The sequence below is a fragment of the Aquimarina rubra genome (genome assembly GCF_042684305.1).
Taxonomy (GTDB): domain Bacteria; phylum Bacteroidota; class Bacteroidia; order Flavobacteriales; family Flavobacteriaceae; genus Aquimarina; species Aquimarina rubra.
This window is the reverse complement of sequence record NZ_JBHULE010000002.1, coordinates 589,058-646,728: the sequence shown is the minus strand read 5'-3', so window position 1 is coordinate 646,728 and position 57,671 is coordinate 589,058. Positions and strand designations below refer to the sequence as shown.

The 57,671-nt window shown below is 33.3% G+C and carries 47 protein-coding genes (2 of these 47 running past the window's edge); 22 read left to right on the top strand and 25 right to left on the bottom strand.

Going from position 1 to position 57,671, the window contains the following annotated elements:
* Positions 1 to 738 carry the 3' portion of an ABC1 kinase family protein gene (locus ACFSR1_RS03350; RefSeq protein WP_378289613.1) on the top strand. It extends 570 nt beyond the left edge of the window, so 738 of the gene's 1,308 nt are visible here — the last part of the coding sequence; its start codon lies beyond the left edge, outside the window; the stop codon is at positions 736 to 738.
* Positions 739 to 1,072: 334 nt separating this feature from the next.
* Entirely contained in the window at positions 1,073 to 2,083 is a 1,011-nt protein-coding gene (locus tag ACFSR1_RS03345; RefSeq protein ID WP_378289611.1) for a 3-oxoacyl-ACP synthase III family protein, read from the top strand.
* 274 nt (positions 2,084 to 2,357) lie between these two features.
* On the opposite strand, the gene ACFSR1_RS03340 is transcribed toward ACFSR1_RS03345, so the two are convergent.
* Positions 2,358 to 4,778: a TonB-dependent receptor domain-containing protein gene (locus ACFSR1_RS03340; protein WP_378289610.1), complete on the bottom strand. Its 2,421-nt coding sequence runs from the start codon at positions 4,776 to 4,778 to the stop codon at positions 2,358 to 2,360.
* Positions 4,779 to 5,214: 436 nt separating this feature from the next.
* Here ACFSR1_RS03340 and ACFSR1_RS03335 point away from each other — a divergent pair, with 436 nt between their 5' ends.
* Positions 5,215 to 5,577, top strand: coding sequence for a CoA-binding protein (locus tag ACFSR1_RS03335; protein ID WP_378289608.1), 363 nt, complete (start codon positions 5,215 to 5,217; stop codon positions 5,575 to 5,577).
* On the opposite strand, the gene ACFSR1_RS03330 is transcribed toward ACFSR1_RS03335, so the two are convergent.
* The gene (locus ACFSR1_RS03330; RefSeq protein WP_378289606.1) at positions 5,554 to 7,011 is read right to left on the bottom strand and encodes a sodium:solute symporter; all 1,458 of its coding nucleotides are present in this window, start codon (positions 7,009 to 7,011) and stop codon (positions 5,554 to 5,556) included. The two genes, ACFSR1_RS03335 and ACFSR1_RS03330, sit on opposite strands and share 24 nt — an antisense overlap.
* A 234-nt stretch (positions 7,012 to 7,245) precedes the next feature.
* Between ACFSR1_RS03330 and ACFSR1_RS03325 the strand changes: the two genes are divergently transcribed.
* The 3 genes from ACFSR1_RS03325 to ACFSR1_RS03315 all read left to right on the top strand — a co-directional run bounded on the left by ACFSR1_RS03325 (position 7,246) and on the right by ACFSR1_RS03315 (position 15,284).
* Entirely contained in the window at positions 7,246 to 10,119 is a 2,874-nt protein-coding gene (locus ACFSR1_RS03325; RefSeq protein ID WP_378289604.1) for a sensor histidine kinase, read from the top strand.
* 132 nt (positions 10,120 to 10,251) lie between these two features.
* Positions 10,252 to 10,995, top strand: coding sequence for a LytR/AlgR family response regulator transcription factor (locus ACFSR1_RS03320; protein ID WP_378289602.1), 744 nt, complete (start codon positions 10,252 to 10,254; stop codon positions 10,993 to 10,995).
* 374 nt (positions 10,996 to 11,369) lie between these two features.
* Positions 11,370 to 15,284, top strand: coding sequence for an InlB B-repeat-containing protein (locus ACFSR1_RS03315; RefSeq protein WP_378289600.1), 3,915 nt, complete (start codon positions 11,370 to 11,372; stop codon positions 15,282 to 15,284).
* A 180-nt stretch (positions 15,285 to 15,464) separates the two neighbouring features.
* Here the strand turns inward: ACFSR1_RS03315 and ACFSR1_RS03310 are convergent, their stop codons facing one another.
* Positions 15,465 to 16,151, bottom strand: coding sequence for an ABC transporter ATP-binding protein (locus tag ACFSR1_RS03310; protein ID WP_378289598.1), 687 nt, complete (start codon positions 16,149 to 16,151; stop codon positions 15,465 to 15,467).
* A 158-nt stretch (positions 16,152 to 16,309) separates the two neighbouring features.
* Here ACFSR1_RS03310 and ACFSR1_RS03305 point away from each other — a divergent pair, with 158 nt between their 5' ends.
* Positions 16,310 to 16,834, top strand: a complete 525-nt coding sequence (locus ACFSR1_RS03305; RefSeq protein WP_378289596.1) for a hypothetical protein — start codon at positions 16,310 to 16,312, stop codon at positions 16,832 to 16,834.
* Here the strand turns inward: ACFSR1_RS03305 and ACFSR1_RS03300 are convergent.
* The 4 genes from ACFSR1_RS03300 to ACFSR1_RS03285 all read right to left on the bottom strand — a co-directional run bounded on the left by ACFSR1_RS03300 (position 16,824) and on the right by ACFSR1_RS03285 (position 22,265).
* Complete coding sequence (locus ACFSR1_RS03300) at positions 16,824 to 17,396, bottom strand: hypothetical protein (RefSeq protein WP_378289594.1); 573 nt, start codon at positions 17,394 to 17,396, stop codon at positions 16,824 to 16,826. The genes ACFSR1_RS03305 and ACFSR1_RS03300 overlap by 11 nt on opposite strands.
* A 22-nt stretch (positions 17,397 to 17,418) precedes the next feature.
* The gene (locus ACFSR1_RS03295) at positions 17,419 to 19,284 is read right to left on the bottom strand and encodes an ABC-F family ATP-binding cassette domain-containing protein (RefSeq protein ID WP_378289592.1); all 1,866 of its coding nucleotides are present in this window, start codon (positions 19,282 to 19,284) and stop codon (positions 17,419 to 17,421) included.
* A gap of 221 nt (positions 19,285 to 19,505) precedes the next feature.
* Positions 19,506 to 21,086 carry an apolipoprotein N-acyltransferase gene (gene lnt, locus ACFSR1_RS03290; RefSeq protein ID WP_378289590.1) on the bottom strand — a complete coding sequence of 527 codons (1,581 nt, stop codon included), beginning with the start codon at positions 21,084 to 21,086 and terminating at the stop codon, positions 19,506 to 19,508.
* Positions 21,087 to 21,176: 90 nt separating this feature from the next.
* Entirely contained in the window at positions 21,177 to 22,265 is a 1,089-nt protein-coding gene (locus ACFSR1_RS03285; protein ID WP_378289588.1) for a putative type IX sorting system protein PorV2, read from the bottom strand.
* Positions 22,266 to 22,391: 126 nt separating this feature from the next.
* Here ACFSR1_RS03285 and ACFSR1_RS03280 point away from each other — a divergent pair, with 126 nt between their 5' ends.
* On the top strand, positions 22,392 to 23,153 hold the full coding sequence (locus ACFSR1_RS03280; protein ID WP_378289586.1) for a CDP-alcohol phosphatidyltransferase family protein: 762 nt from the start codon (positions 22,392 to 22,394) through the stop codon (positions 23,151 to 23,153).
* 68 nt (positions 23,154 to 23,221) lie between these two features.
* Here the strand turns inward: ACFSR1_RS03280 and lptB are convergent, their stop codons facing one another.
* From lptB to ACFSR1_RS03260, 4 genes are all read right to left on the bottom strand, one after another.
* Positions 23,222 to 23,962 carry an LPS export ABC transporter ATP-binding protein gene (lptB, locus tag ACFSR1_RS03275; protein ID WP_378183654.1) on the bottom strand — a complete coding sequence of 247 codons (741 nt, stop codon included), beginning with the start codon at positions 23,960 to 23,962 and terminating at the stop codon, positions 23,222 to 23,224.
* A gap of 76 nt (positions 23,963 to 24,038) precedes the next feature.
* Entirely contained in the window at positions 24,039 to 24,389 is a 351-nt protein-coding gene (locus ACFSR1_RS03270) for a carboxymuconolactone decarboxylase family protein (protein ID WP_378289584.1), read from the bottom strand.
* On the bottom strand, positions 24,386 to 25,222 hold the full coding sequence (gene tatC / locus ACFSR1_RS03265) for a twin-arginine translocase subunit TatC (RefSeq protein ID WP_378289582.1): 837 nt from the start codon (positions 25,220 to 25,222) through the stop codon (positions 24,386 to 24,388). Before tatC ends, ACFSR1_RS03270 begins: the two co-directional genes overlap by 4 nt.
* Positions 25,222 to 26,187, bottom strand: a complete 966-nt coding sequence (locus ACFSR1_RS03260; RefSeq protein WP_378289580.1) for a KpsF/GutQ family sugar-phosphate isomerase — start codon at positions 26,185 to 26,187, stop codon at positions 25,222 to 25,224. Before ACFSR1_RS03260 ends, tatC begins: the two co-directional genes overlap by 1 nt.
* A 230-nt stretch (positions 26,188 to 26,417) precedes the next feature.
* On the opposite strand from ACFSR1_RS03260, the gene recQ reads away from it, so the two are divergent.
* Positions 26,418 to 28,625 carry a DNA helicase RecQ gene (recQ, locus tag ACFSR1_RS03255; RefSeq protein ID WP_378289578.1) on the top strand — a complete coding sequence of 736 codons (2,208 nt, stop codon included), beginning with the start codon at positions 26,418 to 26,420 and terminating at the stop codon, positions 28,623 to 28,625.
* Positions 28,626 to 29,075: 450 nt separating this feature from the next.
* Here recQ and ACFSR1_RS03250 read toward each other — a convergent pair whose 3' ends face one another.
* The 4 genes from ACFSR1_RS03250 to ACFSR1_RS03235 all read right to left on the bottom strand — a co-directional run bounded on the left by ACFSR1_RS03250 (position 29,076) and on the right by ACFSR1_RS03235 (position 32,178).
* A complete protein-coding gene (locus tag ACFSR1_RS03250; RefSeq protein WP_378289576.1) occupies positions 29,076 to 30,281 on the bottom strand; it encodes a hypothetical protein in 1,206 nt (401 codons plus the stop codon).
* A 461-nt stretch (positions 30,282 to 30,742) separates the two neighbouring features.
* Positions 30,743 to 30,925 (bottom strand): hypothetical protein, encoded by a 183-nt coding sequence (locus ACFSR1_RS03245; protein ID WP_378289574.1) that lies wholly within the window; start codon positions 30,923 to 30,925, stop codon positions 30,743 to 30,745.
* A gap of 112 nt (positions 30,926 to 31,037) precedes the next feature.
* Positions 31,038 to 31,259: a hypothetical protein gene (locus ACFSR1_RS03240; protein ID WP_378289572.1), complete on the bottom strand. Its 222-nt coding sequence runs from the start codon at positions 31,257 to 31,259 to the stop codon at positions 31,038 to 31,040.
* 178 nt (positions 31,260 to 31,437) lie between these two features.
* Positions 31,438 to 32,178, bottom strand: a complete 741-nt coding sequence (locus ACFSR1_RS03235) for a LytR/AlgR family response regulator transcription factor (protein WP_378289570.1) — start codon at positions 32,176 to 32,178, stop codon at positions 31,438 to 31,440.
* A gap of 239 nt (positions 32,179 to 32,417) precedes the next feature.
* Between ACFSR1_RS03235 and ACFSR1_RS03230 the strand changes: the two genes are divergently transcribed.
* Positions 32,418 to 34,316, top strand: coding sequence for a tetratricopeptide repeat-containing sensor histidine kinase (locus ACFSR1_RS03230; protein ID WP_378289568.1), 1,899 nt, complete (start codon positions 32,418 to 32,420; stop codon positions 34,314 to 34,316).
* 104 nt (positions 34,317 to 34,420) lie between these two features.
* On the opposite strand, the gene ACFSR1_RS03225 is transcribed toward ACFSR1_RS03230, so the two are convergent.
* From ACFSR1_RS03225 to ACFSR1_RS03215, 3 genes are all read right to left on the bottom strand, one after another.
* Positions 34,421 to 35,626 (bottom strand): lanthionine synthetase C family protein, encoded by a 1,206-nt coding sequence (locus ACFSR1_RS03225; RefSeq protein ID WP_378289566.1) that lies wholly within the window; start codon positions 35,624 to 35,626, stop codon positions 34,421 to 34,423.
* Between the two features lie 69 nt (positions 35,627 to 35,695).
* Positions 35,696 to 35,914: a class I lanthipeptide gene (locus ACFSR1_RS03220; protein WP_378289564.1), complete on the bottom strand. Its 219-nt coding sequence runs from the start codon at positions 35,912 to 35,914 to the stop codon at positions 35,696 to 35,698.
* Positions 35,915 to 36,228: 314 nt separating this feature from the next.
* Positions 36,229 to 36,969 carry a LytR/AlgR family response regulator transcription factor gene (locus ACFSR1_RS03215; protein ID WP_378289562.1) on the bottom strand — a complete coding sequence of 247 codons (741 nt, stop codon included), beginning with the start codon at positions 36,967 to 36,969 and terminating at the stop codon, positions 36,229 to 36,231.
* A gap of 60 nt (positions 36,970 to 37,029) precedes the next feature.
* Between ACFSR1_RS03215 and ACFSR1_RS03210 the strand changes: the two genes are divergently transcribed.
* Positions 37,030 to 38,925, top strand: a complete 1,896-nt coding sequence (locus tag ACFSR1_RS03210; RefSeq protein WP_378289560.1) for a tetratricopeptide repeat-containing sensor histidine kinase — start codon at positions 37,030 to 37,032, stop codon at positions 38,923 to 38,925.
* On the opposite strand, the gene ACFSR1_RS03205 is transcribed toward ACFSR1_RS03210, so the two are convergent.
* Both ACFSR1_RS03205 and ACFSR1_RS03200 read right to left on the bottom strand, forming a co-directional pair.
* A complete protein-coding gene (locus tag ACFSR1_RS03205; RefSeq protein ID WP_378289558.1) occupies positions 38,914 to 41,601 on the bottom strand; it encodes a CHAT domain-containing protein in 2,688 nt (895 codons plus the stop codon). The genes ACFSR1_RS03210 and ACFSR1_RS03205 overlap by 12 nt on opposite strands.
* Positions 41,602 to 41,707: 106 nt before the next feature.
* Positions 41,708 to 42,163, bottom strand: a complete 456-nt coding sequence (locus ACFSR1_RS03200) for a hypothetical protein (protein ID WP_378289556.1) — start codon at positions 42,161 to 42,163, stop codon at positions 41,708 to 41,710.
* A 103-nt stretch (positions 42,164 to 42,266) separates the two neighbouring features.
* On the opposite strand from ACFSR1_RS03200, the gene ACFSR1_RS03195 reads away from it, so the two are divergent.
* The 5 genes from ACFSR1_RS03195 (at position 42,267) to ACFSR1_RS03175 (ending at position 46,410) form a co-directional block, all read left to right on the top strand.
* Positions 42,267 to 42,833 carry an RNA polymerase sigma factor gene (locus tag ACFSR1_RS03195; protein ID WP_378289554.1) on the top strand — a complete coding sequence of 189 codons (567 nt, stop codon included), beginning with the start codon at positions 42,267 to 42,269 and terminating at the stop codon, positions 42,831 to 42,833.
* Entirely contained in the window at positions 42,830 to 43,627 is a 798-nt protein-coding gene (locus ACFSR1_RS03190; protein ID WP_378289552.1) for a tetratricopeptide repeat protein, read from the top strand. Before ACFSR1_RS03195 ends, ACFSR1_RS03190 begins: the two co-directional genes overlap by 4 nt.
* Before the next feature lie 273 nt (positions 43,628 to 43,900).
* Entirely contained in the window at positions 43,901 to 44,833 is a 933-nt protein-coding gene (locus tag ACFSR1_RS03185) for a peptidylprolyl isomerase (RefSeq protein WP_378289550.1), read from the top strand.
* A 283-nt stretch (positions 44,834 to 45,116) separates the two neighbouring features.
* A complete protein-coding gene (locus ACFSR1_RS03180; protein ID WP_378289548.1) occupies positions 45,117 to 45,878 on the top strand; it encodes a hypothetical protein in 762 nt (253 codons plus the stop codon).
* 10 nt (positions 45,879 to 45,888) lie between these two features.
* On the top strand, positions 45,889 to 46,410 hold the full coding sequence (locus tag ACFSR1_RS03175) for a YfiT family bacillithiol transferase (protein WP_378289546.1): 522 nt from the start codon (positions 45,889 to 45,891) through the stop codon (positions 46,408 to 46,410).
* A 10-nt stretch (positions 46,411 to 46,420) separates the two neighbouring features.
* On the opposite strand, the gene ACFSR1_RS03170 is transcribed toward ACFSR1_RS03175, so the two are convergent.
* Complete coding sequence (locus tag ACFSR1_RS03170; protein ID WP_378289544.1) at positions 46,421 to 46,978, bottom strand: thioredoxin family protein; 558 nt, start codon at positions 46,976 to 46,978, stop codon at positions 46,421 to 46,423.
* A 91-nt stretch (positions 46,979 to 47,069) separates the two neighbouring features.
* On the opposite strand from ACFSR1_RS03170, the gene ACFSR1_RS03165 reads away from it, so the two are divergent.
* Positions 47,070 to 47,534 (top strand): Mpo1 family 2-hydroxy fatty acid dioxygenase, encoded by a 465-nt coding sequence (locus ACFSR1_RS03165; RefSeq protein ID WP_378289542.1) that lies wholly within the window; start codon positions 47,070 to 47,072, stop codon positions 47,532 to 47,534.
* A gap of 1 nt (position 47,535) precedes the next feature.
* The gene (locus ACFSR1_RS03160; RefSeq protein WP_378289540.1) at positions 47,536 to 48,399 is read left to right on the top strand and encodes an alpha/beta fold hydrolase; all 864 of its coding nucleotides are present in this window, start codon (positions 47,536 to 47,538) and stop codon (positions 48,397 to 48,399) included.
* Between the two features lie 91 nt (positions 48,400 to 48,490).
* Here the strand turns inward: ACFSR1_RS03160 and ACFSR1_RS03155 are convergent, their stop codons facing one another.
* The 3 genes from ACFSR1_RS03155 to ACFSR1_RS03145 form a co-directional block, all read right to left on the bottom strand.
* Complete coding sequence (locus ACFSR1_RS03155; protein WP_378289539.1) at positions 48,491 to 51,004, bottom strand: M14 family metallopeptidase; 2,514 nt, start codon at positions 51,002 to 51,004, stop codon at positions 48,491 to 48,493.
* 105 nt (positions 51,005 to 51,109) lie between these two features.
* Positions 51,110 to 51,505, bottom strand: coding sequence for a PUR family DNA/RNA-binding protein (locus ACFSR1_RS03150; protein ID WP_378289537.1), 396 nt, complete (start codon positions 51,503 to 51,505; stop codon positions 51,110 to 51,112).
* 78 nt (positions 51,506 to 51,583) lie between these two features.
* A complete protein-coding gene (locus tag ACFSR1_RS03145) occupies positions 51,584 to 53,341 on the bottom strand; it encodes an ABC transporter ATP-binding protein (RefSeq protein ID WP_378289535.1) in 1,758 nt (585 codons plus the stop codon).
* A gap of 140 nt (positions 53,342 to 53,481) precedes the next feature.
* Here ACFSR1_RS03145 and ACFSR1_RS03140 point away from each other — a divergent pair, with 140 nt between their 5' ends.
* The 4 genes from ACFSR1_RS03140 (at position 53,482) to yajC (ending at position 56,489) form a co-directional block, all read left to right on the top strand.
* Positions 53,482 to 54,576: a Leu/Phe/Val dehydrogenase gene (locus tag ACFSR1_RS03140; protein ID WP_378289533.1), complete on the top strand. Its 1,095-nt coding sequence runs from the start codon at positions 53,482 to 53,484 to the stop codon at positions 54,574 to 54,576.
* Between the two features lie 164 nt (positions 54,577 to 54,740).
* Positions 54,741 to 55,652, top strand: a complete 912-nt coding sequence (gene nusB, locus ACFSR1_RS03135) for a transcription antitermination factor NusB (protein WP_378289531.1) — start codon at positions 54,741 to 54,743, stop codon at positions 55,650 to 55,652.
* A gap of 49 nt (positions 55,653 to 55,701) precedes the next feature.
* The gene (locus ACFSR1_RS03130) at positions 55,702 to 56,181 is read left to right on the top strand and encodes a DUF1573 domain-containing protein (protein ID WP_219009918.1); all 480 of its coding nucleotides are present in this window, start codon (positions 55,702 to 55,704) and stop codon (positions 56,179 to 56,181) included.
* Positions 56,182 to 56,186: 5 nt separating this feature from the next.
* A complete protein-coding gene (gene yajC / locus ACFSR1_RS03125; protein ID WP_378289529.1) occupies positions 56,187 to 56,489 on the top strand; it encodes a preprotein translocase subunit YajC in 303 nt (100 codons plus the stop codon).
* A 73-nt stretch (positions 56,490 to 56,562) separates the two neighbouring features.
* Here the strand turns inward: yajC and pepT are convergent, their stop codons facing one another.
* Positions 56,563 to 57,671 carry the 3' portion of a peptidase T gene (gene pepT, locus ACFSR1_RS03120; RefSeq protein WP_378289527.1) on the bottom strand. The gene runs 127 nt beyond the window's last position, so the window shows 1,109 of its 1,236 coding nt (coding positions 128–1,236); its start codon lies off the right edge, out of view — the gene reads right to left on this strand; it ends in the stop codon at positions 56,563 to 56,565.

The window sequence follows — 57,671 nt, the reverse complement described above, 5'->3', positions numbered from 1 at the left end:
CTACTTGAAGAAACAGATTATGTTTTAGAAGTACAACAAAGTAAAGAGATCACACAAGCCTGCTCAAAAATTCCAAATCTTACTTTTCCTAAGTATTATGAAGAGTTATCCAGTAAGCGAATCATTACAATGGATTGGATGGATGGCATACATCTTAGTGAGTTTGCCAAAGAGAATACAGATCAGGAAAAAGCGGATAAAATAGGACAGGCACTGTGGGACTTTTATATGTATCAAATGCATATTTTAAAAGCAGTACATGCAGATCCACACCCGGGAAATTTCCTGGTAGATAAAAAAGATAATTTAATTGCGATAGATTTTGGTTGTGTTAAACAAGTACCTCTTGAATTTTACACTCCATATTTTGAACTAGCGGAAAAAGAAAATATAGAGGACCCCGATTTTTTTGCCCTAAAGATGTTCGAACTGGAAATACTCCGAGAAGATGATTCTGATGATGAGAAAGCCTTTTTCTCGGAGTTGTTCTATGAGATGTTGAGTCTGTTTACTAGGCCTTTTAATGAAGAAGTATTTGATTTTGCTGACGAAGGCTTCTGGGGAGCAATTACCGAATTAAGTGAAAAATATTCTAAAGACACTGAGCTAAGAAAAATGAATGGTAATAGAGGAAGCAAACACTTCTTATATATCAACAGAACGTTTTTTGGCTTGTATAATTTGCTACACGATCTAAAAGCAACGATCCGTGTTAAAAATTTTGAAAAGTACCTTTAGTCAGTCAATCCTGACTGGCTTTGGTTTGTTTATTTATTGGTTAGGTTGTTAGAAAGGCATGCTGTGGTTGGCGTGCCTTTCGCTTTTTAGCTGATTTATCTGTAAGGGTTAATTAGTATAACTTATGAGGTTAATTGCTACTAATTATGAAAATCCAAGAGTAATGAAATGTTTAAAATCATAGATTATGCCTGTATTTACTATGCGTGCATACAATAAGATTGCCGTTTCTTTTATCAAAAACGTAAGAATACATATCTTGCTTTGCAGTTTTTTTTAGCATTATAAGCAATACGCTATAATTACGCACAATACACACTCAATATTATAATATATGTATACTTCAAAAGTAACAGGATTAGGAAGTTATGTTCCTGAAAATGTTGTAACTAATGACGATCTTTCTAAAATTATGGACACCAATGACGCCTGGATTCAGGAACGTACAGGTATAAAAGAAAGACGTCATATCAAAAAAGGAGACGGAAATAGTACTTCTGTCATGGGAGTTAAAGCAGCAAAAATAGCTTTAGAAAGAGCAAAACTCACAAAAGACGATATAGATTTTATCATTTTTGCCACCTTAAGTCCTGATATGTATTTTCCGGGAGGAGGAGTCAGAGTGCAAGATATGATGGATATGAATACAATTCCTGCGTTAGATGTACGTAATCAATGTAGTGGTTTTGTATATGCGGTATCTGTAGCTGATCAGTTTATTAAAACAGGGATGTATAAGAACGTTTTAATTATCGGAAGTGAGAATCATAGTGGTGGACTTGATATGACCACTCGTGGTAGAGGAGTTTCAGTGATATTTGGTGATGGAGCTGGAGCAATGGTGTTATCAAGAAATGAAAAAGAAGACGGTAGCGGTGTGTTGTCTACACATTTGCATAGTGAAGGAGCACACGCTAAGGAATTATCGTTAGAAGGCCCAAGTACTGAGCATTGGGTTCCTGAGATTATTGCTGAAAATGATCAGGAAAATATACCTTATTACCCATATATGAACGGACAATTTGTATTTAAGAATGCCGTAGTTCGTTTTGCCGAGGTGATTAATGAAGGTTTAGAGAAAAATAATCTTGCAGCTACGGATATAGATATGTTGATACCGCATCAGGCGAACCTTAGAATTTCGCAGTTTGTGCAAAAGCAATTTAGACTCTCTGATGACCAAGTATATAATAATATTCAGCGATATGGAAATACAACCGCCGCTTCAATCCCTATTGCTCTGACAGAGGCTTGGGAACAAGGAAAAATCAAAGAAGGTGATTTGGTGGTATTAGCTGCTTTTGGAAGTGGCTTTACCTGGGGTAGTGCCATTATTAGGTGGTAGTAGGAAAATTAAAAATTTAAGTAAAAATAAAAATCGCGAAACTGATGCTTCGCGATTTTTTTATTGTTACCTGGGTTATTTTTTTTCTTTAAAGGCTAATTCAAATAAATCATAACCATATTGGTACTATAATAGACGTAACAAATTGCATAGTGTTACAAAAACAACGTTTTTTTTACATTTATTTAACTTCGAGGTATTTATTTTAAATAATACTTAAATTTAACAAATAATATAAAGATAATTTAATTAATTAACATTTTATTTGATCTACTTAAAGTATACCTCCACCGGTTTTTTCATTTTTATCTCTTCTTTTTCTGGAAACTTTTCTATTCTTTCCACTACCAAAGCGATATGATAACCCAAGAAAAATTGTCTGGGTTTCTCCTTGAAATTCTCCGCTTTGTTCAAAAGGAAAATCTCCGGAGAATCTAAAGCGCATTGTATTAAAAATATCATTAAAGTTGATACTTGCAGTTCCTTTTCCTTGTAAGAAGTTATATCTCGCTCCTGTATTTACAAAATAAAATGGTTTCGTTTTAAATTGTATCCCTTCTTGCTCTCCTCTATAAAATCCGAATATCTGAAAAGTTAAGTTTTTGGTAGCTTTAAAGTTATTATTCATTCTAAAATTATAAACCACAGCATCCACCTCACTAGAAACCTGAACTATTTCATCCATGCCATTTACTTCTACTACATCTTCTACAATACCTTTTTGCGTTTGTGCATAGAGATCAAAACTAGCATTAAAGTTCCACCATTTGGTCGGGCGATAATTACTGGAAATTTCTATTCCGTAAGCAGAATTGTTGTCAAAATTTTCAAAAGTAAGTATCTGACCTTCTTCTACGGTTGGATCCGCTAGTAAGGTTTGATTAATTTCATCATTAATTAAACGGTAAAAAGTACCAGCTGTAATAGATCCTCCTTTTAGTTTACGAGTATAATTTAACTCAATAGAATTTGTGAATTGAGGATCCAACTCAGGATTTCCTCTAGAGGTAATTCTAGGAGTGCTCCATTCTCTAATTGGATTCACCTGATTGAGTCCAGGTCTGTCTACTCTTCGACTATAACTTAATTGATAGGTGTTTTTCTCTCCAGGAGTATAGGTGAGATAAGCAGATGGGTAAATGGTAAAAATGTCATCTTCAAACACTTTTTGATTATTAAAAATGGCTTCTACCTGATAGCTTTCTAATCTGGCTCCAAGTTGATACGACCATTTTCCGTAGTTTTTTCCATAGGTAGCATATAATGCATGGATATCACGATCGTACTTGTATTTAGAATCATCAAATAAGGTAGACTGATACTCATTGTCAGTGCGTCTTATACGGCCTTCATATCCCAGTTCTAATTTGGCTTTCTCGGATATTGGATTTACATAATCTAAATTGATGGTTGTGTTTGTTCTCTCATTATTCAATACATCATCATAGTTAGGTGTTGCACCTCCAATAAAATCAAAATCATCATCGCTATCACTTTCAAAAACGTTGTAATCAACTTCTAATTCTATATTATGTCCTTCTTTTTTGAAATCGTGTTTGTAATCAAAATTATAAGTAGAACCTAAGTTATCTCGACTATTCATTAAGTTTTGAAATAGATTATCCTCTGGATTGTCAAGAAATATGATATCGGTAGTTCCGTTAGTACCTCCATCAAATAAGTTTTGATTCGTGTACATGGATATTGTATTTCGGTCATTGATATAGTAGTCAAAGCCTACCTTAAATAAATGTGATTTGTTGTTGTCCTGAAAACGAAAATCGGTTCTATAGTTTTGATCTCCTCTAAATACAAATCCTTGATTTAAGTTTTTGCTAATGTTGGCGCCATAATTTCCGTACACATTTATCTTACCACTTCTGTAATTTAGATCGATAGAACTATTGAATCGTGCATTTCTATCCCAGTTTACACCAAGATTTACGTTTCCATTAAAACCAATATTAGCGTTTTTACGCAGTACAATATTTATAATACCGCTCATTCCTTCCGGATTATATTTTGCAGAAGGGTTGGTAATTAACTCTACAGATTTGATAGAAGTCGATGGAATTTGTTTCAATAATTGGGTTGGAGAAATATTGGTAGGCTTACCATCGATTAGTATTTGTACATTAGGGTTACCACGCAATGCTATGTTGCCGTCCTGATCTACATTGACGGATGGAATGTTTTGCATAATTTCGGCTGCAGTACCTCCGGTGGTTGTGAGATCTTTTCCTATATTAATTACCTTTCTATCAATTTTTTGCTCAATTGTAGTACGCTCTGCGATAATGGTAACATCGTCTAGTGCCTGAGCTTCTTCTTCTAAAGCAATGACACCTACATCTATATCTTTACTTTTTCTGGAAATTTCAATGGGTTGAGTGTAACTAGTATATCCAATAAATTGAATTTTCAATGTATAATTTCCTTTTGGGACATCTGTAATTAGAAAAGTTCCGTCTTCTTTGGTAATGCCTCCACTGATTAATTTTTCTGCCCCATCATTAATAATAATAGTAGCATAAGGGATAGGTTCATTAAGACCTTTATCGATTACTTTTCCCTTTACGGTTCCAACTACTACATCATTATTTGGTTGGGCTGTGACTAGAACACAGCATAATGATAAAAATAATAGAATTAGTTTTTGACCTGTCTGTAGACCGGGTAGATTAATTGCTTTCATCTGACGTTTATTTGATTGATTTTATGTTAAACACTGTACTTTGTATTGCATAATACAAAGTCACACGTTCTCTTTGTTTAGTACGTTGATTAGACGTACGTTTTGGTATATGACGATTAAGTATGAAATCTGTTACACAAGAAAATCTTTTTTAACAATTAATTATTAAATCAAAAACCGCCCCTGGATAAGGGGCGGTCTTCTATAATAATCAAATAGTAACACTAACCATCAACTATGAATAAAATTTGATTATTAAGTAACTAACTAACTAACTAAATTTATGAAAAATCATATTTCTTATCTATAAGACGCGACTGATAAGGCATGTGTTACACGTCCTTTTTGTTTTTAACATTTTGGCGTTTATTTTTAACGTTTAAACCATGAAACACTAAGGTATTAACTTTATTTTGCGACTAAATTGTTCAGTAATATGTCTAAAAAGACCTTGGTATTAGGAGCTTCTTTAAAATCTAATAGATATTCTAATTTAGTTATTCATAGATTAGTAAATCATCAGCAGAATGTTGTTGCGATAGGGCTTCGGGAAGGAGAAGTGTCTGGGATTAGAATAGAGACCGCTTTAATTGATTTTGATAATGTTGATACTATTACTTTGTATCTAAATCCTATGCGTCAACAGCAGTATTATGAATACATAGTGAGTCTTCAACCAAAAAGGGTCATTTTTAATCCGGGAACCGAAAATTCTGAGCTGTATCAAATCCTCTCACGAGCTAATATAAAAGCTGAGGTAGCTTGCACCTTAGTATTACTTTCTACGAATCAGTATTAATCCAAGAAAGGTCAATAAACCATTAAGAGGGAGTAATTCATACCCAATTTTATAACCTCCTATAAATTCCGGAGGTATTTTCCATACTCCAATAATGATAACAACAGAGAGTAAAGCAACGATCCAGCTATATTGATCTTTGATTTTGTAATTGGTAAAAACCCCAAAGGCAAATAATCCTAGTAATGGGCCATAGGTAAAAGTAGCAACGGTTAATAAGTTACTGATTACATTTTCTGTTAATACATGTTTAAAGATTACGATGACAATGATTAGTAGAGCACTCATAGCGATATGAGTTTTCTTTCGGATAGCTACCTGATCTTTTTCATTTTTTTTCTCAATTCCTAAAAAATCTATACAAAAAGAGGTTGTTAATGAAGTTAAAGCACTATCTGCACTACTATAGGCTGCTGCTACCAATCCAAGAATAAATGCAACGGCTAATACAATACCTAATCCTCCATTAATAGCTATTTCTGGGAATAGTAGATCAGTTTTTACACTACCATCTACGATTGGCGTGGCGATATTGAATTGATCTGCATATATGAATAGTAAAGCACCTAATAAAAGAAAGACGAAGTTGACAACAATCAGTACTAAACTAAAGGAAATCATGTTTTTCTGTGCTTCTTTCAAATTACGACAGGTTAGGTTTTTTTGCATCATATCCTGATCCAATCCGGTCATACAGATGGCTATAAACATACCTCCGATAAATGACTTAAAGAAATGATTTTTTTCTAAAAAGCTATCGAAGAAAAATATTTTATCATAGTTTTTTAATTCATCAGAAGAAAGAAATTCTGAGAATGACCATCCTATTTGATCATTGATATAGTAGATTGCCGCTCCTACAGCAATTAACATAAATAATGTTTGTAAAGTATCCGTCCAGACAATGGTTTTGATACCTCCTCTAAAGGTATATATCCATATCAAAAGTATGGATAGAATCACCGTAATTTCGAATGGTACATTCCATTCATCAAATATATATTGTTGCAGAACAATTGCCACAAGGTATAATCTGAAAGAAGCTCCTAAAACCCTGGATATAAAGAAAAAGAAAGCTCCGGTTTTATAACTCACTATTCCAAACCTTTCTCCAAGATATTGGTAGATGGATGTAACGTTCAGTTTATAATAAATAGGCATTAAAATGTATGCGATTACAAAATACCCAACAAGGTATCCAAAGACTACCTGCATATAGCTAAATTGGGCTCCTTCAACCCATCCGGGAACAGATATAAATGTGACTCCGCTTAGTGAAGCTCCAATCATACCAAAAGCAACAACATACCACGGAGATTGTTTGTCAGCCTTAAAAAAAGCATCGTTTCCCGAACTTTTTCCTGTGCAATATGAAATTAATAGTAGTACACCAAAATAAACGGCAATTAAAAGTAGAATATGTATGGGTTGCATATAGAAATCCGAATTAATAAAACACCAAAATACGAATTAAAAATATGTAAACAACAGATTTAGAAAATAGCCTTTTAATAAGAAGATTAATTTTTTATTCGGAAACTTATTAAAGTGTTTTAGAAGAAAAGTAATTAAGTTTTTAAACTAAAATGGTAGTTTTGAGTAATACTGTGATAACAATTAATGCATTATCGTAAACTACTATATCTGATTTTTTTCATAAACGTTTGTGTGTCATATGCTCAGCATCCTGCATACATTCACTTATCGGATAAAGATGGTCTTCCTGATATAGAATTTTATAGTATTATTGAAGATAATCAGGGTTTTATCTGGTTAGCTGCAGATACAGGTTTATACCGTTACGATGGTAAAACTTTTAAAAATTATACCCATCCAAAAAAAATAGGATTATCTGTTTTTGGCCTAAAAATTGGACCAGACGGCAAAGTCTGGTGTAATAATATTGCCGGTCAGTTTTTTTATGTAGAAGATGATAAACTGGTTTTGTTTACTGACTTAAATGGTGAAAATAAAGGAATACTTCCGCAATTTACTTTCATGAAGAATAGGTTAGTCATCTTTGCATTGAGAAAAGGAATATTGCTATTCGATCTTAAAACCCAAAAAAAACTGCCAAGCTCAATCTTATCAGACGCATACAGGAATGTTTTTGTGCAAAATGACACCTTGTTTTATCAGCAAAGTAATCTTGTGAAGTATAAGGTGGATAAACAAGAAATTCATTATAAAAATATAGAAACTGACTCCTCTCAATTTTCGAGTTTTCAAACAAAACATTTTAAATTCAAGAACCAATCATATCTTTATTATTACAATTATATAACCAACAATTCTCATTTGTTTAAAGATAAAGGAGCGAGCTATCAAAGTATATCACTCCCAAAAGGAATAGAAAGTAATAAAGTAATTTATGCTCAGGTTATCGAAAATGATCTTTGGTTGTGCACAGAGGAAGGTATTCTTGTGTATGATTTAAAAGAAGAAACCTTAACACTAAAAGCAAGGTATTTTAAAAATAAGGTGATTACTAAGGTGTTGAGAGATAGCGAAGGTAATTATTGGTGTACTTCTCTAAGAAATGGAGTGTTCGTTATTCCAAACATTTATATTGAAAATTATGAATTACCTCAAAATTTGTCCAACATTACGAGCATGGAAGTTGTCAAAAGTACCCACTTGTTGTGTGGTACTCATAATGGAAATTTAATTGACATTGATATATCAACAAGTAAGGTAAATATTGTGAAATTAGAATACGATCAGAAAGTATCGTCAATCTTAGATGATAGTTATAATGATCAAGTCTATATTAGTCAACAAGGTAAATCCTTTATTTTTAATTTGAAAACTGGTTTAATACAAGAAGAAAATGTTTTTTTAAATGCTAAAGATCTATCTCTTATTTCAGAAAATAAATTTCTGTTAGCATCTTTTGAAGATGCTAAAATTATTGATTTTAATAAAAGCGATCTAAACCAAAAGATATTCTCCAAATTACATACTGGAAGATCGTATAGTTCCTATTACAGTAAGAGTAGCAATACTATGTATGTGGGATATTTAAGAGGATTGAGAATATATAAGTCTACTGGTGATTCTAATGTTATAATGCATAACAAAAAGTCAATTTTTGCTATTGATATTACAGAAACTTCTGATGGGATGATTTGGGTTTCTACTTTTAAAGATGGTGTTATAGGTATAAAGGAAGGAAAGGTATTGAAGCATTATACTTTGCAAAATGGCTTACTTTCTAATCAAACTAAAGTTATAGAAGGAGATGGAAGAACGCTTTGGATTGCAACGGATAAAGGGTTACAAGTTTTAAATATAGAAACAGGAAGACTTAGAAACCTAACTAAAACAGACGGGGTCATAGCGCAAAATATCACTGATATTAAAATTAAGGATTCGTATGTATATATCAGTTCTAACAAAGGAGTTTTTAGAATTAACAAGGATAAAGTATTCACAAAGAAAAAGTTGTCTGGATTCTATTTTGAAAATGTGTTAATTGAAGATAAAGAAGTAACTCTGAAAAATAATTATACGTTACCTCATGACCACAGAAAAATCCAGTTTAGATTCCATACCAATGGATTTTCTTCACAAAAAAACAGTTTGTATCGGTATCGGCTTGGTGGAACAAAAGATAACTGGGAAACTTTACCTTACGGAACAAATCAATTAACATTTAATAGACTTTCTCCTGGTAAGTATTTGCTAGAAGTCAAAGCAGTTGAGAAAGATGGTATTGCTGAAACCTCTAGCCAGAAAATAAATATAAGAGTGAAACACCCATTTTATCAAAGGTGGTGGTTTATCATAAGTTGTTTAGTTACAATAATATTTGTGTTATGGTTTTATTTTTGGAGAAGAATTACGAAACTAAAGACCAAGCAACAAGAATTGTTAGAAAAAGAACATTTACAATTTCAGATCGCGACTTCAAAATTAAAAAGTCTGCAATCGCAAATGAATCCTCATTTCATTTTTAATGCCATGAACTCCATACAAAACTTGGTGTTAAAAAATGATAAACAAGCTGCTTACACCTATCTTACTAAGTTTGGATCACTGCTTAGGGATAACCTTTATATGAGTGAAAAGAGCTTTGTGTATTTTGACGAAGAATTATCTCATTTAAAAAAGTATTTAGAACTGGAAAAATTAAGATTTAGGGACGATTTTGAGTATGAAATATTTGGAGAAGAGACTATAGAGGATATTAAAATTCCGTCTACAATCATCCAGCCTTTTGTAGAAAATGCATTAAAACATGGATTACTGCATAAAAAAGAAGGTATAAAAACAATTAAATTAGAATTTTATCAGGAAAAAGATATTTTACGGTGTGTGATTACTGATAATGGAATCGGAATGAATGCTTCCAGAGAAATTGTGGGGTCTCAAGAATTAAACCATGAGTCGTTTTCAACAAAATCCATTAAGCAGAAATTGACACTTCTTAAAAAATATTATAAAACTGATATTGGTTTTTATTATGAACCTATTACAGAAGGAACAAGGGTAGTTATAAAAATACCATCCTTGTTTGAAACACCGGATGATTTCTCTTAAGGTTTGGAAACTTTTTTGGCTTATTTGGAAAGATTCAATAAAGTATAGGGATAAAAAAGGTAATTTACCTTTAGGTTTAGAAATTATGAGATTAGTCAATTCCAATAATCTGATTGTTTTAAGATAGTATTTATGGAGGAAGAAATTACAAGTATTTTAGTAGACGATGAAATAAATGCAAGGGAAAACTTACGGTTTTTATTAGCTAATTTCTGTAAAAATGTAAATGTATTAGCAGAAGCAACAAATGTAGATGAAGCCTTAGAGCAAATACGCAAATATCGTCCACAAGTTGTCTTTTTGGATATAGAAATGCCACAAAAGAACGGTTTTCAATTATTTGAATCCTTTGACCAAATAGATTTTCAGGTAATTTTTATTACGGCTCACGATAGTTATGCTATAAAAGCATTTCAGGTGGCTGCGATAGATTATTTATTAAAACCAGTTGAGATTCAATTATTGCAGAATGCTGTTAAAAAAGCTCAGAACTATCTTCAGCAAGATACTATAGATAATAGAGTACAATTATTAAATGAAAATAAAAAGAAGATTAATAAGATAGCAGTACCCTACAAGAGTGACTATGCAATTATTAGTGTACAGGATATTCTCTATATACAAGCAGATAGAATGTATTCTATTATTTATACGAATCAACAGAAAAAATATACGGTTGCTAAAAAATTACACTATTATGAAGAGCTACTTCAGGAAGAAGGAACTTTTATACGTGTACATCGCTCGTGGATCGTTAATTCTGATAAAATAAAATATTATTCCAGAAAAGAACGAAGTGTTCAATTACTTGATGATACCGATATTCCCGTAAGTAAAGGATATAAGCTTGCTTTTGAAGCGATTTTCGAATCCTAAACCAATAATAATATATAAAAATATAGTCTTTAAGTATCCTAAGCATAATTGTGTTACATTCTTCGTCTTACCAAAAGTCCTTTTTTGGTTTTGTGTTTATACTCTCTTAATCTTTTAAAAGTTTTAGTCTAATACTTTATTGTATTGTTTGTTTTCTTGACACCCTTCTTATTCCTAGAATCCTGGTGTTATAAATTCATTTGATCACAACGTATGCTTTTAATTTCTTCTTGGTTAGCGCTTCACTTCAATTGAAATAAGTTAAGGTGTTAACATTTCATTGGGAAAATATTGGATTCCATTCGGAAACTATTCTGATCATGTTTTAAGGAGATGTGTGATTTTTATTTCATATAAACTTAAAAAGAAGGAATATGAAAACACGAATACTATATGTAATGCTATTCATAACTAGTGTGGCGTTTGCACAGACACAAATATTCAATGGTGTACCTAATGCAAGAGGATTATCGGTAGATGATAATTATGTGTACACCATGAGTGGATCTACTTTACACAAAATAGATCATACCCAATCAAGCCCTACTTTAGAAACAGTAGCAACTGGTTTTGATAATACTCCATCAAATAATATCGGATTTACTGGCCTTAATTTAGCACAACAAGGTACTGAAATATTAATTCCAGGAGGGGTCACTAATAAGGTTGGTTTTGCTTCAACTACAGGTAGTAGTTCAAGTAAATTAAGCATAGTAGATGCTTCATACGTAGTTTTTTATTACAATGGTGTCCCATACTTTATAACCAAAAAAGGGACATTCACATCGGGTGCTAATATCAGACGATATGATGGTGTTAGTGGAAATACTGTGAATACAACGGTTGTAGCGACATTGCCTACTGCTTTTTCTAGGATTAGTGATGCAACTATGGATGGTGATATTCTTTACTATGTTGATATAGGTGGTAGTAATAATGTAGGAGCAATTTATAAAATTGATTTGTCACAAACCAATCCTACGGCTCAATTAGTCCTGGGTAATATAGCTTCTCCTAGAGGAATTCGTTATGCACAAGATTATCTTTATTTTACTAGACCTACTGCTAGTGGAGGTATTCTTAAAATAAAAGCAGATGGAACAGGAGCTGCAACCGCTGTAGGTAATTCTATTCCGTATGCAGCAGGTATAGCTATTAGAGGTAGAGATATATATGTAGTCAACTCTCTTAGCGGATCAGCTATATATAAGTATTCAGATCCGACAATTCAAGCTTGTGATGTGCCAGTAAATATTACGGTTTCAGGAATAACGAATAATTCAGCAACAATAAGCTGGGATATGGATGCTATTTCAACATCTTTTGATTTGGTATATGTTGAAAGTGGGCAGCCAATAGGAAATGGAACCACAATTTCTAATATTACAACAAATTCTCAAATACTATCGAATTTAGTTCAAGGACAATTATATGATGTATACGTAAAAACATATTGCTCAAGTTTAGCAACGGATTCTGGGTACTCAAATGCAAAGACATTTCTTATGAGTTCAACAGTATATGTGGATAAGGATGCAACTGGCGCCACCAACGGAACCTCTTGGACAGATGCTTTTATTACATTAGAATCGGCATTAGAAGTAGTGGCTTCTGGAGCCGAAATATGGGTCGCTGAAGGTGCTTATACTCCAAGTACCACAAATATGGATCCAAGACAAGCAAGATTTACAATCCCGAATGGAGCAATTTTGTATGGTGGGTTTAACGCTACCGAAACTCAACTGAGTCAAAGAGATATTAATACAAACATTACCATATTAAGTGGGGATATTAATGGAGATGATAATGCAAACATTTTAGATACAGAACCTACAAGACAAGATAACGCCTATCATGTCATTGTAATAGAAGGAAATACAAAAGATGTAGTAGTAGATGGCTTTACCATTGCGAATGCAAATTCTACAGTATCAGACAGAGCTGCTATATTTACAAATCCACAAACAGCAGGAGATGAAATAACGGCTACTATAAGAAATTGTATTATAGAGAATAATTCAGGTTCTTATGTTGCAGGATATTGGTCAGATATGCCAAATATTCCTACAGTGTATTCTGATGTAGATTTTGAAAGTTGTGTAGTTAGAAATAATTTTTCAAGAAATAATAATACATTTTTGGTAAGTGTTGGTAATGTGAAGGCTAGAGGATCTATAGTAAACAGTCTTTTTTATGATAATATTTCGCAAAACAGAGCATCTTGCTTATACATATATTCAGATTCTTTCGAAATTATCAATTCTACTTTTGCTAATAACACAGGGTCAAATGGTAATGTAATATCGATATTTTCTGGTAGTACAGTGGGATCAATTGAAAATACAATCATTTATGGAAATGGTAGTATAACTCCTTTGGAATTAATTAACGGTACACCAGCTGGTGTAACGGTTAATAATAGTATTATTGAAGGGGGACAGTTAGGAGCTATAAATAGTGACCCGTTATATATGAATGCTTCTGCGGATGACTATACGTTGCAAAGTGGTTCGCCAGCAGTGGATACTGGCAGTAATACAGCTCTGCCTTCAGGAATAAATACAGATTTATCAGGAGGAATAAGGATAATAGGAGGGACTGTGGATCTTGGGGCTTACGAATATGGTACAAATAGTACTTTGCGCAGTTTGACTATTAATAGTGGTGTCAATGGAAATGTCACTCCTTCAAATGGTGTTTATATAGATGGTACTACAGCGACAATAACCGCAACACCTAATGCAGGGTATCAGTTTGATGGTTGGAGCGGTGATGCTAGTGGAGCTACAAACCCACTAACCATTACTATGGATGCTGATAAAACAGTAACTGCGTTATTTAGTGTAACTCAACGTAGCTTGACTATCAATGCGACCAATGGCTCTATAACAACCAATCCGAATCCTACAAATGGGACTTATGATGATGGAACCAGTGTAATCCTAACCGCTACACCAGATGCAGGCTATCAATTTGATGGATGGAGTGGCGATGCTAGTGGAACCACAAATCCATTAACCATTACTATGGATGCTGATAAAACGGTTACTGCATTATTTAGCGCTATTCAGCGCACCTTAACTATTACTGCGACCAATGGATCAGTAACTACCAATCCAAACCCCACGAATGGAACCTATGATGATGGAACAAGTGTCGTTTTAACAGCTACACCGGATGCAGGCTATCAGTTTGATGGATGGAGCGGAGACGCAAGTGGAACCACAAATCCGCTAACGATTACTATGGATGCTGATAAAACGGTTACTGGGTTATTTAGTCAAGTTTGTCTGGTAAACATACCTGATGCTAATTTGAAAGCATATTTAGTAGGAAATAATGCTATAAATACTAATGGTGATATGGAAATTCAGTGTACTGAGGCTAGTGCCTATTCAATTCCTTTAAATATACAATCACAAAATGTAGCAGATGCTACAGGTATTCAGGCTTTTACAAGTATTATTGAGCTAAGAGCTGGGTTTAATCAATTATCCACACTTGACTTAACTGGGATGAATAATTTAGAGCAATTATACGTTACAAATAATCAGTTAAATACCATTAATCTAAGTGGAGTACCCAACCTCAAAAATTTGCAAATCCACAATAATCAACTAACATTTTTAGATGTAAGCAATGTAACTCAATTAGAGGGTTTAAATTTCTCTGACAATATGCTTGCTAATATCGATTTATCAACAAATGCAAATTTGAAATTCCTAGTTTGTTATCGAAACCAATTAACCAATCTAGATGTCTCTTCTAATTTACAGTTAGAAGGATTGCTATGTGCTGAAAATCAAATAATAAGTCTGGATTTGTCTAATAACACTGTTTTTAATGGGAATTTAAGAGTTAATGATAATAATCTTTCAATCCTAAATGTAGCAAATGGGAATAATAATAATATGGGGGCCTTCGATGCGACTAATAATCCAAACCTTTCCTGTATTACTGTAGATGATATTTCTTATAGTAACGCAAACTGGAGTGGAGGAGTAGATACACAAACAAGCTTTAGTCTAAATTGTACTGCGTTAAGCGTTATAGATAACGATACACCAATTGAATTTGTATTGTATCCAAATCCTGCAAATGAAGTTTTGAATATTAAAACAGATCAGCCTGTAGAGCAAGTTGAAATTTATACACTTTTGGGTAAGAAAATAAGTAGTTTGTCAAAAATAAATATGGAAGTTGATATTTCTGATTTGAGTAAAGGTGTTTACTTTATCAATGTGAAAACTGCTAAAGGGAGTAGCACTAAAAGATTTATAAAACGTTAATTTACCCGATTCATTTATAAGAAAACCTCAAAGGATTTTTTTGAGGTTTTCTTTAATTTCTTTAAAAAGTGTATTTTAAAAATGGAAAAATTATTTAATAAATATCGTTTAGAAATAACATTAATGATTTTCTACTCAATAGTAGTATGTTTGATTTATGGATTGTTCTAAAAAGATAACCTATCGATTTCGTACATCACTTTCCACCATCCCATCTCGTAGTCGAATGACACGATGTGCGTGAGCAGCAACTTCTTCTTCATGAGTCACTAATATAACCGTATTTCCAGCTGCATGAATATCATCAAATAATTGCATGATTTCCAGAGAAGTTTTAGAGTCCAAATTTCCGGTTGGTTCATCTGCTAAAATGATAGAAGGCTTATTGACCAAGGCGCGACCTACAGCAACACGTTGTCGTTGACCTCCGGAAAGTTGATTGGGTTTATGATCCATACGATCTGCAAGCCCCACATCTGCTAATACCTCTTCAGCCCGTGCATTTCTATCTTTCTTAGAAGTTCCGGCATAAACCATAGGTAATGCAACATTATCCAAAGCAGTAGTTCTAGGCAATAAATTAAAAGTTTGGAAAACAAATCCAATTTCTTTATTCCTTATTTCAGCCAATTCATCATCCGTCATTTTACTTACGTCATTTCCGTTTAGGTTATAGGTCCCGTCAGTTGGCGTGTCTAAACAGCCCAAAAGGTTCATTAAAGTGGATTTACCTGATCCTGAAGGCCCCATGATGGCAATATAATCACCTCTTTTAATTTCCAGATCAATACCCTTAAGTACATAAACAGTCTCTTGACCTAGTTGAAAATTCCTAATGATACCTTTAATGTCAATAACGTTTTCCATGTGATGTATTAAATTACAGCTGTAAGATACAATTTTAGCTTATATGACGCATTAAGAATCGAGTTGTTACATTAAAAGTGATTTTTTATTTATATGATATTTCTCATTTTTTAGTTCCTTGATTTATATTACATTTTGTTTTTAAACAATAGTCTAAAATGTCTACAATCGAAAAATCAACGCTTGTAAGTAGCGATGCGATATCAAATACAGAAAAGCTAGTCTTGAGTAAGACTGATATTAATTTTTGTATAGAATATGTTGATGAGGATATTGTGGTTCTAAGAAATAGATCTAACGAATTAGATTACAGTAAAAAGTCTTCTACGGTGCTATATCACGCAGATATACCCAAGGCAATTCTAAAAAGGTTTTGGGTACAATTACATGGTAAAAGAAATACTGTTCTTATTAATAAAAATCCGATGGATGATGGAGGGTATTATTGGGTTATCATAGATTTTGAAGCAAAATTTAATTCGAAAAGTAAGATGTTCTCATTTTTTGCGAGAAGAATATCTCCAACAATAGCAACGGTTAAAGAAATTTCGAAGTTATATCAGAAACTTCAATCTATAGAGCAAACTATGGGACTTGAGGTGTCAGAGAAATATTTGATGAGGTTTCTAAAAGATCGAAAGCAGACTTTTGATGAATATATAAAAGAAATTATCAAACTCTAATGATAAAATGTTCTTTTTCCTGTTCTCTTCTAAAAAACACAAAACCAAGATCATAGGTGTCAATGGTTACTTTGGTCTTTGAGTTATTTTGTAATTGTTCCCAAATAAATTGATTAGACTGTGATTTATGAATTTCATTGAATAGAAGTAGAGAATCATTATGAACTAAAGAAAATATAGTTTCCAGTAGTTCAGGATTGTTTTCACATGGAGCAATATCCATATAAATGAAATCGAATGGATGTTTAACTTCTAAAGAATCGGAGATAGAAATCTGATTGTTAACTGATAAAATTTGGGTAATAAAATCAGATGAATCACTTAAAATCAATATCTTCTTGTAATCGAGATAGGGGATGAGCCTATTTAAAAGTTTGGCATTCTTTAAACTTATATCTAGTGTATTGTTCTTATGAAAATTTTTAATCGAATTATAAGAAGCTCTTTCTTTTCTATCATAAAAACACTTAGTAACCAGATTATAAACAAAAGGAGAATGGACACCATGTTGATTGGTAGATTTCCATAAGAAGTTCAGATAAGATTTAAATTTAAATAACATCAGTTCGAAGAATAGATATTAGTTATTCCATTTTCTCAGAAAGTTCCAGCCAGCGCATTTCTTTTTCTTCGATAGCATCTATAATCCCTTTAAGTTTGGCAGATTCTTCATTGATCTTATCTCCCTCCAACGCACCACTGTTAAATAAAGCTTCGATCTCTTTTTTCTGAATTTCTAATTTTTTTAGATCACGTTCTATACGATTATATTCTTTTTGTTCATTGTATGATAAAGCGGTTTTATTATCTTTTTTCCAGGAAGTTTTTGTTTTAGGCTCTGCATCGGGAGTTTTTACTTTCTCTGGTTCACGACTATTTTCATAGGCGCGGTAATCAGAATAGTTACCAGGAAAATCTTCAATCACAGCATTTCCTCTAAATACAAACAAGTGATCCACTATTTTATCCATAAAATAACGGTCGTGTGATACTACAATTAGGCAACCCGGGAAATCTAACAAGAAATTTTCTAAAACGTTCAATGTGACAATATCCAGATCGTTCGTGGGTTCATCCAGTATCAAAAAATTAGGGTTTTGAATCAAAACGGTACATAAATACAATCGTTTCCTTTCGCCACCGCTTAGTTTTTCTACAAAATCATATTGCTTTTTTCGGTCAAACAAAAAGCGTTCTAATAATTGTTGAGCAGAAATTTGTCTTCCTTTTTTCAAAGGAATGTAATCACCAAATTCTCTGATAACTTCAATGACTTTTTGTCCTTCTTTTATGGTAATTCCTCTTTGCGTATAGTACCCGAATTTTACGGTATCACCAACTACTATTTTACCTTGATCCGGTTGGATACCTCCGGTAATCATATTTAGAAATGTTGATTTTCCTGTACCATTTTTACCAATAATACCTACACGTTCTCCTTTTCTGAATACATACTCGTATTTGTCTAGTAATGTAAGATTTTCAAAACTTTTCGAAACTTTATGGATTTCCAGAATCTTGCTTCCCAGACGTTCCATATTGATTTCAAGTTGTACTTCGTGATCATTTCTTCTCTGATGAGCCCGTTCTTTAATTTCATAGAAATCATCGATTCTAGATTTAGATTTTGTGGTACGAGCTTTGGGTTGTCGTCGCATCCAATCCAATTCTTTTTTATAGAGTTGTTTAGCTTTACCCGTTTCGATTTCTTCATTAGCTATTCTAGCTTCTTTATTCTGTAAGTAATATGCATAATTACCTTTGTAGCTGTATAATTTACCGTTTTCTAACTCTACAATTTCGTTACACACGTTTTCCAGAAAATAACGGTCGTGAGTTACCATAAATAAGGTGAAATTTTCTTTGGCAAAATACTCCTCTAGCCATTCAATCATTTCCAGATCCAAATGGTTGGTAGGTTCATCTAAATAGAGTAGTTCTGGTTTGCTTAATAAAATATTGGCAAGCGCTAATCTTTTTTTCTGTCCTCCGGAAAGTTGACTTACTTTTTGATCCAGATTTTCAAGTTTTAACTTAAAAAGAATTTGCTTGTATTGTGTTTCAAAATCCCAGGCATTTAAAGCATCCATTTGCTCAAAAGCTTTCTGATAAGCCTCGCTATCATCAAGGTTTTGTAATGCTTTCTCGTAGGTATTGATTACGCGCAGCGTCTCGTTATCTGCGGCAAAAATAGTTTGTTCGATAGTTAGATTGGGATCCAAATTGGGTTCTTGAGGTAAGAAAGCAACTTTTAGATTTTTTCTATATACTACTTGTCCTTCATCAGGCTCTTCGTCACCAGCAATAATATTAAGAAGCGATGTTTTACCTGTTCCATTTTTTGCAACAAAGCCTATTTTCTGACCTTCATTTATTCCAAAAGAGATATTTTTAAATAGGATACGTTCCCCAAAGGATTTGGCTATATTTTCTACTGATACGTAATTCACGTGGTTTTTTTTAAAGTTGCAAAGGTACAAAGTTGCAAAGCAACTAAGTTATAAAGTGATCAAGTTTCTGATTTTAGCTATGTTTTCTACAATCTTATCCAAAATTTATAAGAAATTTACTTCTGTAAAGAAGTTTGGGAAAGAGTTTTGGTGAAATTAGTAATCATTGTTTTCTTTAAAACTGATTTTTTTTAATGAACGCAAGAGTATTCGTATTTAGCTTATAACGATTTTCTTCTTCTGGTCACAGAAAAGAGGAAAATGAAAATCATCAGAAAAATAGCAACTCTAGCCAGATAATCTCCAGCTTTTACATAAAATGTGATTTTGTCGTTGGTTTTGAGAGTGCCTTTTAAGGCTCCTTGTTCATTATACCCAAGAGATGAAACTATAGTGCCGGTTTGATCTATAATTGCAGAAATTCCTGTATTAGCACTTCTGGCAATACTTCTGCGAGTTTCTATCGCTCTAAATTTAGCATATGCAAGATGTTGTTTATGTCCTTGGGTAACTCCCCACCAGGCATCATTGGTAATAATCGCCAGAAAATCTGCATTATTCCTAACATACCCTGTTACAAACTCACCATAGACACTTTCATAACATATAATAGGTCCCGCACCAATATCTTCATTTGTAAAGAAAACTTCTCGATCTGGTTGTGTTGTCTTTTTTGCGACTGTACCACCCAAATCGATCATTGCATCACCAACGATTGGTTTAAAGACGCTTTGATACGGAAAGTTCTCTACACCTACAACCAACTTACTTTTATGATAAAGCTCGTCGGTTCCATCAGGTCTTACCAGAAAGGCAGAGTTATAGTCATCATAAAAGACTCCACTTTTATGTTCATTGGTTTGAGAGTGTACTTTTGAAGGGTCTCGAAAAACATCAAGTAGTGAAATACCAGATAAGAAATTCGCTTTTGGATATTCGCTGATGATACTTAAAGCTGTTTTTTTGGCAATAGAACTCTGAAAGTTTTTCAGTCTATTGTTATCCGCAAAAACTGTTTCGGGGGCTATAATGAAATCTGTTGTGTCGCTAATTTCTGTTGCAGTAAGTGAGCTTAACAATACGCTCACACGGTCATCAGAAGTATTGTATTTCTCCGTATACGGATTTATGTTTGGTTGAAGGATTACAACTTCTACATCCTTACCATCTTCTTCATAGGTTTTCAGGATAACAAGAGAAATTAAAATCGGAAAAATAATAATCAGTCCATTTCTGATGGCGGATCGATACAGAATTGATTTGTCTTTATGTTCAATAAAAAGTAATGCATTTTTAAATACGCCAATGTTTACAATCCATATCCATAAAGTCCCACCAAAGGTTCCCGTATATTCATACCATTGTATCCAGGAAGTAAAATTTGCAAAACCGTTTCCTAAATTAAGCCACGGCCATGAAAATTGCCATTGTAGATGTAAATATTCGAAACTCATCCATATGCATACCAAAAAAACAGATCCAATTGTGAACGAAGCTCTTCTAGCGATTATGTGATATATGAGAAATACGAGTGCCATCAATAAGCTATTTACAATTTCTGCAAACCACATGCCAAAAGGAGTAGAGTTGTAGATCCACCAGGTGGTAATCGTATTCCAGATGAAAAATGTAAGAAAGGATAATCCAAATACTTGGATGTTATGGTTTTTGTTATGACGAATTTTATATTCCGTTATTAGTAGCGGAACAAAACCGAAAAAAAGAAATAATGGGAAACCGTATGTAGGCCAGCCGATTGCGAGTAATAAACCGGATATAACAATAAGTAAAATATTCTTCATAAAGAGTGTTCTGTCTTAATAACGAAAATAGTTTTATTTCGTTACAAAACTTAAAATCAAAGTTAAAAAAAGGCTATGATTAGTTGATGTTTATCTAAAAATACTCCAATCTACTTTAATAGAAAATACATTAGAATAGATAGCAGCACTCTGATCTCCTATATCTGTCAAGGCATAATCTACCTGTATGCCTTTGTATTTGAAGCCAACACCAAAATTAGGTTGAAAACCTACATTGTCCGATCCGTCAAATTGCTCAATATTCTGAAAATTACCAACACCACCACGCAGGTATACGATCTTGGCATAATCCAATTCAAAACCAAAAGCAGGAGTAACGCTAATTGCTGAAGAAGAAATGATATCATTCGTTTCTGCAAAACGAACATTCATATCTAATTCAGTATTTAAACCAAATTTTTTACCTAAATCAAATTTTCTTGCTGCTCCAAACTGTAATTTTGGAATTGTGATCTCAGTAGTTTCTGGTAATTCCTGATCTCTGATTTGTGGTATTTGATCTTCATCCGGGATTCCATCACCATTAAGATCTCCGATGACAAAGTCTTCTATACTCCAGGCATTAAAGGTTGTGGTAATATCACGTACCATAATTCCGAATTGCCAGTTATTCTTTTTGTATTGCAAAGCTGCATCAAAACCAAATCCCCAGGAAGAAGCAAAATCACCAATGACTCTTCTTATTACTTTAGCATTAGCTCCATAACTCAATCCTTCTATTGGTAATTTTCTCGAATAAGAAAACGTAAACGCATAATCTGCAGCAGAGAATAAGTTGATTCTTGTATAATCTATATTGCCATCGGCGTCTACCAAACTTGTAGTATCCAGGATATCATCGACTCCAAATCGAATTAAAGAAAGTGCGATAGCGCTTTTCTCATCCAGAGGCATCGCAAAAGCTAGGTAATCATAATTAGCAATGTTTGCAAAATATGCCGCGTGCATAAAAGATACCTGATTATCCTCTAAGTTTATGAGACCGGCGGGATTCCAATATCCGGAATTTACATCTCCAGAGGTTGCTACTACAGCATTGGCCATACCCAAAGCACCGGCATCTACACCGATATTTAGAAATTCATTAGAATATTTTCTAGTCTGTGCCGAAGAAAGGGATACAGCTAGAAAAAATAAAACAATTATAATTCTTTTCAATCCAAGCAATTTTTGACAAATATCTCACTATTTTTCAACATGATAAACTTTATTTGTGATTTCATATTGTGTAGTCTATGTTAATAGACGGAAATAGTTTGTTATTTTTACACAAAATCAAATTCTATGCAGTTTAAAAAGCATATTCCTAATATCGTTACCCTTCTAAATTTATTCTGTGGATGTATCGCTACAATTTTTGCTGTGCAAGGCTCTTTAGAGTTAGCAGCACTTTTTGTAGTACTCGGGATTGGTTTTGATTTTTTTGATGGTTTTGCTGCAAGAATCCTGAAGGTACAAAGTGAATTAGGGTTGCAGTTGGATTCTCTGGCGGATATGGTGACCAGTGGATTAGTTCCAGGAATAGTAATGTGTCAATTATTAACAAAAGCTTACGGGACCTCATTGGAGAACAGTCTTACCTATCACGTATATGATAAGGATTTTCTGGTAGGATATTATGAATTTATACCTTTAGTTGGTTTATTAATAACAATGGCTTCTGCATATCGATTGGCTAAGTTTAATATCGATACACGGCAAACTACCTCTTTTATTGGATTACCCACTCCAGCAAATGCTTTACTAATTTTAAGTCTACCATTAATTCTGCAGTTTCAAACACAGGCTTGGATCTCAGACATTATATTAAATCAATGGTTTTTGATAGGTTTAACTCTGGTAAGTTGTTATATGCTTAATGCCGAAATTCCATTATTTGCGTTGAAGTTTAAAACTTGGGGATTTGTCGGAAATAAGGTTAGGTATATTTTCTTATTGCTCACAGTTGTTTTGTTAGTATTACTTCAGTTTATGGCAATACCTTGTATCATCTTGTTGTATGTTTTGATGTCAGTGATTTTTAAAGAAAAGTCGCTTAGTAAATGAGTTGAGAAATAGATATATTTTTAGCGTAGATGCTCAAGTACTCAAAAACTAATTTACTCATATACTCTTTAGAAGTCCAGTTTCTTCTTTCTTAGTTCAAAATTCTGACCCAAATATACTTTACGTACCATTTCGTCTTCTGCTAACTCCTCTGGAATCCCTGCTTTAAGAATACTTCCTTCAAACATGAGATAGGTTCTGTCGGTAATTGCTAACGTCTCTTGTACGTTATGATCCGTGATTAGGATACCAATGTTTTTGTTTTTTAGCTGTGCTACAATTCGCTGGATATCTTCTACCGCTACCGGATCTACTCCGGCAAAAGGTTCATCCAATAAAATAAAATTAGGATCGGTGGCCAATGCTCTCGCAATTTCTGTACGTCTTCTCTCTCCACCACTTAATAGATCACCACGGTTTTTTCTGATATGTCCTAAGCCAAACTCTTCTATCAAAGACTCCATTTTATGAAGTTGTTCTTTTTTAGAAAGCTTGGTTAATTGTAAAACGCTTAATATATTATCCTCAATACTTAATTTTCTAAAAACAGAAGCTTCCTGGGCTAAATAACCGATACCATTCTGAGCACGTTTGTACATGGGGAATTTTGTGATATCAATGTTGTCCAGTGTGATTTTTCCGCCGTTTGGTTTTACCAAACCAACGATCATATAAAAAGAAGTAGTTTTTCCGGCACCATTTGGCCCTAAAAGTCCAACGATTTCTCCTTGGTTCACTTCCAGAGAAATTCCTTTTACTACTTTTCTTCCTTTGTATGACTTTATTAAATTATCCGCTTTTAACTTCATAATCAGAATGACTTCTTTAAATATAGAGTGTTGCTAAAAAATGTTCGTAAATGTACATTATTCTTTTAAACCGGATTTAAGATTCTTGAGCTTCTAGTGCATCCCAAAACTCATAAGCACGTCGCAGATGAGGTATAACGATGGTACCTCCAACTAGAGTGGCGATACTTAACGATTCAACCACCTCTTCTTTGGTTAAGCCTTCTTTATAACAGGTTTCTAAATGATATTTTACACAATCATCACATCTTAGAACAGTGGATGCAACCAATCCTAATAATTCTTTGGTTTTTACATCCAAAGCCCCTTTCATATACGCATTGGTGTCTAAATTGAAAATACGTTTGATAATTTTGTTATTGTCTTCCAAAATACGAGAATTCATTTTCTCTCGATATTCGTTAAACTCGTCTACTATGGTACTCATTTCGTTTGTGGAATTAATTTTTTGTTTTGTCTTTTAATTACTAATTTGGAAATAAAAATACTTACTTCGTATAATACCAGTATCGGAATGGCAACGATTACCTGACTTGCAATATCCGGTGGTGTGATTACTGCCGATAAGATTAATACAATAACTAAGGCAAATTTTCGATATTTTTTCAAAAATTCTGGAGTAACCAATCCAACTTTTGTAAGGAAAAACATAATTACGGGTAACTCGAATATTAGTCCACAGGCAATTACTGAGGCTCTTAATAGACCAATATAACTATCAATATCAAATTCATTAAGCACTTCGTCACTTACTTGATATCCTCCTAAGAAATTAATGGATAATGGAGTTATTACATAGTATCCAAAAAGAACGCCCAAGAAAAATAGAAAAGAGCAAATGAGGATAAAACCTTTAGAATATTTTCTCTCTTTATCATACATTGCCGGAGCAATAAATTTCCAAAATTCATATAGAACATATGGAAAAGCGGCTATAAAACCTGCCGTAATTGAGGTCCAGATATGAACAGAAAACTGTCCGGCTACTTTTCTACTTTGAACACTAAAAGGTAATTCTTTAAAGCATAGGCTCTCGTCCAAACCTAGTAGTTTTGATAAATTACAAAGCCCTTTATAGGTAGGGAAATCCGCTTTTTTAGGTCCGAAAATCAATACGTCAAAAATAAACTCTTTGGCTATAAAAGCTGCAACCGCAGCTATCAATACGGCTACTGTTGCTCTGATTAAATGCCATCGTAATTCTTCCAGATGATCCAGAAAAGACATCGCTTGTGGATCTTTTGTTGTCTGTTTTTCCATTATAAAATACCTTCTCTCATTAGATCATGAATATGTAAAAGCCCGGCATACTTACCTTTTTCTTCGGCTAATAACTGTGATATTCCATATTCTTCGAGTCGATCTAAGGCATCCACAGCCATTGCGTCTACATCAATTCGTTTTGGACTGGGAGACATAATATCTTTAGCAGTTAATCCATTAAATGAAGTGTTGGTAGTTAACATTCTTCGTAAGTCTCCATCCGTAATGATTCCGATAATTTTATCATCTTCGGTCACAGCTGTAGCACCTAATCTTTTTTCTGTCATTTCTACGATCACGGCATTGATATCAGAATCAGGACTAACATTTGGCTTTTCGTTTTTTGATACAATATCGTTTACACGAAGATATAGTTTCTTTCCTAGTGCTCCTCCAGGATGGTATTTGGCAAAATCTCTGCTAGAAAAACCTTTCAGGTGCAATAAACAAACAGCAACAGCATCACCAATTACCAATTGTGCTGTGGTACTGGTAGTAGGAGCCAGGTTATTAGGACATGCCTCTTTTTCTACAAATGCATTTAAGACAAAGTCTGCTTCTTTTCCTAGAAAAGATTCTTTATTAGAAGTGATACCGATTAAAGTATTGTTAAAGTTTTTAATCAAAGGAACTAGTACTTTGATTTCAGGAGTATTTCCACTTTTAGAAATACAAATAACCACATCATCCTTCAGGATATTACCTAGATCTCCGTGAATGGCATCTGCGGCATGCATAAAAACAGCAGGAGTTCCTGTAGAATTCATAGTAGCCACTATTTTTGAAGCAATAATAGCGCTTTTACCAATCCCGGTTATAATAACCCGACCATTAGAATTATGTATAGTATGAACCGCTTCGGCAAACTCCTGGTCAATAAGTTCTTCCAGATGTGCAATAGCTTTGGCTTCTTCATTAATGGTTTGTTGGGCAAAAGAAATAATCGTATCGAGGGTGTTCAAAATTTATAAAATTTGCGTGTTATAAATAAAGATTTTATTATCTTTAATTATGCAAAGGTATGTAATACCTTATGAATTTTAAATAGTGCTGAAAAAAAGCTTAATATTTTTAGTTTGCTTATCTTTGGTAACTTTTTGAAAAAAGAACAATCCACTAGATCTTTATTGGGGAAAAAGGTTTCAGTGATAGCGATTTTAATTTAATTGGTATATAAAAGTTAAACGATTTAATGAGTTTGAACAAAACTGACTTACAAGGAGCTCTAAAAAAGTACTTTGGTTTTAGTCAATTTAGAGGATTGCAGGAGAAGGTAATAGAAAGTATTTTAAACAAGCAAAATACTTTTGTAATTATGCCTACAGGTGGTGGAAAATCCCTTTGCTACCAGCTTCCTGCCTTAATGTGTGAAGGAACTGCGATTGTAGTTTCCCCTTTGATCGCACTAATGAAAAATCAAGTGGATGCTATTCGAAGTATTTCTTCTGAAGAAGGAATAGCACATGTATTAAATTCTTCCCTTAATAAATCCGAGGTTAAGAGAGTAAAAGACGATATTGTTAGTGGTGTAACCAAACTGTTGTATGTAGCACCGGAGTCTCTTACCAAAGAAGAATATGTAGATTTTCTGAAAGAACAAAAGATTTCTTTTTTGGCTGTTGATGAAGCGCATTGTATTAGTGAGTGGGGGCACGATTTTAGACCAGAATACAGGAATCTTAAGAATATTATAAAAAGGATTGGAGAGAATATACCCATTATTGGGTTGACGGCAACGGCTACGCCAAAAGTGCAGGAAGATATTCTTAAAAACCTAGCTATGAGCAATGCTGAAACGTTCAAGGCATCGTTTAATAGGCCTAATTTGTTCTACGAGATACGACCAAAAACAAAAAACGTAGATGCCGATATCATTCGTTTTGTAAAACAGAATAGTGGTAAAAGTGGTATTGTATATTGTTTGAGCAGAAAGCGTGTAGAAGAACTGGCACAGACACTAGAAGTAAATGGTGTAAAAGCAGTTCCGTATCACGCCGGATTGGATGCTAAAACCAGAGCAAAACATCAGGATATGTTCCTTATGGAAGATGCCGATGTTGTGGTGGCTACTATTGCATTCGGAATGGGTATTGATAAGCCTGATGTGCGTTTTGTAATTCATCATGATATCCCCAAAAGTATAGAAAGTTACTACCAGGAAACTGGTCGAGCCGGTCGAGATGGAGGAGAAGGACATTGTTTAGCATACTACGCATATAAAGATATAGAGAAACTGGAAAAATTCATGAGTGGTAAGCCTGTTGCAGAGCAGGAGATAGGTCATGCGCTTTTACAAGAAGTAGTTGCTTTTGCAGAAACTTCAATTTCCAGACGTAAATTCATACTGCATTATTTTGGTGAAGAGTTTGATGACGTTACCGGAGAAGGAGCAGATATGGATGATAACGTGCGTAATCCTAAGAAAAAACACGAAGCCAAAGATGAAGTGCAACTTTTATTGAAAGTTGTTAATAGAACTGGTGAGATTTACAAATCAAAAGATTTAGTAAATACACTGATTGGTAAAAGTAATGCACTAATTATATCCCATAAAACAAACGAACAACCATTTTTTGGAAGTGGTAAATCCAGAGATGATAAATATTGGATGGCTTTAATACGACAAGTATTAGTTTCTGGATATTTACGTAAGGATATTGAAACGTATGGTGTTATTAGAATCACTCCCGAAGGGAAAGATTTTATAGATAATCCGATAAGTTTTATGATGACCGAAGATCACGTGTATGATGAGAAAAAAGATGACTCTATCATCACTGCTACCAAATCCGGTGGAAAAGCTGCAGGAACAGACGATCGACTTGTCAGAATGCTAAAAGATCTGAGAAAAAGTGTTGCAAAGAAACTAGGAGTTCCCCCTTTTGTAGTATTCCAGGATCCTTCTTTAGAAGATATGGCACTGAAATATCCGGTAAACATAGAAGAGTTGGGTAATGTGCACGGAGTAGGAGAAGGAAAGGCTAAGAAGTACGGAAAAGAATTCGTGGCTTTGATCGCTAAATATGTAGAAGAAAATGATATTATGCGTCCTGATGACTTTGTTGTTAAAAGTACAGGAGCTAATAGTGGTCTTAAGTTATATATCATTCAGAATGTAGATAGAAAACTACCTCTGGACGATATTGCAGCAGCCAAGGGAATGGATATGCCTGAGTTTATTAAGGAAATGGAAGCTATTGTGTATAGCGGTACAAAACTTAATATCACCTACTGGATCGATGAAATATTGGATGAAGATCAACAAGAAGAAATTCATGAATATTTTATAGAAGCCGAAAGTGATAAAATTGACACGGCTATTGAAGAATTTGATGGCGATTATGATGATGAAGAGTTAAGATTGTATCGTATCAAATTTATTAGTGATGTAGCAAATTAAGAATTAGAAATCACATTAGATAGAAAAAAGCTGTCTGACAGCTATAAACACACCTAGATGTTAGTCTGAGACATCCATAAATTTTATTCAGGGAATATAGTAACGTTCCAAAGCAGAGCTTTGTATATCTTTTTTCATCAGTATAAGATTTATTTTGCGTTAAAAAATCTTGAAGCCTTGGAAAGATTTTAGTAAAAAAAATCTGGTTTTAAGTGAAACTTAAAAAAACCTTGAAAAAAGCGCCTTTTCTTTTGTTTCTTTTTCTTTGGGCGAGCAAAGAAAATGAAAAAGCTAAATCAAAGAAATAAAGTAAAAAAGCATCAATGATAGCTTGTCGAAGGTATTTTAAAATAATAAGTTAAAAACTTCGATAAACTCAGTTTTACAATTGTCTCTTATTTTTAAGACAATCTCTTTTATCTATTGATAACGTTAAGTAAGCGCGCTAAATTAGAATATATTCATCGAAAGATATAAACTAGAGGTTGTTAATTCTGAATTTGGTAATGCTGTGCTTTTGGATATGTTTTTAGCCGTGTATTGTCTAAATCCAATTTTAAAACGACCCGATCCAAAACCTCCACCATAAAAATATTCGGTAGTTGTATTTTCTATTTCATTTTCTTCAAATACATTAGATTCCGTACCTAAATTAAAATCTACGGTAAGTCCTCCTTCCAGAAACAACTCAAACTTAGAACTTAAATAAATATGAAACCTTGGGCCAACGGCTACATTGATACTTTTATAATCCAATTCGAATTCGCTATTAGCAATCGCAAGGTCTCTTCCATCCATCGTAAAAGCTTTGTAGGTAGATTCTAAAAAGAAACTTAGATCCACTTTGGAAAACGGGATGAAGGTTTCAACAAATATTCCGTATCTAGGTACAAACGCATCATCATAGCTTACGTTTCCGGCACTTCCAGCCTGGGAATCATGGGTGAAACCAGTGAGATCCACTGCAGCAACAATACCGATTCTGGTTTGGTTAATCTTTTTACGAATGATGTATTCTATGTTATTTCCTTTGCACTCATTATACTTTTTAAAATATCGTTTTAGATCTCCTTGTGTGTACGTAAGTTTAGATGGATCTTGTTTACCACATTTTATTTTTTCCGCCAGTTGTTGCTGATAGGTATTATTTTCTTGTGGAATTACCTTTTTTCCGGGTTTTTTGCTTTCATCGGGTGTATAAAAAACTTTGTAAACTAAAAGTTCCGGATATATCGTTTCTGGATTTGTATAGAAGAATCGATGGACATCATCTTTAGAATATTGGAACAAGGTAGTTTTACTTTTAAGAATGGTTCTTAAGAATATTTTTTTATAGGTGAGATCCGGATCTTTGGATTTAGTGGATTTACCAACAGTATCACCGTTGAGGTCAAATTGAAGGATATATCTTTTGTACTGGTAGTCTTCGCCTACGGCAAATTCCTTAATATCCTCAATTACTTCGGTTTTGGGACTGGAAGAAATCGTTTTTTTCCATTGAAATTCGGTAGGATTGGTTCTCCAGGAAAGTTTTTTGATAAGGCATTCTGTTTTTTTACCATTGTTATCAATAAAATATCCTGCTTCATAAATGCTTTGTGCGCTAATAGCAGACATACAAAATATACCCACTACAAAACAAAATAATGATTTCATGAATAGATGATCTGAGTTTGTGAAGCAACAAATATAGTTTTTTTGTTAATAATCAGAGGGTTTGGGATGGAAATAGCGTAAAGAAGTTACGAAAAATTGAATTTAAGGATCATAGATGATGGTTATTTTTCAAACCAGAGGAAGTAAATTTCGAAACTTAGTTTGAAAAAAAAAGTTCCAGTCATGCTGAAACTTTTTATAGTAATAATTAAAAAATTAATGGTTTTCATCCGGTACATCCGGACATTTCGGTAGATTCCAAATATTGCAATGTTCCGGTCCGCTAAAGCAACCATTTTCTGGAAGGTAAGGCAGACAAGAATTAAAAAAGCCACCGTGGATTTGCTTTTGTTCGTTCTTAGTAATACTCTTAGTTCCTATTTGATTTAAAATTTCATTTAACATAATGTATTGGTTTTAAGATAATATTATTGAAAGCGCCCATCCAGTCGCATTCAACTTTATATACAACCCATATGACTTCCGTGACAGTCAGGATGGCAATTAGATGGTCGACAGTCAGTATTCCAGTCAGAAGTATCTTCTCCGGTATCAGTGTATCCAAAGCCCCCTCCAGTTGTGTTTTTCCTTTGATTAATACTTAATTTTTGTACTCCTTGTAATTCTAAAATGTTTTTAAGCATACTTTTAAGTTTTATATTTTTATTTTTTTGTATAACAAAACTATTTTGTTTTATTTCAAATGTTTTGAAGTAAAGTTTTTTTATTAATAATTGAAAATGTTTTTATTCTTCACTAAAAACAGGCGCACACAGGATTACCTTGGAAATAGATCCCTTCAAAAATACCTCCTTCAGATTGAGTTGTTCCACATTGCCAGCTAGCTGTCCCACAGCATATAGCATCGCCATTATTATTACAGGCTTCTCCAACACCTAATCCACCCCCTTTGATAGTTTTTCTTTGTTTTGAATTTAACTCTTTTACTCCGTTTAATTCTAAGATGTTTTTTAACATAATTATTAATTTTAATTTTAAAGCTTTCCCGAACTATTATAGACATTCAGGATATATGTCTACCAATGTAGTATCAAATGGATATTACAGAATAAACTTAATAAACAAAAAGCGGGTGTTTTGTTATAAATGGATAAGCGGAGGTAATGGATAGATGAGCGTAGAGGTATTTATTATTTTAGGTGAGTTCATGAATGAGATCAGAAAGCTTAGATCGGTTTCTGACCGAAACCGTAACCTTTTCTTTATTAGAAAGTACAATGGATTCTTTTTTATAGATGGAGTGTATATGTTTGATGTTTATCAATGTAGATCTATTTGCTCTAAAGAACCCTTTTTTACCTAATAAATCTTCATAGTATTTAAGGTAATTAGACGCCATGTATTTTTCTTTAGAATCCATAACAAAGAAAGTGTAATTGCCATCTGCTTCGCATCGAATGATGTTTTCAATCTCTAATGAAATATGTTCATGTCCAGTATTAATGAGCAATCTTGAATTAGTTATAAATTCTTTAAGTAAATGATATTTCTTTTTGGTGAATAAGCGATTTTTAAGTTGTATGTAACGATTAACCGCTTTGATCAGGTGTTCTTCATCAAAGGGTTTGGTTATAAAATTGAAGGCGTAGTAAGCAATAGCTTGTTTCAAATAATCTGCGTGTGCAGTAACAAATACAATTTCAAAATCATAATTATCTATGGTGTCAAGGATTTCAAAACCCGTACCGTCTTTTAGCTCTATATCCATAAAAACAATTTCCGGATTGTGATCATTGAGTACCGAAATTGCTTCTTTTACAGTATCTGAAGTAGCTACTATTTTTATATTTGAAAAATGTCTATTCAGAATAGTAGATAAGTGTGTTTTAGCTTCTTCATTATCTTCTATTATAATAACCGGAATGTCTGAATTCATTTAGAATATAGTTTTACTATTAGTAACAATATTGTATACAATGTTACTTTCAAAATGCTTTTTTATATAGCAGCTGTTAAAAATCACTTTCCTTTTAAACGGTATCTTAGCTCAGATACTATTACTTATAAAATCATTATCAAATAATTGTGTTTGATAATGAATAAGCTTGATTTTTTTTGATAAAAATATTCTTACTAAAATACTTATTTTTGGCTGGATAACTGAACAAAACATACATGAAAAAAATACTTATTCTGTTATTATTAATTTCTACTCATAAATCGATAGCACAGCATAGGGTATACACCCAAAAGGAAGTAGATAGTTTTAAGTTGAGAGGAGCAAAACCTCCACAGCTAGAGCAATTTAAAAGCATGTTGGAGTCTGATGAAGCCTTGGTTGGATGGATGAATTATTATCGTCAAATGAGCTATCATTATTTGCGAGAACGAAAACCCGACTCACTATTACTGTATGCAACAGAAGGATTACAATTCTTTGAAAACAAAAATCTTTCTCCAGAAAAACGAACTGAAGAGGGAAAATATTTAAAAGAAATATATCTCTATATGGGAATGGTTCTAACTGATTATAAAAAAGATTATAGAAAGTCTACAGAGTATCTTCTAAAGTCAGTTAATGAAATTGATAAGTATCCAAACTACAACAGTAAAGTAAATCCTTGGATCATCGCAAGTTTGGCGGGAAATTATCTTAGGATGGGAGATAAGAAAAAGGCTTTTGAATACCGATTGTCGCTGGCCAAAGATTCTTCTTATATGGCTATACCGAGTGAAGCTGCGCCGACTTATAACCATCTAGGAATTTTATATGATGAGTTTGGTAAGAAAGATTCAGCTCTATACTACTATCGAAAATCCATAAAGAACCGATTAAAATATGATCATTTCACAGGAGTAAGTGCTGCTTATAATAATATGGGTGACTTGTTCCGTGAAGAAGGAATAGTAGATTCTGCTGTGTATTACTATGAAAAATCAAAAGAAAATTTAGATCAGCATCCCCCATCTAATTATTCAATATCTACGTATTTTACACTTTCTAATTATAATTATGTTTTGTTAAAGAGAGGAAAAATTGATGAAGCAATTGACGGATTAGAGACGGTGCTGGATAGTATATCCCGGATAGAAAAAATAGATGAAAACATCAAGTCCTTAAATTCGGCAGCTATGGATTACCTCATGGAGGCTTACGCAAAGAAAGGGCGAACTGAGAAAATATTTGAGGTTGCGAAGGCAAAAAGTGTAATGTTAGAAAAATTTATTCAACAGACATTAGATGAAAAACTTAGAGAACTTAATATAGCTTATGAAGTAAAAGAAAAGGATCAGTCTATAGAAAAGTTAGAGGCTATCACAGCTGAACAGGAAACTATTATTAACCAAAGAAATATTATTACCGTTGCGCTATTTGGATTATTAGCATTAATTATAGGAATATCAATCCTTGTTTTCAGACAGAAAAAACTTAAAAGTAAGTATGAAACTGCTAATTTAAAGCAACGACTACTAAGATCCCAACTCAATCCACATTTTGTATTTAATGCTTTGAGTACAGTAAGCAGTTTAGCGAGTAGAAATTCTGAGAATACGTCAAAATATATTGCAAAATTGAGTAGTCTGATCCGTTTGATTCTCAAAAACTCTAGAGAAGAGTTTATCTCTTTAGAAGATGAATTACAATCGGTAGAAGATTACTTGGAATTACAATCTAATTTCTCGCAAAAGTTTAGTTATATCCTTGACATTGATAAAGATATTGATAAGGAAGAAATCCTTATACCTCCTATGTTTATTCAGCCTTTTATAGAAAACTCGATTGAACATGGATTAAGAGATGTTGATGATGGAGTTATAAACGTTGAAATAAGATTAGATAAAAAAAACAAATTGATTATATGTACAATATCAGATAATGGGATTGGGTTGTCAGAAACTTCAAAATTTAATAATGCAATAAAACACGAATCTTTTTCTGGTGAAATATTGAAAGAACGACTTCAGATTTACGCCAAATCATTAAATAAAGAAGCAAAATACACCATTGAAGAAGTAGTAGAAGGAAGAGGTATAGAAGTAGTTATTTGGTTACCTTATATCACAGAGTCTTGATTTTTTGGCTTTGATGAAGATTTATTTTAACCAAATTTACAAATCACAAGAAGATTTATTTAGTATTAAAACCGTTTTGTAAACTTTTTTTTAGAAGGGCAGAATTAACTGATCATTAAACATTCATCCCAGTTGGTTTCAAAATCTGCTAAATAGTCTATGATGGTGAGTCCAATTCCTGCAATTCCTTCTAGTATAGAAACTTCTTTTTTCCATTCACCTTCTCCTTTCCACTGTTTGTAACCGGCGTACCCATCTATATGAGAGGCTTTGTTTAGACCATCTTGCATCCAGAAATCACATGCGTTTTTGAAAATATCATTGTGTGTTTCTTTATACATACGCAAGAAGATTTGTGCATTGCCAAATGATCCGTGACATAGCCCAGCGTCTTTAATCAAGGTTTGTTCATTATCCGTTCTTAGAGCAGCTTGTTCCAGGATATTAATGGAGGTTTTTTGCAAAGATACATCTTGTAATACTTTGGAAGCATGCCAGAGCCTAATGCCTACTCCAAGATCTCCATAACACCAAGCCAATCTACTTTTATATTCATAAAACCCATTTTGATATATGATGTTGGGAAAAAGAGATGAGTCGTTTTTATTTGGATTTTGATATTGTAGGATATAAGATATTGTTCCTTCTAATTTTTTTTTTGAGACCTTCTCGAAATCCTTATGTTTGGAAAGTTTAGTTAATATACCTACTATACTAGACATTCCATGAGAAAGGCTCAGATTATATGCTTTTTCTTTCTTATCTAAACCAATTTCCGAAATCCATTTGTAGGTCTTACCATTACGCTCTGATCTTTTTTCCAGAAGTTCTATAACCGTAAGGAGGTATGTTTTATAGTTTTCCTTTAATAGATCCGAATTAGTGTTTTCGTATCTACTTAAAAAGTAAAAGGCATAGCCTAATCCCCCGTGTAAAAAATCATAATGTCCTTTTACTAGGTCATTTTTCATTTTCTCAAACAGATATTCATCCAATGCACCAAACATGGTATCCATATCAATATCTATAAATTCATTTTGTTCCAAATGATTGATGACCCATCCCATACCTGCGATTCCTGAGCAAAATGTTCCAAGGTTGTATCCTTCATTGATTTTTTGGATACTTTGTTCTATAAGTATACTACCTATATCATTGTTATCCTTATCGATAAATTTGGAGTAGTAAAATTTAAAAAGAGAAATTCCTGATAGACCGGATAAGACACCAATGTTACTTTCCTCATATCCTTGTTGATCTATGATTTTATTGATCTCTTTTAGTTTTTGAAAAAGTATATCCGTATCCATGTAGTGTTTACAAGTATTGAAAAGAAGAAAGAATAGAGGTTTGTCCCTATTCTTTCTGTTGGCTTTGTACTATAGACAATGAATACGCTTAGAATCACAATCTACTTCTGAAAGGGCACAGTCTTCTGTAAGCACATAGCAACCATCAGATTGACAAGAATTATGGTTAGATTCTTCTGGACAAGGATACACTTTTGTCACATTACCACCACCTCTAATTGAGCCTCCATTAAGCTTAGAGATTACGTTTTTGTTTAGGGATAACCCATCGAACTTTTTTTTCTTCATGATTTTTAATTTTAAAATGAAACCCTTCTGATCATTTAGAGACACTCAGAATCTATGTCTGAAAAAAATGATTTGTAAAGTCTGAATCTTTTTGGTAGGCTTATATTGTATTAGATTGTAAGCATATCTAGATCAAGCGAATCATAGATGAAAATCTTGTCAAAAACGGTGTCAATCCAATCGGTGCTATTTTCTTATCACTTCATTCACTTTAAGAACAATTTGATAAGATGAATTTAATAAGGAATTCAAAATGGTTATAACAAAAAAATCTAATAGTATGCTTAATAATGATAAGCGTAGCTAAAATAATTTTAAGTGAAGTTTTTAATAAGCTTGGCAAGGTTTGATCTGGTTCTTACAGAAACTCGAATTTTTTCTTTAGTATTTAGAATGATGGCTTCCTTTTTATAGATAGAATGGATATGATTTATATTTACCAGGGTAGATCGATTGGCTCTAAAAAAACCTTTCTTTTCTAACAAGTCTTCATAATATTTTAATGGTTCTGAAACCATATATGAAGATTTTTGTATCATATGAAAATGACAATAGTTACCATCTGCTACACATTTTACAACATCTTTCAAATGGATCACCACATGTTCGCTTCCGGTATTGAGAAATAATTTAGAGTCAGTCATAAATTCTCTTAGAAGTATATACTTTTGTTTAGAGAATAAACGTTCTTTTAGCTGCACGTATCGATTTATAACGGTGCTTAATTTTTTGGGTTCAAACGGTTTGGTGATATAATTAAACGCATGATACTCTAAAGATTTTTTCAGGTATTCGCTATGCGCAGAAATGAATATAATTTCAAAATTATGATTTGTAAGGTTGTCAAGAATATCAAAGCCACTGCCGTCAGTGAGTTCAATGTCCATAAATACCAGTTCAGGTTCAATAACCTGAATATTTTTTATACCATCTTTTACATTGTCATACAGGCCCTCTATAGCAATATTCGGGAAGTTTTTTTGAAGTATGGATACCAGAAATTCCTGCGCATCTTTTTCATCTTCAATAATTATTGCCGAAATCGAATTAATCATATTTTTGTTGACCAATGTTCTAAAACTAATAACGCAAAGCTAACTCTTTTTATATAAAATATGATGTCCATAAAAAACTACATACTTAGTGTACTACTATTTTTCTGCATTAAAAGTTTCTCCCAAGAAAAAGCTATGATGCAATCTCGTATTGATAGTTTCGAGATCGTTCCTAATACGTTGGAAAAGCAGGAAGAATATAGAAGACTTTTGGAAACGGACGCGAGTCTTTTTGGATGGATATACTATTATAGAAAGAAAAGTCATTTCTACCTATCCCAGAGAGCATACGATTCTGTCTTACATTATACTCAAAAAGGAATTGAGCGCTACCATCTAACAGAAGCCATTCCGCCCTTACAAGAAAGTCAAATGAAGAATGTTTATTTATATAGGGGAATGGTATTCACTGAGACTAGAAAATTTAAGCAATCCACAGATGCTTTACTTAAAGCTATTGCAATCTCTAAAAAATATCCAGACAGACATAAGACTTCAAATCCTTATATATATTCTTATTTGGCGAGTAATTATTTAAAAATGGGAGATAAAAAGAAAGCGCTCCAGTATCGATTGCTAATAGCAAAGGATTCTGTATTTATGGCGAAACCAAGTGAGGCAGCACCTACTTATAATCATTTGGGTGAATTGTACAAAGGATTTGGCAATAGTGATTCTGCATTATATTATTACCGTAAGTCAATCGAAAACCGTTTGAAATATGGTCATTATACTGGTATCAGGGCAGCATATAATAACATTGGTGATGTGTATAGAAATCAAGGGAATGTGGATTCAACATTGTATTACTATACAAAATCAAAAGAGATGTTGGACGAGCATCCGGAAAATAATATGCTCGAATCTAAATATTTTACTCTATCCAATTATAGTTACGTACTATTAAAAAGAGGAAAAATAAAGGAGTCTATTAAAAGATTAGAAACTATATTAGATAGTATTACCCTCATAGAAAAAATAGACGATGATGTGAAATCTTTAAATATCCAGACCTTGGATTACTTGATAGAGGCCTATTCAGAAAACAAAGAGTTTAAAAAAGCACTTAAAATTGCTGAACAAAAGAGTAAACTGTTAGAGAAATATCACCAACAGGTATTGGACGAGAAGCTTAGAGAGCTTGATATAGCCTACGAAACAAAAGAAAAAGAAGAATCGATAAAGCAATTAGAAGCGGAAACCGAAGAACAACAAACCATTATTAAACAAAGAAATATTATTACTTTGGGTCTATTTGGTTTATTGGTATTGACAGTGGGAGTGGGGGTGCTTATTTTTAGACAGAGAAAACTGCAAAACAAATACAAAACCGCTAATCTCGAACAACGATTATTGAGATCACAGCTAAATCCTCATTTTGTATTTAATGCATTGAATACGGTAAGTAACTTGGTAAGTAAGAATTCTGAAAATACATTGACATATATTGCCAAATTGAGTAGTTTGATTCGATTGATTCTTAAAAACTCAAGAGAAGAGTTTATTTCTTTAGAAGACGAGTTACGCTCTATAGAAGACTATTTAGAATTACAATCCAATTTTTCACAAAAGTTTAGGTATACGATAACCGTGGCGGATACTATCGATGTAGAAGACGTGTGTGTTCCACCAATGTTTATTCAGCCCTTTGTCGAAAATTCTATAGAACATGGTTTGAAGGGTGTAAAGGATGGTTTGATTGAAGTAAATATTCAAATGAATGATGATCGTAAATTAGTGGAGTGTACAATTACAGATAATGGCATCGGAATTTTGAAAGCTTCAGAATTTAAGAATGTAAATAAACCTGAATCTTTTTCGGGTAAAATTATCAAAGAACGTTTACAGATTTATTCCAAGTCGCTACGTAAAAAAGCTTCTTTTTCCATTAAAGAAGTAACTGATGGAACAGGGACAGAAGTGAACATGTTATTGCCTTATTTGTTAGAGGATTGATTTTTTCTTTTGGGTTTTAAAGAGATAGACGATTAATATAAGAAAAACTAACCCCAACCCAATCCATAAATATAATAAATTATTAGTTTGTGGTAACAACGTCCCACTATCCCCAATCAATACTAGAGAAGCCCAATAATGAGGAGACGCTTCAGCATCTGTATTGTTATTTAGATAATTTAATTTTGCAGTTCGCAGCGCAGCGGATTTGGTTTGCCCTTCACTTAGGTTTTTATAGAAATCTGAGGTGATGTTAGCCGTAGCCTTGTCGTTGGTACTCCATAGCGATGGAATCACCGTATTAGCTCCTGATTTAAAGAATCCACGAGCAAGACTTAAAATACCCTCACCACGGCTAATTTTTCCTAAAGAGGTATTACAAGCACTCAGTACTACCAATTCTGCTTGGCTTTGTAGAGAATTAAGTTCTAAGTCTGTTAATTTAGAATTACGAAAAGCGATCCAGGGCGTAATAGAATCCGAAGCATCTGCGTGGGTTGCTAAATGTAAAATTTTATAGTCCTTGATTCGTTTTACAAAATTTTCTTTGGTAGCTTCTTGGTCTATCAATAAAGACCCATCATATAAATCATTTGCGTATGCAATCTCTTTGGTGCTATTTTTTAAGGGTGTTAACTCATTATCAAAGTTGACAGGAGCGATACCCAAAAAATCCTGATTAGCGGCTCGTTTAATGCTTTTGTTTTTTTCTTGAAACGTAAGCGAAAACGCATAATTGATTTCACTTTCTTCTATAAGATAGGTGCTTTTGTCAATATCGGTAATTAAGGCTTCAAAAGGAATCATTCCCAACATATGATCAGGAATAATAGTGACTTTTTTGCCCTGTAATGATGCTCCGATTTCTTTGGGGAATAAAGTCTTGTATATATTATTTGATGTTTGTTTATAAGTCGTGATGTCTTCTGATGTTTTAAACGGTTGGTTTAGTAATCTTCTTAGAGTCTTGATATCTTCTATCAATTCCTTAATTTTTTTCAATTTAAATATTTTAGTTCCCTTATCAGAGATCACCATCCCATATCCATAAGGAGTTGTATATCCAATTCTTTCTGCCATGGTATATTGAATAATCACTTCATCCTTTTTAGGTTTAATTTGGGATAGTGATAAAACTTTGGGTATCTCTTTTGATAAAAAATACTCTGGATGAAATTCTGAAATCGAATCGTGAAAACGTTTCAGTTCTTCTTTTTTGTCAAATACTAATATCGATAGAGAATCCTGTTTCTGATCAGAAAGACCTTGTTTTTTTGTTTCTAATGAGGATATACTGTTTTTAAACGCTAGTTCTTTTTCTAAAACTTTTTCCGGTAATTCTTTTTTAGTCCTGTTAAGATCCTGCATTAATAATAAAGCTTTGTTTTTTTCCATCAAGTAAAAAGCTTTATCCAATAGATTTCCTTGATAGCAAGCCTCTAAGCCAATAATATAAATTTCTGAGGCCAGATCTCTCCATTTTAGTTTTGTTTTGTAAGAAGCTTCCGAAGTGAGCATGATCTCAATCAATTTATCAGCGATTTCTAAGGTTTTCAGCGCCAGTAAGAATGATTTTTGATCATTCGCGGCAATTCCTTTGTCTAGATAGGTGTTAATTTTGATCTTAAGAATTTCTAAAATAAATAATTTCTGATCTACTTTTGCTAATTGTTCCTCATTAGTTTGCCAATCTATTGTAGGGTTTACTATATTAAAAAAACCAGCAATAGATCGTTCATAATATTTGATTGCTTGATCATACTGTTTTTCTTTATAAGCATTTTTACCATACCCAAAATAGATGGATTTTAATAAAGTTGGTTTGTGATTCACCAAAGATAAAGCTTTATCAAAATATGATTTCGCGATATCAGTATCCAAATAAATATATGTTAATCCAAGATTATAATATGTCGAACATTCATATTTTTTATTTTTTATTTTTTTAGCCAAAAGAAGCGCCTTATTGTAATAGAAAATTGCTTTTTTGAGATTTTCTTTCGATATATTTTTCGTATACTCAATATGGCCGTTGTCGTGATGTTGTACAGCTAAATTCGACGTAATTATATATTCATCCTCCACACTAGGTTTATCCATGTTTTTTACTATAGAATCCGCTAATAGTAAATGTCGGATTACTTTTTTTCCAGTTTCAACCTGCCCTATATTTCTATAAGAAAAAGCAACGTTGATATGATTATTTATGATCTTTTGTTGATCTTTTGCAGGGTCTAAATACTGAAAAACTTTTAAACGATTTTCGACTGAGTTATAAGGATCTTGAAATTTGTGGTAGCAGTTGGCTAAATAATTATAAGCTCTTACATTTAAAGATTTTTTTTTAAAAGGGACCGCTTTCTTAAAAGCCTCGATAGCATCCTTGTAATTTTCATATTTGTAATAAAAATACCCAAGATTGATGTAACTGTTTTTCAATGATTCTTTATCAAAAGGAATGACTTTTTTTTTTGCATCTATGGCTAGTTGTGTATAATAAATGGTATTTTCTTTACTCTTTTTTTTATAATGCCATTTAGCCAGTTCGTGGGCATCTGCGCCTAATTGAGTATAGTTATTTTGTCGTTTATAGCTTTCAAAAAGTTGAGTATATCGTAATTGTTTTATGCTATCATTCTCTTTACTAGAAAGTATAGAATCAAGTGCTGGAGACATTTTTTGCCCATACAGGCAAAGGGTATTTAGTAAACATAAAAAAAATAAGAAAGAGAAAAAATTTCTCCTTCTTATTGTAATATAATTACGGATTGAATACATGGTATTATAATTGGCCGTGTAATGGAACCTCATCACAAGTCTCATAATGACCGCTTTTTGCCCTCAGTGAATATCTAATGGTGGGAACTCCATCTTCGTTTTCTTCCATTCTGGCTTCAGCATCGGTTGCGTTATCTGTAATGTCAGTTTTCATAACTGTCTCCAATTCATTACAAGGTACTCTCCATTCATCTACTTCATAACAATCATCTTCAAAAAGTACTAAGATGGAGCTAAACATATTTTCTCTTGCCCAAGTATGAAAATCATCTCTATCTTGCTGGGTCCAATCAGCCGGATAACGCACAAAAAAGTTACAATGTGGCGTAAAGTTAAATTTAGATGCATTTTCTTCTTGGGTTTGCTGTACTTCTCTTTCAAGTACATTTTCTTCTGTTGAGCAGCTTTGTATTCCAATTGCAAAGACTGCCGCTACTAATAGTAACGTGATTTTTTTCATTTTTAAAATGTTTTTTGTTTTCATTATTTATTAGTATGTTTCCCTAACCTAATAAATGTTACCACGCGAAAATAAAAAAAATTAAATAGTTAAAGATATCTTAATGCAGATAACTGAAAATGATCGATTAAAACAACTGGTAAATGGGGAGAAACAAGTGATCCAGGATTTGTATAAAAAAGAGTTCCCCAAAGTACAGAGTTTTGTCCTTAGTAATAATGGAAGTATTACGGATGCAGAAGATGTTTTTCAGAAAGCTTTGATGCAATTAATCGCTAGATATAAGGTTAAAACCTTTGTGATTGAAGGGGCTCTAGAAGGGTATTTCTTTGTAGTTTGCAGAAATTTATGGCGTAGAGAACTAAATAAACAAAAACGCATAGTAACAAATGATGATGCTTTGGAACATGTAAAAGAAGCAGAAGACATGACCATGGCAACCTTAGAACAAGAAAAATGGGAGTTGTTTCAGGAGAAATTAACACAACTGTCCGATAATTGTAAGCAATTATTACAATTGTTTTTTCAGAAAGTGCCATATAAAGAAATCGTAGAAAAACTAGGATATAATACTGACAATGTAGTGAGACAACGTATTTTTAATTGTAAATCACAATTGACCAAATTGATTAAAAGTGATTCGAGATATAATCAAATCAAAGAATTATGAAGGATTATCCAATAGAAATTGATGATTATCTGAGTGGAGCTATGTCCGCATCAGAAAAACAAGCCTTCGAGGAAAGACTTCGTACAGATAGTGCATTAGCAGAAGAATTGAAGCTTCAGAAAGAAATGCTGACTATGTATGAAGATCAGCAATGGTTGGAAGGTGATAGAGATGCATTAAAAACAAAAGAAGCGAAGCAATTACAATCTTTTTTTGAAAGCGATGAGGCTACTAGCTTGAAATCTACAATTAATCAAGTAATTACAGAAAACAGATCTGGTTCTAAGCATAAAACCTTTTGGTTTATTGGCATTGCAGCATCTATTGCGGTATTGTTAACCGTTTCCTTGTTTGTGTTTAAAGAGAATAATTATGATGAGTTATATGCATCTTATGTGCATATGGATGAAATACCTTCACTGGTTACCAGAGGAGAAGATACAAACAAGCTACTAGAAAATGCACAACTGTTATTTGAAGATAAAAAGTATCAGGAAGCCACAGAGTCTTTTGCAGCATATCACAAAGCAGAAGAAGCTATTGATCCATTGAGTTATATCTATAACGGTATGGCGTATACCGAACTTAATAAATTTGATGAAGCCTTATCTCAGTTTGAGCTGTTGGCTAATTCTGAAACGTTGCAAGCCAAAAAAGCAAATTGGTACAAGGCTTTGGTGTATCTAAAACAAAAAAAGAAACGTAAACTTACAGATGTTTTAAAATCAATCATAGCTGATAAAAACAATTATAAATATCAGGAAGCTCAGGAATTATTGGAGAAAATTGATTAAATCTGCTAGAGGATTATGTTTTTTTAAAATTGGTTTTTACATAAAGATATAAATTCATAAAACTACCTTATCTATAGACAGACCTTCCTTGATAGTATAGTAAGGTGGAGTTAAAAGTCTCATTCGAAGGGCAATTTAGAGGGATGTTTCTTCAATTAAATCCTTATATAGAAATCACTTTAATTAGTAAACAATCCCCTGTTTTATGTGTCAAACTTTAAGCAATTACCTATCTTTGCAGCTTTAAATTTAATAAGCTTAAAACAAGCAGTTATGCAAGACGGATTATACGCAAAATTTAATACATCAAAAGGAAGTATTCTGGTAAATCTGGAGTATCAGAAAACTCCGGGAACGGTTGGGAACTTTGTAGGTTTGGCAGAAGGAAATATGGAAAACCAGGCAATTCCTCAGGGGAAACCTTATTATGACGGATTGAAGTTTCATAGAGTAATTCCTGATTTTATGATTCAGGGTGGAGATCCACAAGGTTCGGGTGCTGGTGGTCCTGGATATCAATTTGATGATGAAATTCATCCAGATTTAAAACACGACGGACCGGGAGTATTATCTATGGCAAATGCAGGACCTGGAACTAACGGAAGTCAGTTTTTTATCACCCATGTAGAAACTTCTTGGTTAGATGGAAAACATACTGTTTTTGGGAAAGTAGTAGAAGGACAAGATGTGGTAAATGCAGTTGCACAAGGAGATACAATTGATTCATTAGAAATTATCAGAGTAGGAGCAGAGGCAGAAAATTTTAATGCGATAGAGACTTTTAGACAATTTAATGGAGCCAAAGCAGAAAGAGAAGCTGCAGCAAAGAAGGAAGCAGAGCAATTGTTAGAAGAATTAGCAGCTGGTTTCGATAAGACCGATAGTGGTTTGCGTTATAAAATTATCCAAAATGGAGATGGAGTGAAAGCAGAAAAAGGTAAAACGGTTTCTGTTCATTATAAAGGAAGCTTAACAGACGGTACTGTATTTGATTCTTCATACAAGCGAAATCAACCTATAGATTTTTCTTTAGGAATGGGGCAAGTGATTTCTGGATGGGATGAAGGTATTGCTTTGTTGCAAGTAGGAGATAAAGCACGTTTCGTGATTCCACCATCTCTAGGGTATGGAGCGCATGGTGCTGGAGGTGTTATTCCTCCAAATGCTACATTGATTTTTGATGTAGAATTAGTTGCAGTAAAATAAACGATTTTCAATAGGTGATGAAAAACCTCTGAAGTTTACTTCAGAGGTTTTTTTATATTCGGTTTTGGTACGCTTATTGCTATTAACTTTTTATTAACATTTTTAATGTGTCTTTTAATAAGTTAGTTTATTTTTATATTTTGCAAGTTTTAACGAAAAGGAGGTGCATGTTCATCTATATTTTAGATATTTACAATCCCTTTTTGGGGTTGAAAAACAATAAAGAACCCCATTCTTGTTAGTTATGAAGTGGATATTACTAATTTATTTAACATTTTGTTGTGTGAATTTTTCTTTTTCTCAGAAAGATGAGGCAACAATGTCGGCTATAAAAGATCAGATAGAAATCATTGATAGTTATATCGAATCCGACGTGTTTTCATTGGATCCTGAGGAATTTCTTGATCAAATTGCAGATCATGGAGCCGAATTAAATGGATATTATGAGCACGAACGATTAAAGAAAATTATCAGAAAAATCGGCATGCCCAATGCCATGATTATTACAGTATTTTATTTCTGGAATGACCAATTAATCCATGTGAACTACAAGCAAAGACAATACATGGAAACAAAAAATGATGAGGGGCTTAGAGTGATGGATTATTCTAATGCTTTTACCCGTTATGAATCAAAGCACTATTTTGATAAAGATGTTGAAATTGATAAAGTAGTTACAGGTAATGCGGTAGACAATATTGAACCTCAGAAGTCTTTTGTGAAATATGGTATGAGAATGAAATCTTTACTAGATAATAAATTCAAAAACAGAAGTACTTATGAAGCTTTGCAAGGCAAATGGGTCAATGTCCAATTTCCTGATGAGCATATGATTTTTGAAGAAAGTATAAGATTTAATTTTCGGGATGGTAAGTTTTTGAAACGGTTAAAAGTCAAAATAAAAGAAAATGTGATGTACTGTTCTTCTCCAAAAGATCAATATATCTATAAATACAAAATAGAGTCATTAAATGCATATGAGTTAGTAGTGAAGGATTTGCAGGATGCATCATCAAATTTGGTTTTGTATAAAAAAGTAGAGTAAAACATATTCAATGAATCTTCAATATCCTATAGGAAAATTTGAATGTCCCGATACCATAACCAGAAAACATATATCTGAATGGATCAAAGATATAGAAGAACTACCAGTAAAAATAGCCGAACTTGTTTGTGATTTTAATGACGATCAACTAGAAACTCCTTATCGACCCGGTGGATGGACAGCACGTCAGGTGATTCATCATATTCACGATAGCCATCACAATGGATATATCCGTTTTAAGTGGGCACTTACAGAGGACACGCCAGTTATTAAAGCGTATTACGAAGATCGATGGGCTGAATTATTCGATACAAAATCAGCACCCATTAATCTATCATTAGATTTGATCAAAGCACTACATGCTAAATGGGTGTATTTCTTAAAAGGATTATCTGATACCGATTTGGAAAAAATATTTATCCACCCAGAAGGCGATGTAGAAATTTCTTTAGCAGAAGATATCGGTATATATGCTTGGCATGGAAACCATCATTTAGCTCATCTAAAGATTATTGCCGGCGATACGTTTTAGTTTCCTATAATTAGTTTTTCCATTTAATATTACAGCCTATACTCGGTTTTTGCGGTTCTACAACCTTGGCGTTTTTAAGCACGGCATCTAATGCCTGTCGAAGGTCACGCCCGTTTACCGGAATTCCGTTTCCAGGTCTGGAATCATCCAGTTGTCCACGATAAATAAGCTTTAATTCTGCATCAAAAAGATAAAAATCAGGAGTACAAGCAGCGTCATAAGCTTTGGCAACTTCTTGAGTCTCGTCATACAGATATGGAAATGTATACTTGTTTTTCTGCGCTGTTTTCCACATATGCTCAGGTGCATCCTGAGGATAATTTTCAATATCATTGCTACTTATCGCTACAAAACCAAATCCTTGTGCCCGATAATCGTTTGCTACTCTCACAATCTCTTCATTTACATGAATAACAAAAGGACAATGATTACAAATGAACATAACTACGGTACCTCTTTCACCTTTAATATCATTTAGTGAAATTTTATCATTAGTAACAGTGTCAACCAAAGAAAAATCCGGAGCGACCGTACCTAAAGGTAACATATTGGAAGGAGTGCGAGCCATACTATTTAATTTTTGAAAGTTCTCGAAATTACAATTTTATACTATATAAGTCTAAAAAATGCTATCTTAGTTACATTAAAATTCCATAGTTATGAAAACTTTAGAAACCTGGTTCAAGGAATATGCCGTAAGCCACCAAAACAAAACCAATATCGCAATTCATTTTGTATGTGTTCCTGCTATATTTTTTTCGGTTGTTGGTTTAATAATGAGTATACCTAGTGGATTTTTGGCATCCATGATTCCTGGCGAAAACCCTTTTATAGAAAATTGGGCATTCGTAGTAGCTTTACTTATTCTGCTGTTTTATGTTAGATTGTCTGTGAAAATGGCGCTACAGATATTAATTTTTGTTACTTTCTGTATTATTGCGAATTATTATATTGGTCAATATGCGCCATTGTGGATGGTGTCTCTTATTATTTTTGTTGTTGCCTGGATAGGACAATTTTATGGACATCACCTGGAGGGAAAGAAACCTTCTGCTGCTCAGGACTTACAATTTTTACTCATAGGACCAGCATGGGTGCTTCAAAAAATGTTTGGTAAAAAATAATATGCGATTACAGGATTGGAAGAATTCGGGAGCATATTATGTATATAAAACTCATCAAATATTCTATAAAGAAGAAGGAATCGGCGTTCCACTAATTTTGGTTCATGGATTTCCGACTTCTTCTTGGGACTGGAATAAAATATGGAATCCTCTTGCTAAAAAATACAAGATGCTTGCTATCGATATGTTAGGGTATGGTTTTTCTTCTAAGCCTACAGATTTTAACTATACGATTGCTTCGCAGGTTGATTTATGGGAAACTATTTTAAAAGAAAAAGGTATTACTTCTTTCCATATTTTGGCACATGATTATGGAGACACCGTGGTTCAGGAGATGTTGGCCAGATTAAAGGAAAATACTGAATATGAATTTAAAATTGAGTCCGTTTGTTTTCTGAATGGAGGGATGTTTCCGGAAACTAATTTTCCAACACGTACTCAAAAAATGTTGCTAACACCTTTTGGTTCGATTCTGAAACATTTTATGGGGCGAAACACATTGGCTAAAAACTTCAAAAAAATATTTGGAAAACATACACAAGCCAGTGAGCAGGAAATTGATATGTTCTGGGAAGCGATAGACTATAATTCTGGTAAAAATGTAATTCCGAAACTCATAAAGTATTTAAACGAAAGAGATACGTATAAGATTCGATGGCGTGAGGCAATACAATATACAGATGTGCCAAAGAGACTTATTGATGGAGCGGTTGATCCAATCTCAGGTAGGCATATGGCAGAATTTTATCAGAAAATTATACCTAATGCCGATGTCGTGATATTAGATAAAATAGGTCATTACCCACAAACGGAAGCTCCCGAAGATGTATTACGTCACTATATAGAATTCAGAGAACGATTATAATGTTTTAAAAACCAAGCCCCTTAAATTAATATACTACTAGTAATAAAATTATTCATTAGTTTTCACTGTTCACTATTCACTATTCATTAACCTACATTTCGTCACTAAAGAAAATAGCATTCATCAATAACTTATTGGTGCCATACCAAAACGCTCTAAAATTCGTGTTGTCTGTAAATAAAATGGTATTTCCTCGTCCAAGACTATGATGTCTGAAGGGGACTGTTCCCGATAAAGAATCTAAGTTCTTTTTGCTAATATATCCACTTAATAAAGGTGATTTTGTGTATTGGATAGGATTGTTATAGCTCTGCTTGTCTGACTTTATAAAAAGGGTCGTATTTCTGAATAAAGGTATCTTATTATTTTTATATCCAAAATTAATCGGATGAGATCTATCTACTTCGGCTTCAAAAATAGCTCCACCTATCACCTGAGCTCCAAAGAAATCTCTTTTTTGTTCAAACGTAATTTGCTTAGCATCATTTTCAGGTTTAACAAACTCTATCTTCATTAGTTCGTTATTCTTAAAGAATTGGGCAGCATTCCTATATCCAATTAGTGTACCTCCACTACGAATCCAATTTTTTAACTTATCAATTACATTTTTGCCAATTGTTTGATTCCAACTATTTGGCAAAATAATATGAGTATATCTAGATAGATCTCTTCTTTCTAGATAATCTGTATTTAGTTTTGTAATCGGGATATTATAGCGTTGATCCATAAGATGCCATATCTCTCCAGCATCGTAAGGTGTAATTCCGGCTCCCGTTAGTAAGGCAATTTTAGGTAATGTCAAGGCTCTAAATTGACTGCTTCCTAGGTCAATTCCTTTAGTGAGTCCTGTAGATACTCCAGTAATATCTACTTGGTTTTCTGAACCGAGCTTTTGTAAAAATGAATATATTTCTTCTGAGCTTAATTTCTGATTCTGGATCGGAATCATAATCGTTCCATAATCATAACTTCTATTTTCAATAGAGAAGGGTTTCATGCCTACTTTTGCTCGTAATCCTTTAGCTAAGATTTTATATAACACGGCAGGAGTGTAATATTCATGCCATTCCATGAGGTACGCATAGCTACTTTTGTTAATGTTTTTGGGTTTTCTGAAATTTAGCTCAGTAATTTCTTTTCCTAAATTGGCTGTAGTCGAATTTTCAGAATAATCCAGGTTAAAAGCTAACGGAAACGTCCAGGCAGATACATCGTAAAATAAGCTATCCTGAAATGAGGTTCTTTTTTCAAACATGGCTTTGATCAAACGGCTTTGTTTTTGATTTTTCGGGACTAGATAACTATATCCTTTTTTAAACTTCCTTCCGTCAGAAGTGATATCATTTTTTAGATCGTAAAATTTAATTTGATGACGTTTTAAAATTTCTGCTAAGTGATATGCAGAAGCAGCATCTTTTTCATTGCCAAAAACATACGATCCGTTCTGAGCTTCTTTTCTGGCATTGGTATAAAAACTTTTTTGGTATTGCAGCAGTTCTACTCTCATAGACTTTGCAGCTTCTAGCGTAGAAAGTGCTGCGGTAAATTGATTTCTTATGGTAAAAGGAAATGTCAATATTCCATTATCAGTTTCCTGAGCATGTCCACGAGAACTTCCTTGTTCGAAAAGAATACCTATTCCTCCGTTAATATCAGGAAAAGTAGAGCCTTTTCCATAATAGAAATCATCAAAATTTTCTTCAGTAAAATATAGAGACCCTATTTTATTAAAAGCTTCAGCGTGATAATTAGCTACTTTTTTGGTTAGCTCTTGGTTTAGCTTTGGTGTCAATGGGTGTGTTCTAGATTGAATCCCCGGCTGAAAGAAAAAAGTACTATTGGTGCCCATTTCGTGATGATCTGTGAGAATGTTGGGATACCATTGATGAAAAGTTTTAATTCTGGCTCTTGACTCTGGTAACTGAACGGGTAACCAGTCGCGGTTCATATCAAACCAATAATGATTTGTTCTTCCTCCTGGCCAAACTTCACTGTATTCTCGATCTTGAGGATCTGTATTAATATTTTTACTTTTATTGGTGTTTGCCCAATATGCAAAGCGTTGTAACCCATCAGGATTGAATGAAGGATCAAATAAAATTATAACATTATCCAATAACTCATCAATTTCAGTGCCTTGTCCTGCGGCTAAATAATATGCTGCGAGTAAACTGGCATTGGATCCACTAGGTTCATTACCATGGATAGAAAATCCCTGGTATACGATTGCGGGCATAGATGCAATATTCAAGGTGTTTGCATTTTCTTGTGTCAATTGAACATGTTGGCTTTTTATTTTTTCAAGGTTTTGATGATTTTTTTCTGAAGTAATGGTTAGTAAAATAATCGGGCGATCCTCAAAAGTTTTTCCTCGATCTTCTAAAGTAATACGAGGTGAGGCTTTGGCCAATGCTTTCATATACTCCACTAATTTATCATGGGTTACATGCCATTTTCCCGGTACAAATCCTAAAACACTTTGAGGTGTTGGAATTTCAGGATTATAAGATACTCCTTTTGGTAAATAATAATCTAATGATAGGTTTTCTTGTGAGTAAGAAGAGAAGAAGAATAGTGATAAGATAATAGTAAAGAAATACTTCATGTTAGATGGTTTGGACAACTGTCGAGTTTATGAGTTCCCGAAAATAAAAAAAACCGCTTCAGAGATGGAAGCGGTTTGCATAAGTTTAACATAAGTATTTATGTCTTATATATCGTCGAAGCTTACATCGGTAAAGCTTTCTGTAGAAGCTGTAACTTCTTCATTAGCTGTTGTAGACTCTTCAATATTTTGTTCATAAGCTTTCTGATAATCTTTTTGATGTCTTTCACTAATTACTTCTTCACCTTTTTCATTGACAATGAAATCAGTCATTTCACCTAATATTTCACTAAATCCGGCAAAGTCTTCTTTGTATAGATAGATTTTGTGCTTTTTGTAGTGAAAAGATCCATCATCGTTAGTGAATTTTTTACTCTCTGTAATGGTAAGATAGTAATCTCCTGCTTTTGTTGATCTTACATCAAAGAAATATGTTCTTCTTCCTGCTCTTAAAACTTTTGAGAAAATTTCCTCTTTCTCCAACATTTCATTATCGCTCATAATCCGTATTTCTTAATTAATTAGTCTGTTACGTTGGAATCAAAAATCTAAAAAATTTGTTAATCGTACAACAAAATATCAAATTTCTTTTTCGCTTAGTTGTTTTAAATAAAGCTCTTTATAGTATCCATCTATGTCTAATAGTTGATTATGAGTGCCTTTTTGGATGATTTTTCCTTCGTCTAAGACAATTATTTTATCCGCATTTCTTGCAGTTGAAACTCGATGACTTACAATAAAAGTGGTCTTGTTTTGAGATATTCTATTAAGATTATTGAGTATTTCTTCTTCGGTTTCTGTGTCCACAGCAGATAAACAATCATCAAAAAGTAGGATGGAAGGGTCTTTGATAATAGCTCTGGCAATAGAAACGCGTTGCTTTTGTCCACCGGATAATGTAATTCCTCTTTCTCCTAAAACTGTATCATAACCTTTGCTGAAGCCTTGTATATTTTCGTGAACAACGGCATTTTTTGCTGCTTTCAGAACCTCGTCATCTGTAGCATTAACTTTTCCAAACTTTATATTATTTCTTATAGAATCACTAAACAAGAAAGCATCTTGTGGAACATATCCTATGGATTCTCTCAGATTGATTAAATTGAGTTCTCCGATTGGTTTTCCATCAATCCTGATTTCTCCATCAGAAACATCATACAATCTTCCAATTAGATCAAGAATGGTTGATTTTCCGGATCCCGTTTTTCCGATGATGGCAATAGTTTGCCCGGAATTAATCTCGAAACTTATGTTTTTTAATGCTGTAATATTAGTATCATCGTAGGTAAAGGATACATTATCAAAAGTGATATTGCCAATTATGGGAGTCTTTTCGGTAATTGAATTGGTAATTTCGGGTTCTTGGCTTAAAAACTCATTTATTCTAACCTGAGAAGCTTCTGCCTGTTGTATAATGGAAGTTACCCAACCCACGGTCGCTACAGGCCAGGTTAGCATATTTACAAATATGATAAACTCTACGATAACACCAAGATCTTGAATGGTTCCATCTATATATTGTTTACCGCCAATATAAATGACCAAAACATTACTAATACCTATAAGTAAAACCATTAGAGGGAAAAATAGAGCCTGGACCTTTACAAGATCAATATTCTTTTCCTTACTTGTGTTTGATAGTTTGGTGAAGTTTTCAAGTGTTTGCGGTTCTATTCCGTATGCTTTGATTACAGAAATACCACTAAATGATTCTTGAGTGAATGTCGTTAGCTTAGATAAGAATTGCTGTACGATGGTACTTCTTTTGTGGATAGCCACACTCAGTTTATAGATAGAAATAGAAAGAATGGGCAGAGGAGCCACAGTATATAAGGTTAATTCTGGTGCGATACTTATCATATATCCAATGACCACAACAAACAAAGTAATCGTATTAACGCTATACATTATGGCCGGACCTACATACATTCTTACTTTAGAAACATCTTCACTAATACGGTTCATTAAATCACCGGTCCTGTTTTTCTTATAAAAATTAAGTGACAAAACCTGATAATGTCTAAACACTTCGTTTTTGAGATCAAATTCAATAAACCTGGATACTACTATAAACGTTTGTCGCATTAAAAAGGTGAAGAAAGCCGCAATGAGAACGGATCCTAGGATGAAAAGTATATTGGTGATTAACCCTGTTTTTACTTCATTAATATCTGTAATGCTTTGATTAATGTATTGTTCTACAACATCTACAGAATCTCCGACAAATTTTGGAACTGCCACGGCAAATATTCTTGCTATGATTGTGATAATCAAACCAATAATGAGGCGGTATTTGTATTTGAGAAAGTACTTGTTTAAATGGCGTAATGCGCGCATAAAGTATTGATTTTTAGAAATTCAATTATTAAGGAATTCATAAAATTTAACAACAAAAAATTTTAAATTCGTAAAAATACATTATTTTAGCGCTTCAATTTTGACTATTACATAATTATAACATTTTAAAATTCTGAAAAATGATATCTGAAGTGCTTACTGCAAACCAATTAAAAAAACAGGCGCCTGTATTTGGACAATTGTCTTTTAACGATCACGAACAAGTTGTTTTTTGTCAAGACAAAGATACAGGATTAAAGGCAATAATTGGAGTGCATAACACAATTTTAGGACCTGCTTTAGGAGGTACTAGAATGTATGATTATCAAACAGAATGGGATGCTTTAAACGATGTTCTAAGGTTGTCAAGAGGTATGACCTATAAAGCAGCCATCACCGGATTAAATCTTGGAGGTGGAAAAGCAGTGATTATTGGAGACCCAAAAACGTTAAAAACTCCGGCGTTGATGAAACGTTTTGGTGAGTTTGTTCACACATTGGGAGGTAAGTACTATACTGCAGAAGATGTAGGTATGGAAACTTCTGATATGGATACTGTAAGAGAAGTGACCCCATATGTGACTGGTATTTCTGAATCTAAAGGAGGAGCAGGAAACCCATCCCCTGTAACAGCTTATGGTGTATATATGGGAATGAAGGCTTCTGCTAAGTTCGCTTATGGAACGGATAACCTAGAAGGTAAAAAGATTCTGGTACAAGGTATTGGTCATGTAGGAGAAGAACTTGTACGTCTTACTGCAGAAGAAGGAGCAAACGTAATTATTACAGATATTAATCAGGAAAGACTTCACGAAGTAAGTGGTAAATATGGTGTAGAGATATATAAAGGAGAAGATTTATATGCCGAAACTGCAGATATTTATGCACCTTGTGCTTTAGGAGCTACAGTTAATAATGAGACGATCAATAAACTAAAAGTTAAAGTAATTGCAGGTGCCGCGAATAATCAATTGGCTTCAGAAAATATTCATGGCCCATTATTACAGGAAAAAGGAATTGTATATGCTCCAGATTTTTTAATCAATGCAGGAGGTATCATTAATGTTTATGCAGAAATAGAAGGATACGGAAGAGATCAAATAATAAATAAAACAGAAAATATCTACAATACAACCTTAGATATTTTAAATAAAGCAAAGGCTACGGGAATGACTACAAATGCCGCTGCCGTGAGTATTGCAGATGAAAGAATTGCTGCCAAAAAAAATCAGTAAATAGATTTATCTAAAATTTACCTCATAAAAAGTAAATTTTAGAATTGGTAGATTAAAAATAATAGTATTTTTGCAGGCGAAAGTGAACATCACTTTCGCCTTTTTAATATAATAGTTCTTTGTAATTTCTTATGTTGACCAGAAGACATATTCGAGTTAAAGTAATGCAGTCTCTCTATGCGCTAGAGCAGACACAAAGTGATAATCTAGATAGAGAAGAAAAGTTTTTGCTTTTCAGTATAGATCAGATGTATGATTTATTTCTAATAAATCTTCAGCTTTTGGTAGAAATAAGAAAGCACGCTGCCGATTTTCTGGAAAAAAGCCAGAAAAAATATTTAGCTACTTCAGAAGAAAAGAATCCCAATCAAAAGTTTATTAATAACGAAGTTCTTTTATTATTAGAAAATAATACTGAGCTTAAAGAAGCTATGGAGCTCAAGAAAATGAACTGTTGGGATCTTGACGATGAGTATGTGAAAATTCTTTGGAAAGAAATTAAGGAGAGCGAGTTGTATTCAGATTATATGAATACAAAGATGAGTTCCTTTAAAGAAGATAAGGATTTTATTATCGATATTTTTAAAGAGATCATAGCTCCAAATGATAAGCTATATGAATATATAGAAGATAAGAAGCTAACCTGGGTAGATGATTTGCCACTTATTAATACCGGAATTATCAAGATGCTGCGAAAAGTGAAGCAGACTCACGATGAGCATATGTCTTTACCTAGATTGTATAAAGATGTGGATGATAAGAAGTTTGCAAAAGATATTTTTAGAAAGACTGCGCTTAACGGAGTAGAATTTGCTAAAGAAATCGAAGGAAAAACTCCTAATTGGGATAAAGATCGTATCGCAGAATTAGATAAAGCTGTGATTAAAATGGCGATTTGTGAGTTCCAAAAGTTTCCTTCGATACCTGTAAAAGTAACAATTAACGAATATTTAGAGATTGCCAAGGAATATAGTACCCCAAAGAGTAGTATCTTTATCAACGGAATTTTAGATAAACTATCAAAAGAATATAAAGAAAGCGGTAAACTAAATAAAGTTGGCCGAGGACTTATGTAGTTCAAAAAAAATAGTATTTTTAACCCTCAATTAATTAAAAACCCAAGTAATGAAAAAAGGAATCTTGATTTTAGCTGGTGTTTTTGCTTTGACATTTATGTCTTGTAAAGATAATGCAGCAGAAAAAGTTAAAGAAGAAAATGTAGCAGATGCTGCGGATCGTGATGCAAAGAATACAGATTTTCCTGTAATGACATTCTCTGAAACAGAGCACGATTTCGGAACAATCAATGAAGGTGATGTAGTAGAGCATACATTTACATTTACAAATACAGGTAAAGCACCTCTTGTAATTGTAAACGCAAAAGGAAGTTGTGGTTGTACTGTTCCTGAGTGGACAAAAGAACCTGTTGCTCCTGGAGCTACCGGATCTATGCTAGTGAAGTTTAATTCTAACGGTAAGCCAAACGCTCAAAACAAACAAGTTACTATTACTGCGAATACTGAAGCAGGAAAAGAAATCCTTAAGATTAAGGCAATGGTAACTCCAAAAGCTAAACCAGTAAGCGGAACTCCAGTAAGCGAGTAATTTTTATGGAAGGATTTGGAGGACAATTACCTTTTATACTTTTAATATTTGTAGTGATGTATTTCTTTATGATACGTCCACAAATGCAAAAAGCAAAAAAGGAGAAGAAATTCGCTGCAGAACTTAAAAAAGGAGATCGAGTTGTAACAAAAAGCGGTCTTCATGGAAAAGTTTTTGACTTTAGCGATAAAAACAATGCCGTTATTATAGAAACAGGATCAGGTAAGTTGACATTTGACAAATCTGCTATTTCGTTAGAAATGAGTCAGAAATTAAATGCTCCACCACCTGCAGAAAAGAAGAAGTAATAAGGCTCATAAAACAAAAAAGCGTCGTATTTTTATACGACGCTTTTTTTATGCCTTTGTTTTTCTTTGTGAATTATCTCTTCGCTGTTAACTCGGCAATTTTAATAATGACTTCTACAGCCTTAATCATACTTTCTACAGGTACGTACTCGTATCTTCCGTGAAAATTATGACCGCCGGCAAAAATATTTGGACACGGTAATCCTTTATAACTTAACTGTGATCCATCTGTTCCACCCCGAATTGGTTTTATTAGCGGAGTAATACCTAATTCTCTCATGGCATCTTCTGCAATATCTACAATATGCATCACAGGCTCCACTTTTTCGCGCATATTATAATACTGATCTTTTATATCTAAGTGTATAGTATCTTTTCCGTACTGTTTATTTAATTCCTCGGTTAGTTTTGTCATGACCTCTTTGCGAGCTTCAAAATGCTCTTTATCGTGATCTCTTATGATATAATGTAGCTTAGTTTCTTCTACATCTCCATTCATTGTATGTAAATGAAAAAAACCTTCTCGGTCACTAGTGTGTTCCGGAGTTTCTAACCTCGGTAAGGAATTGATAAAATCCTGAGCGATATACATACTGTTGATCATTTTTCCTTTGGCATATCCGGGATGTACGATTTTACCTTTTACGGTAACCACAGCACCGGCCGCATTAAAATTTTCATACTCTAATTCTCCAATCTGGCTACCATCCATAGTATAGGCCCATGCTGCTCCAAATTTTTCAACATCAAATTTATGTGCTCCACGACCAATTTCTTCATCCGGTGTAAATCCAACACGAATTTTTCCGTGCTTGATTTCTGGATGTTGGATCAGGTATTCCATGGCCGAAACGATTTCTGCAATACCAGCTTTGTCGTCCGCTCCCAGAAGTGTTGTTCCGTCTGTAGTAATTAATGTTTGACCTTTGTATTGTTTTAAATCTTCAAAATAACTCGGAGATAGAATTATATTTTCTTCTTCATTGAGAATAATATCTTTTCCATCGTAGGATTCTACAATTTGCGGATTAACATTGGCTCCGGTAAAATCTGGGGTCGTATCAAAATGTGAAATAAAACCTATAGTAGGTACATCATGAGCTACATTAGAAGGTAGCGTTGCCATGATATATGCGTTTTCATCAATAGTTACCTCTTCTAGGCCAATTGATTTTAACTCTT

Bases quoted from the DNA above. Each gene is read 5' to 3' on its own strand.
- ACFSR1_RS03345 (WP_378289611.1), top strand. From the start codon at position 1,073: ATGTATACTTCAAAAGTAACAGGATTAGGAAGTTATGTTCCTGAAAAT.
- ACFSR1_RS03340 (WP_378289610.1), bottom strand. From the start codon at position 4,778: ATGAAAGCAATTAATCTACCCGGTCTACAGACAGGTCAAAAACTAATT.
- ACFSR1_RS03335 (WP_378289608.1), top strand. From the start codon at position 5,215: ATGTCTAAAAAGACCTTGGTATTAGGAGCTTCTTTAAAATCTAATAGA.
- ACFSR1_RS03330 (WP_378289606.1), bottom strand. From the start codon at position 7,011: ATGCAACCCATACATATTCTACTTTTAATTGCCGTTTATTTTGGTGTA.
- ACFSR1_RS03320 (WP_378289602.1), top strand. From the start codon at position 10,252: ATGGAGGAAGAAATTACAAGTATTTTAGTAGACGATGAAATAAATGCA.
- ACFSR1_RS03315 (WP_378289600.1), top strand. From the start codon at position 11,370: ATGAAAACACGAATACTATATGTAATGCTATTCATAACTAGTGTGGCG.
- ACFSR1_RS03310 (WP_378289598.1), bottom strand. From the start codon at position 16,151: ATGGAAAACGTTATTGACATTAAAGGTATCATTAGGAATTTTCAACTA.
- ACFSR1_RS03305 (WP_378289596.1), top strand. From the start codon at position 16,310: ATGTCTACAATCGAAAAATCAACGCTTGTAAGTAGCGATGCGATATCA.
- ACFSR1_RS03300 (WP_378289594.1), bottom strand. From the start codon at position 17,396: ATGTTATTTAAATTTAAATCTTATCTGAACTTCTTATGGAAATCTACC.
- lnt (WP_378289590.1), bottom strand. From the start codon at position 21,086: ATGAAGAATATTTTACTTATTGTTATATCCGGTTTATTACTCGCAATC.
- ACFSR1_RS03280 (WP_378289586.1), top strand. From the start codon at position 22,392: ATGCAGTTTAAAAAGCATATTCCTAATATCGTTACCCTTCTAAATTTA.
- lptB (WP_378183654.1), bottom strand. From the start codon at position 23,962: ATGAAGTTAAAAGCGGATAATTTAATAAAGTCATACAAAGGAAGAAAA.
- ACFSR1_RS03270 (WP_378289584.1), bottom strand. From the start codon at position 24,389: ATGAGTACCATAGTAGACGAGTTTAACGAATATCGAGAGAAAATGAAT.
- tatC (WP_378289582.1), bottom strand. From the start codon at position 25,222: ATGGAAAAACAGACAACAAAAGATCCACAAGCGATGTCTTTTCTGGAT.
- recQ (WP_378289578.1), top strand. From the start codon at position 26,418: ATGAGTTTGAACAAAACTGACTTACAAGGAGCTCTAAAAAAGTACTTT.
- ACFSR1_RS03250 (WP_378289576.1), bottom strand. From the start codon at position 30,281: ATGAAATCATTATTTTGTTTTGTAGTGGGTATATTTTGTATGTCTGCT.
- ACFSR1_RS03245 (WP_378289574.1), bottom strand. From the start codon at position 30,925: ATGCTTAAAAACATTTTAGAATTACAAGGAGTACAAAAATTAAGTATT.
- ACFSR1_RS03240 (WP_378289572.1), bottom strand. From the start codon at position 31,259: ATGTTAAAAAACATCTTAGAATTAAACGGAGTAAAAGAGTTAAATTCA.
- ACFSR1_RS03235 (WP_378289570.1), bottom strand. From the start codon at position 32,178: ATGAATTCAGACATTCCGGTTATTATAATAGAAGATAATGAAGAAGCT.
- ACFSR1_RS03230 (WP_378289568.1), top strand. From the start codon at position 32,418: ATGAAAAAAATACTTATTCTGTTATTATTAATTTCTACTCATAAATCG.
- ACFSR1_RS03225 (WP_378289566.1), bottom strand. From the start codon at position 35,626: ATGGATACGGATATACTTTTTCAAAAACTAAAAGAGATCAATAAAATC.
- ACFSR1_RS03220 (WP_378289564.1), bottom strand. From the start codon at position 35,914: ATGAAGAAAAAAAAGTTCGATGGGTTATCCCTAAACAAAAACGTAATC.
- ACFSR1_RS03215 (WP_378289562.1), bottom strand. From the start codon at position 36,969: ATGATTAATTCGATTTCGGCAATAATTATTGAAGATGAAAAAGATGCG.
- ACFSR1_RS03210 (WP_378289560.1), top strand. From the start codon at position 37,030: ATGATGTCCATAAAAAACTACATACTTAGTGTACTACTATTTTTCTGC.
- ACFSR1_RS03205 (WP_378289558.1), bottom strand. From the start codon at position 41,601: ATGTCTCCAGCACTTGATTCTATACTTTCTAGTAAAGAGAATGATAGC.
- ACFSR1_RS03200 (WP_378289556.1), bottom strand. From the start codon at position 42,163: ATGAAAAAAATCACGTTACTATTAGTAGCGGCAGTCTTTGCAATTGGA.
- ACFSR1_RS03195 (WP_378289554.1), top strand. From the start codon at position 42,267: ATGCAGATAACTGAAAATGATCGATTAAAACAACTGGTAAATGGGGAG.
- ACFSR1_RS03190 (WP_378289552.1), top strand. From the start codon at position 42,830: ATGAAGGATTATCCAATAGAAATTGATGATTATCTGAGTGGAGCTATG.
- ACFSR1_RS03185 (WP_378289550.1), top strand. From the start codon at position 43,901: ATGCAAGACGGATTATACGCAAAATTTAATACATCAAAAGGAAGTATT.
- ACFSR1_RS03175 (WP_378289546.1), top strand. From the start codon at position 45,889: ATGAATCTTCAATATCCTATAGGAAAATTTGAATGTCCCGATACCATA.
- ACFSR1_RS03170 (WP_378289544.1), bottom strand. From the start codon at position 46,978: ATGGCTCGCACTCCTTCCAATATGTTACCTTTAGGTACGGTCGCTCCG.
- ACFSR1_RS03165 (WP_378289542.1), top strand. From the start codon at position 47,070: ATGAAAACTTTAGAAACCTGGTTCAAGGAATATGCCGTAAGCCACCAA.
- ACFSR1_RS03160 (WP_378289540.1), top strand. From the start codon at position 47,536: ATGCGATTACAGGATTGGAAGAATTCGGGAGCATATTATGTATATAAA.
- ACFSR1_RS03155 (WP_378289539.1), bottom strand. From the start codon at position 51,004: ATGAAGTATTTCTTTACTATTATCTTATCACTATTCTTCTTCTCTTCT.
- ACFSR1_RS03150 (WP_378289537.1), bottom strand. From the start codon at position 51,505: ATGAGCGATAATGAAATGTTGGAGAAAGAGGAAATTTTCTCAAAAGTT.
- ACFSR1_RS03145 (WP_378289535.1), bottom strand. From the start codon at position 53,341: ATGCGCGCATTACGCCATTTAAACAAGTACTTTCTCAAATACAAATAC.
- ACFSR1_RS03140 (WP_378289533.1), top strand. From the start codon at position 53,482: ATGATATCTGAAGTGCTTACTGCAAACCAATTAAAAAAACAGGCGCCT.
- nusB (WP_378289531.1), top strand. From the start codon at position 54,741: ATGCAGTCTCTCTATGCGCTAGAGCAGACACAAAGTGATAATCTAGAT.
- ACFSR1_RS03130 (WP_219009918.1), top strand. From the start codon at position 55,702: ATGAAAAAAGGAATCTTGATTTTAGCTGGTGTTTTTGCTTTGACATTT.
- yajC (WP_378289529.1), top strand. From the start codon at position 56,187: ATGGAAGGATTTGGAGGACAATTACCTTTTATACTTTTAATATTTGTA.